Here is a 57,671-nt window from a genome sequence, read left to right as displayed (position 1 = left end):
TCAGATCTCGTCGCCGTCCCACGCAGGGCATATGGGATGACTATTCCCTGCCTCTGCGAGTTCTCCCCACCGAGATCGACATCTTCATGCACGTCAACAACGGCATGTACTTCTCAATCATGGACTTGGGTCGCCTTGACATGATGGTTCGCAGCGGAGTCTGGACCTCCATTCGGAACAAGGGGTGGAGCGGCGTCGTCAGCGCCGAGACCATCAGCTTCCGCAAGTCCCTCAAACTCGGCCAACGCTATAGCGTTGAAACGAGGATCAGCGGAATCGATGACCGCGCCGTGTATTTTGAGCACCGCATCGTCGTCGCTGGAGAGATCTACGCTCGTGCCTTCGTCGCTACGCTGGTGACCTCGAAGAACGGCACAGTCACCCGCGATGAACTCGTCGAGGTATTCGGGTCACCGCCTCCTGGCATGGATCTGCCCGACTGGCTCCACGAATGGCGCCTCCACAACTCGCTGCCAAGTCCCCGCCGACCGGCAGCGCACCGATGGGCGTAGCCGGAACCCGCGGACTGATCAGCCCATCAGAGACGAGCGATTGACAAACCGATCCTGCCGGAGTCGCTGCTTCAGGCGACCAAGGGCCCGCCGGTCTTCCAATACCCGAGGAAGGAGATGCGCTCCTTCGCGATTCCCAGGTCCTTCGTCAGATAGCGCCTGATTCGCGTGACAGCACCAGACTCTCCGGCGATCCAGATATACAGGTTCTCGCCCAGATCTTCAGGGGCGCGGCGGCCTCCCCATTCGCGGGTCAATGTTTCGAGCCCAGAACCGGGGCCCGCGATCGGCTCGCGCACCAGCGACCTGGCACCGGTGGGCAACAGGTTCCCGTCGAGAGGGTTCGCTGCTTCAGCGAGGATCTCGACCTTCGCACCCTCGCCGAGGCTGCGGTGGATGTTCGCGATCGCAGGGAAGGCCGTCTCATCGCCGATGAGCAGCAGCTCGTCCGCCGTTCCCGGATCCCAGTGGAGCCCGTACCCGGTGAAGCCATTGCGCACGTCGGGGCCGTTGATGACGACACGATCCCCCACCTCGACGTCTTGAGCCCACTGCGATGCCGGCCCCGCGGGGTGATGGATGAAGACGTCGACGTCGACTTCACGCGCTTCGGGTCGAACCCCCGACGGAGTGTAGGTCCGCAGCACATTGCGCTCGTGCGCCGGCAGCTGTCTCCAGCGCGCATACCAGTGCGATGGGTGCGGTGTCGGATCCGTGAGCAGTCCGAAATCAGCGATGCTTCCGTCCGGCAGGGGAAAGACCAACTTGATCCTCTGGTCGAGGCCCCACGGAGCGAAGCAGTCAAGAGTCTCGCCCGTGAACGTCACACGAATGAAGTTCGGTGCGATCTGAGCGATCGCGGACACCGTGACCGGAAACGCCGTGTAGGCCCACGGTCGGGGCGACTCCACATTCATGCCTGTTCGGCGAGGTAGCTCTCGATGTCATCGAGAACCTTATGAGCGCCCTTCGGCCCCACCCCGGAGACCCAATAGCTGGTGTCGACAGGCGTCACGGAGGGAAACGCGTCCGAGTTTCCGGCAATCACCTTGGGTACAGCGGAATCGTCGCTGACATCGTCTGCGGTGACGAAGACGGCATCGGCTCTGGCGTCGACGGCGGTCTCAGGTGAGATATCGGCCTGCAGTCCGTCGGCCCAGTCCTGATCGGGAATCGAATAGCCTACGCATTCGAGCAGGCTGCCGGCGAATGAGTCAGGACCATAGAGACTCAATGTCGTCTCATCGCGCGGCCGAATCATCTGGGCGGTCTCACCGTCGATGTCGTATTCGGCTTTGATGGATTCGCACCGCTCGTCGACCTCGGTGAGGAGTGCCTCAGTCTCGTCTTTGCGGTCAAGGGCATCCCCGATCAGTAGCGCATTGTCCTTCCACGAGTCGGCGTGGTTGGCGATGAAGACCGTCGGAGCAATCGCATCAAGCTCGTCGTAGAGCTTCGAATGCCGTGATTCGGTGCCGAGGATGAGATCCGGCTCCAGCGCCGCAATGGCCTCAAGGTCCGGTTCGGGCACCGTTCCGACGGATTCGACGCCGTCGACGCCGAGGTAGTCGGGAATGCCTGCGACATTACTCGCCACAGCTGCACCCAACGGTGTCACACCGAGCGCGACCGCGGTGTCGAGCTCGAGGGGTTCCAGTGTCACGACCTTGTCGGTCTTCGCAATGATTTCGGCAGTTCCACGCGCGTGCTCGACCGAGTGCGTACTTGCCCCTTCATTCGTCTCCTCCGCACGGCTGCCGCTGTCGCATGCGGTCAGGAGGGCGAGGAGACTGATTGCGACACCGATTGCAGCTGGTCGGAGTCGGACTGCGGTTGGGTTCATGGTCAACTTCCGTCACGATGAGCGGTCGCACAGTTAGCGCGACCCGGCCATAGGTAAGGCTACCCTGACCATGAACCAGGGGCCAGTCCTCATCACACCATCGTTCACTTCGAGTTCGTCGACCGATGCTGACCCGATCAGCCCTCGGTGATCCACTCCTTGAGCAGACCAAGGCCCTCATTGATCTCGTCGACTCCGATGCCGGAGTAGGCCAGACGGATGTAATGTCGGTCCTCCCCGCCCTGTCTCCTGCCGAAGTGCTCGCGGGTGCAGAACGAGACTCCGGTGCTGTGCAGCGCCTCGGTGGAGAAATCGGCGAGGGTGGCAATCCCCTTGGCTTCCATCGCTTCGGTGACATCGGGGAAGACGTAGAATGTCGACCCGGGAGTAGCCACGCTCATTCCCGGGATCGAGTTGATGATCGAGCATGTGGCATCACGGCGTTTGCGCAGCACCTCGAGCATCCGCCCGACGGAGTCCTGCGGCCCTTGGAGCGCGGCGATGCCCGCCCACTGGACGTATTGGGTGGTGCAGGATTCGTCGTTGGTGTTCATCGTGGAAATCGCCCCAGCGACCTCCGGTGGTGCGACGGCACAGCCTAGCCGGGATCCCGTCATCGCAAACTTCTTGCTGAATGTGTAGAGGATGACGGTGCGCTCGCGCATACCGTCGAGTGATGCGATGGACGTCGAACGGCCCTTGTAGCGCATCTCGAAATAGGCTTCGTCGGACAGAACCCAGAGGTCGAATTCCTGCGCGATCGCGGCGATCGCCTCACGTTCGGCATCGGTGGATTCGGCCGAGATCGGGTTCTGCAGGTCGTTGTAGATGATGGCCACTGTCTTGTCATCGATGGAGGCCCGCAGATGGTCGAGGTCGATGGCGAACCCGTCTTCAGTGGGCACATACCTGTAGGGAAGCGCGGTCCCACCGAGGTACTCGATCTGTGATTCATAGATCGGGAACCCCGGGTTGGGGTAGAGCACGCCCTCGCCCGGATCCATGACCGCCTGGAGGAACTTCGTGATCACCGGCTTGCCACCGGTGGTGACGATCACCTCGGCGGGGTCGATGCTCATGCCTCGCCGGGATCCGATGTCTGCTGCCAGTGCCGCACGCAGCTCCGGAATTCCGGGGCCTGGGCAGTACCCGGTCTTCCCGTCTTTGATGGCCTGGTCCATGGCCTCGACGATGTGCCCGGCCATGGGGAAATTGAGGTCGCCGAGGTGGAAGGGATAGACCTGGTTGCCCTGGGCCTTCCAATCGGCGGCGGCCTGGGCGACCCGGAACGCGGTCTCGGTGCCCAGGTTGTCCAGGCGTTGAGCAGTCTTCATTGTCGGCTCCTTTATGCAGATCACTGACGGACCGGTTGTCCCGGGCCCTGAGCCCGTCTCCCGTCGCTTCCCTCACGATAGAGCACACAGGTGCCGACTGTCAGCGATGATCAACGTCGGATCACGGCCAGTGGGCTGCGGCCTCCGTCGAGTCGAACGCGTGGGGGCGGCACCGAACTGGATTGTGACGCTAAACTGCTCGCCCGCATCTCAGGCTCACACTCAGACTTCGATTGGCCCGAAGCCCTCTCCTGGCGCGATGAACAGTTTTCGCAGTGGTGCGTCGTCGACGTACCAGTGGGTTCTCATCCCATCCGCGAGTCGAACCAATATGCCCGGTGAGAGTTCGATCGGCGGATGCTCTGGCTCATCGAACTCGATTCGGCCGGTGCCGCTGATGACGAGGAAGACTTCGTCGCCCTCGACGTCGCGCATGGCGCCGGCGCTCATCTCCCACAGTCCGTAGTCGGCTCCGGCAATCGTGCCGAGTTCGGCGAAGGCCGTGGTTGGGTCGGCGGTCGCCGTGCCCGGGCCGGTGAGCGAGGCGCCTGAGCCTGGCACGGCAGCCTCGCCGTCCGTCGCCGAGGCAGTCGCATCCACCCGCTGCCAGTCCTCGATGGGCTCGTGGTCAAGTGCAAAATCCTGCGTGCGAATCGGCTCCATTGCGCTCATGAAATCAGTGTATCCAGCACGACTGCCGTGCGCGCGACGGCACCCATAGAATCAGAACTGGTCGTCACGGATTCCATATGGCAATACGCCACCCCGCAACCATTTACTTAGCTCCAGCGGTGGGATAGAACTGATTCCATGTCCTACCTCAACGGCGAGGCCTCCCATTGGCTGACCCAGTCACCGCCCGAGACCACCTCCCCCTCCCCGCTGCCTACAGTCAAGCAGGACCTCGTCATCGTCGGCGGCGGCATGACCGGCCTCTGGTCCGCCTACTACGCGAGGCAGGCCCACCCCGATTGGCAGATCACCATCGTCGAGGCCAAGCACATCGGCTACGGGGCGTCCGGTCGCAACGGCGGCTGGCTCTCGACACTCCTGCCCGGCAACAGAGCCAAATACGCCGAGGCGGTCGACCGGGCCCGCACCACTGATCCCACCGGCCCGGTCGGCTCGGCAGGACTGACTGGAGTCGAATCCGTGAGGTCCTTCCAGTCCGCTCTCTTCGACTCGATCGACGAGGTGCTCGAAGTCCTGGAACGGGAGAACATCGACGCCCATCAGGTCCGCGGCGGTCACATCGATATCGCCCAAACCGAGGCCGGAATGTCCAGGCTGCGCGAACTCTTCGACGGCGACGAACAGTACGGGTACGGGCCGGAGGACATGCAGTTCCTCGATGCCGAGGCGACCAAGGCACGCATCAACGTCGACAACGCTCGCGGCAGTGTCTTCTTCCCGGGCACCGCGCGCATCGATCCGGCCCTGCTCACACGTGGACTGGCCGACGTCCTTCGGAAGCAGGGAGTCACGATCTGTGAGGACACCTCGGCAGGTCACGTTGGAAAGGGCGTTGTCGCCACCGATCGGGGGCCTGTCACCGGGGACACGATCTTCGTCTGCCTCGAAGGCTACTCGGACACCATCACCGGCGACCTGCCCGGGCTGGAAGGTCGGCAGGTCATCCCCGTGTTCTCGTCGATGATTGCGACCAACCCACTGTCGGCTGAAGCGTGGGAGAAGATCGGCTGGGACGGCCGCGAATGTCTCGGCGACACCGCGCACACCTTCATCTACGCTCAGCGTACTGACGATGACCGGATCGCTCTGGGCGGTCGCGGTGCACCCTACGAGTTCGGATCCGGACTGCCGGGTGACGGCCAAGTCCCCGCCGAAGTCGTCGATCTTCTGAGTGCGCGCCTGTCCTCGCTCTTCCCTGACCTTGAGTTCGAGGTTGCCCATGCGTGGCGCGGCGCCCTGGGCGTGACTCGGGACTGGTGCGCCGGCATCTTCTTCGATACCGACCAGCGCATCGGTGTAGCCCGCGGCTACGCCGGACATGGGGTCACGGCCACGCATCTGGCGGCGAAGACCCTGCTCGACCGGACCTCGGGATCCGCCACGCCGCTGACTACACTGCCCTGGAACGACCACTATTCCGGTCAGTGGGAGCCCGAGCCGATCCGCTGGCTGGGCATCCGCTCGATGTACAAGATCTTCAACATCTCCGACGACTGGGAGCGCATCACCGGCGCAAAGAAGACCAGCCTGCTCGCCCAGTTCGGTTCTCGCCTGGCCGGCTTGCACGAATAGAGACCGACCCGTCGACCACACACGAAAGTAGGCCCCTATGACCCGCACTTACCGGCGCATCTCACCGGTGGCCGAGAATTACCCGGCCTCGAGCATCCGCAAAATGTTCAACCTCGCGCTCGACTTCCCTGAGGCGGTGAAGCTGACCGTCGGGGAACCCGACTTCAACACCCCGGAGCACATCAAGGCCGCCGGCATTCGTGCCATCGAGAACAACAACACCCGCTATGTCGCCAATGCCGGCATCCCCGAATTACGCAACGCAATCGCCCGCAAGTATTCCGGCCGCTGGGATCGCGGCATCGGGCCGGAGAATGTCATGGTCTCCTTCGGTGCGATGGAGGCGCTGACCTTCGCTCTCGACATCACCGTCTCCCCTGGTGAGGAGGTGATCATCCCCGATCCCAGCTTCCCGAACTACGTGGGACAGATCCACCGCCTCGGCGGAGTTGCGGTGCCGGTGCCGGTGCAAGAGGACAACGACTTCAAACTCCGGGCCGCAGATGTCGAAGCTGCCATCAGCGACAAGACCGCGGCGGTGATCATCAACAGCCCCTCGAACCCACTGGGTTCGGTCATGGACCGTACCGAGCTCGAGCGCATCGCCGAGCTCGCCGACAACCATGGCTTCACCGTCATCTCCGACGAGGTCTACGACGAGATGGTCTTCGACGACGCCGAGTTCACCTCCATCTCCGAGGTGCGCCCTGACTTCGACCGGTACCTCGCCATCGGCAGCTTTTCGAAGACCTATGCGATGACCGGCTGGCGCTGCGGATTCGTCATCGGCGGCGAGGACCTCATCGCGCCGATGTCTCTGCTTCAGGAGGGGCTGACATCGAGCCTGCCGGGATTCGTCCAGGAGGCCGCAGTCGCTGCCATCGAAGGGCCGCAGACCGAGGTCGCCATGATGGTCAAGTCCTATGCCGAACGGCGCGAGATCCTCATTGACCGCATCAACGCCATCGACGGGCTGCACGTCATCCGACCCGAAGCCACCTTCTATGCCTTCGTCAATATCAAGGAGTGGGTCCTGAGCTGCTGGGAACTCGCGATCGCGCTCCTCGAGAACCACAACCTCGCCACGATCCCCGGCTCAGCCTTCGGACCTGCAGGCGAAGGCTACCTGCGCCTGACCTTCGCAGTCTCGTCGGACACGATCAACGACGCGTGCGACCGGCTGGAGGCGTTTGCGGCGACGCGATAGCTTCCCGCGGACGTCCTCGCCCGCCCCAGGGAATTTCTCCGCAGCGTGCGATTCAGCGGCGTGCAGGGACCTCCGCCGCCGAACGCGCGTCACTGCCGTGAGGCTTGGTCAGCAGGCTGACCGCAATGAGGACAGCGATAGCTGCAGGCAGCGCGGGAATGACGGAATTGATCTCCTCGGATCTGCCACTGACCTCCCAGAGGACGGTCACGACGCCACCGGCGACCATTGACGACAAGGCCCCGGCTGCCGTGACTCGCTTCCAGAACAGGGCAGCAAGCACCGTCGGAGTGATCGCCGCGCCGTACATCGTATAGGCGTACATCTGAAGAGCGAGCACAGATTCGAAGAACTGAACCATGATGAAGCCCAAGATCGCGATCGCAAGAACAGATGCCCTGCCAACCAGGACCCCCTTCTTGGAGTTACCTCGTTCCTTGTCTTTGATGAATACGAGATCGTAGACGACATTGCCGGAGCAAGTCAGGAGATAGGACGACCCGGTGGTGATGATGAGCGCAAGTGCGGCCACGAGGAGTACGGCACCGATGCCCGCGGGCGTGAACTCGCCCTCCGCGAGAGCGAGGACCGCCATGTCCGGATTGATCTCGGGCATGAGAATGGTTGAGCCCGAGGCAAGCAGAATGATCGGCGCGACGATCAGCGCAGCTCCGACGAAGAACAGGATCGTCGCATTGCGGGCAACTTTGGGAGAGCGGGCGGATGCGAGGCGTTGGTGCATGTTTTGATCTCCGAGAATGAGGAGAAACAGGGGCAGGAAATAGCCCAGGATCTGCCAGGGTGTGAGTACACCAGTGAAGGACTTGAACGCAGGGTCCAGCCGTTCGACGTAACTGCCGAAACCGCCGAGATCGTTGAGGAACACCCAGACGAGAGCTCCAAGCAGGGAGAGCACAATGAGAACGGCGGAGAGGAAGTCGGTCCAGGCTACAGACTTCAGTCCGCCTGACAGCGACAGGAACGTGATGAGCACCGTGGCGACGATCGTCGCTTGGGTAGTGCTCAGCGGCGTGATGAGAGTGAGGATATAGCCGGCTCCGGTGAACTGGTACGCGGTGATGCCGATAAACGCCACGAGGACGACAATGGTCCCCACAACGCGAACCGGTCGGCCGAACTTGGATTCGAACAGTTCCGGGACGGTGCGGAACCCGTTCCTCCGGACCCTGGGAGCGATGAAGTACAGGACGATGATCCCGCAGAAGGTGCCGCCGAAGAACAGCATCCCCGCCAGCGGACCATTGCTGAAGATGAAGTTCGCGCCGCCGATGATCGAACCGGAGCCGACGAAGGTCGCCAACAGGGTCCCGGCGAGCACCCAGGTGGGCAGGGATTTGCCCGCCAGGACGAAGTCCTCGCCGTCCTTCATGGCCGAAGCGCGACCGAACCACGCAGCGATGGTGATCATGATCGCCACGTAGGCGATGAGGACGATGACGAATGTGAGATTCATAGGTTTCCCTTGTGTCGTGGAGCACAGATGCGCTGACCACGATTCTCAACGATGAGCACAGGTGAATGCAACATGTTTTGCAAACGTCTCATTCTTCGGCAATCGCCGAGGTGGCTCCCCAGAGGTCGTCGATGCGTCCGAGCATGCTCTGGGTCCGCTCCTCGTCATGCCGGGCAAGACACCCCAGTAGGTACTGGACGGCACTGGTCGCACACACGAGCGATGAGATCAGCTCGGAGGACTCGGCGGGCACGAGGACGTACTCGTCGGCAATGTCGGTCAACGCAGTCTGACGATCGGCGATGACGAGGACCTTGGCTCCCTGCTCGCGCGCAGCCTCGGCCAACTGCACCACGGCGCGGGAGGACTTCCACAGCGTGATTGCGAGGAAGCAGTCACGCCAAGTGAGGAGATTGACCTCGTTGACCATCGACGTCACGGAGCCCGAATGAAGACGTACCCGAAATCCGAGCATCTGAGCCACATGCGACAGTTGCATTCCAGGGGCCGCGTAGGATCCCGTCGCGAACACACCCGTGGATTCGGAGGCGATGATGTGCTCGCTCATTCTGTTCAAAGAGTTCTCGTCGAGACCATCGCGCATGCGTTCGAGCAGTTCGATGTCCTTGTCGATCGTGGTCGCCAACAGCCCCTGACTTCGATTGTGCAGATACAAGCTGCGTGAGCTCAGCGACGCCAGATAGCGAGTGCGGATTTCGGCTGAGAAGGCCGGCCAGCCGGAGTATCCGAGAGACTGAGCGGCCCGAACGACAGTTGCGACGTTCACCTGCGCCATATCGGCAAGAGCTTGGGCAGAGCAGTATGCGGCCTCATCCGGGTCCGTCTTGATCACACCCAGTATCGTCTTCGTCGCACGTGTCAGCCGTGCAGCCGATCGAAGAGTGTCGACCCACTCGGAGAAGCTGCTCACAGTTCGGACCTCCATTGCAAAAAATGTTGCATTTCATCTACTCTGGGCCCATCATCCTAATCGGATCCAATGAAGGAGACACGGAATGCATCTCGGTCAGGGCATCAGCACGATCACCAACGCTCGGGTCCTCGACGTGGATACGGCCACGATATCCGAGCCGACGACAGTGACCATCAATGGCGAGCAGATTGTCGAGGTCGGCGGAAGCCGCCCATCTTCGGGGTCAGACTGCTTCGATGCCGAAGGCAGAATCGTCTCCCCCGGTCTGATCGACGCTCACGTCCATGTCTTGGCTACCACCGCGAACCTCGGCAACCTGGGCGATCAGTCGCCCTACTACCTCGGCGCTCAAGCCGCACGTCTGATGGGAGACATGCTCGGTCGCGGTTTCACCACCGTGCGTGATGCCGGAGGCGCAGACTTCGGCATCGCGGCGGCAGCGCGCGAGAATCTCTTCCCTGCGCCGCGGCTGTTCTTCGGCGGCAAGGCGCTGTCGCAGACCGGAGGACACGCAGATATGCGCGGACCCGGAACCCATGTCATGGACAAGCACCTGTGCTGTCCGAATATCGGCATTGTCTGCGATGGAGCTGACGCGGTGCGAAAAGCCGCCCGGGAGAATCTGCGCACCGGCGCGGATCACGTCAAGATTATGCTCTCAGGCGGAGTGGCCTCCCCCACCGACCGCGTCGATTCGACCCAGTTCTCAGACGATGAGATCCGAGCGGCAGTCGAGGAAGCAGAAGCGGCGAATCGGTATGTACTCGGACACGCCTACACTGCGAAGTCGGTCAATCGCGGCCTTGAACTCGGCGTTCGCTCCATCGAACACGGCAACCTCATCGATCGCCGGAGCGTCGAACTCCTTCTCGAGAAGAACGCTTTCCTCGTCCCCACCCTCGTGACATACGAGCGTCTGAAGCAGGATGGCGCTGCATTCGGCCTGCCGGAAGCTAGCCAGAATAAGGTCGACGACGTCCTCTACGCCGGCCTGGATGCCCTGAAGCTGGCAGCTGAACACAATGTGAAGATCGCCTACGGCTCTGATCTGCTGGGCGGAATGCACCCACATCAGGGCCAGGAATTTGCCATTCGCGCCAAAGTTCAGACCTCCCACCAAGTCCTGCGCTCGGCCACGACCACAGCCGCCGAACTGCTCAGACAGGAAGGTAACCTCGGCGTGGTAGCGGCAGGGGCCTCCGCTGACCTGCTGGTCCTCGACGCCAATCCGCTTGACGACGTTTCAGTGCTGGGCGACGCAGACAGCTCAATCCACTCCGTCATCAAGGGAGGACGCCTCCTCGAGTGAGGTTCTGTCCGCTGTGCGGTTCCCGTTGGACCGCACAGCGGTATGCCGCTGATTGACGTAGAGACTGGCGCCAGGAACCGCGCGATGCCGATAAAGGTTCAGAGCCCGCGCACCATACTTCTGCTGGCGCAAACTGGCTGACATCACACGGGTTCGCTTCGACGCGCGCTTTTCAGGAGGTGCGCTTTGGAGAACGTCACGTTTTCGCGCACAGACATATGAAGATACGAGACCTGCAACCCTACGGTCGAGCGCCGCGAACGTCTCTGAACGCCTATCCCGGCAGCAGCACCCGCAGGTCCTCCCCAGCCGCGATTCGCGCGAGTAACTCCGGTTCGCCCCGATCGGAGGCCAACGCCGCCTGCAGCACCTCACTTCCTGGCCCTGCAGGCGGAAGAACCAGCACGCCCTGACGATCGCCGAGCACCAGATCGCCCGGACTGACCGTGACGCCGTCGATGTCGACCTCACAATCGAGGGCATCATCGCCGAGGCTGCCGATGCGTTTCGTCGTCCGTGCGATCAGGCCCGTGGCGAAGACCGGAAGCTTGTCCTGCACAAGCCGCAGCGCCTCGGAGTCGGTGACGGGGCCGTCGACGACGATGCCTGCGGCACCCTTCGCGATCGCTGCAGCCGCAGTGACCGCCCCGACCGGGGCGTGGATACCACTTGCGACCCGGATGACGAGGACGTCACCTGGGTTCAGTCCGTGCAGTGCCCGATTGACGGCGAGCGCATCAGGTTCGCGCAGATCCAGGGTTCGAGCCCTGCCGACCATCTGCGGTCCCGCGTTGATCGGGACCATACGCGGAGTGCAGAAACCGTCCTCGAGGAAGTGGCCGAGCGTCGGCAGCTCGACCTCCCGGAGTGCCTCGATCAATTCAGGTGGGATCGCAGCGCTCATGCAGCCCCACTCTTGGCTTCGGACGAGTCTCCCAGGACCGCGACGCATTCGACTTCGAGGGAGATGTCCCAGATCGACACGCACACGGTGGTCCGCGCCGGCTTCGCCTCACTGAAGAATTCGGCGTAGACGCGGTTGAATGGCTCCCGCTGTTCAGGTGCGGTCAGGTAGGCGTTGACCTTGACGACCCGGTCAATCCCGCTGCCCGCCTCGTCGAGAACCGATCGTAGGTTACTCAGACACGTTCTCACCTGGTCTTCGAACGCTTCTGGTGTGACACCGTCGGCGCCGAAGGGCACCTGTCCGGTGGTGAAGACGAAGCCATTGGCGACCACGGCCTGTGAGTAGGGACCGATGCTCGGGGCCAGCCCCGGCGCGGTCTCGATGTGACGGATCATCGGTTCTCCACTCCAGCCTCGGCGGACGTGCCGCTGTCGACTCTCGCCTCGGCGGTATCCGCCTGGTCGATGCTCTGCAGACGGTTTTCGGTGAGCAGGAACAGTGCGATGAGGGACAGGACCGCGGAGCCGGCGATGTACCAGGCCATCGAGTCGGACTTGCCGGTGACGTCGAGCAGCCACACGGTGATCGCGGGGGTGATGGCCGAGCCCAGCAGGCCCGAGAGCATGTAGGACACGGACAGCCCGGAGTAGCGGATCTTCGCGCCGAAGAGCTCGGCGAGGAAGGTCGCGATCGGGCCGTAGTTCGCGCAGAATGCGATCATCATCAGCCCGTAGGCGAGGAAGACTGCGGCGGCGTTCCCGGTGTTGATGAGCCAGAAGAACGGGAAGGCGAGGATCACTTCGCCGGCGATTCCTGCGGCGATGATCGGGCGCCGCCCGAGTTTGTCGGACAGACGGCCGAAGACCGGGATGAAGATGAGTCCGACGATGCAGGCGAGGAGGACGACCCAGAGCATGAAGTTGCTCGACAGCCCCTTCTCCTGAGTGCCGTAGTTGACGCCGGAGGCGACCATGAGCGTGAAGGTCGACCCGGTCGACAGGGTGGCGACGCCGCCCAAGATGACGGGCTTCCAATAGTGGCGCATGAGGTGGGCGAAGGGCAGTTTGGCCTTCGCTCCCTGTTCGCGGACCTGCTGGAAGCTCGGGGTCTCTTCGATGTTGAGCCGGATGTAGATGCCGACGGCGACAAGCAGCACGGAGGCGATGAACGGAACCCTCCAGCCCCAGGAGATGAGCGCTTCCTCGGACACGAGACCGGTGACGATGAGGAAGGCGAGGTTGGCCAGCAGCGTACCCACGGGGACTCCCACCTGGACCATCGACCCGTACCAGCCTCGACGATCCTCGGGTGCGTGTTCGACGGTCATGAGAACCGCTCCACCCCATTCGCCACCGAGCGCGAGCCCTTGGATGATGCGCAGGGTGAGCAGGATGAACGGTGCAGCGATGCCGATCGTGTTGAAGTCGGGGACCAAGCCGATGGCCAGGGTCGCACCACCCATGACGAGGAGGGAGACGAGCAGCATCGACTTGCGTCCGAGGCGATCGCCGAAGTGTCCGAACAGGACCGCTCCCACCGTGCGCGCCAGGTAGGCGGCGGCGAAGGTGAGGAACGCGAGGATCGTACCCAAAGCCGGTGAGAGCTCGGGGAAGAACACCTGGTTGAACACCAGCGCCGAGGCGGTGCCGAAGAGGAACAGGTCGTACCATTCCACGGTGGTGCCGATGACGCTGGCGGTCGCGATCTTGCGCATCTTCGCGCGATCGAGGCGAGCGCTGGCAGCCGTGCCGGTGCCTGAGTCGTCGACGGATCCGTCGTCGGTGCGAGTTGGCGAACTCATGGTGGTGCCTCCCGGAGTGCAGATGAACAGAGTTGAAAGTGACTGTCATCACTCTTCCCTGTGCGCACTTCGGCGACAATGAAATTTCACACCGAGGTGGGACTCAGAATTGTGTATTTGCACATTTCTGCGTCATCGAGCCATCCCGCAGTGGCCCGAGAAGTTCGCCCTGAGACCCTCACCCCGCCGAGGCGAGCGCTGCGTTCCAGCTTCCGTAGAACTTCCGCACCGCCGCGGCCGAGGGCACTTCACCCTTGTGCTCGGCAGCGTATTCGCCGTAGGCCTTGTAGGTGGCACCGAGATCACGGTCGTCACAGTCAGCGACGAACGTCGCAATTGCCTGATCGTAGGCAGCCTCATCAAAGCGCAGCTGACCCTTTGCGCGACCGACCGAGCTCCTCGCCAGCCCTGCAGCCTTCAGCGCCTCGTTCCAGGAGCCGAAGCGCTGGACGGCGGTCTGACTCGTCGGCGGCCACACGCTCGCGCCCTTGCTCGAGACCACGCCAAGTTGGCCGAGGACGGCAGTGCGCTGCCTCTCGTATTTCGCTGCGGTCAGCGGCACCGGGCTGGCAGAGCTGCGCACGCTGGCAATGGATCCGGCCACCTCGGCGAGGGCATCGTCCACGCCTCGCCCGCTCAACGTCTGATTGCGCAGGGCAACTTCCACCTCGGTGAGGATCTCGCTATCCTCGGGACTCAGCGCAGATGACGTGGCCGAGCCGAGGCCCGCGTCGATCGCGGCGAGGTGAAGCAGCGCCCCGATGAGTGCGGGGGCGGCGGTGTGGGACCTGTCGGCGGCGGAATCATTCATCGACTTCATCTTACGTGGGATGCACCGATTCCACGGTCGATGGCGAAACTCAGCGCGAACAGCAGTCCGCAGACTGCGACGGCCATGAGCAGTGAGGCGAGCGCGGAGTCGACGATGAGGAAGTAACCGCCGCCCAGAAGCACCATCGAGGCACCGGACGAGACCAAACGTCCGGTCAGCGTGCCGCCGATGTCGCTGCCATCGAGGATGACGTCGATGAGCCGGGAGATGACGAACCAGGCGAGGAAGACGCCGAGTGTGGCCAGCAGCGACTCGGAGAAGGCCAGGCGCATGGGCACTTCGAGTGCCCAGCCGAGAAGCGTGGCAGAGAACGGCATGACGAACGGGAGTCCGGTGGCCACGAGGATCAGGGCCGAATAGGTGAGGGCCTTCCTGTGTCGGTATGCGGTGGTCATGACTCTTCCTTTCTTGTTCAACTGGTGATGAGGCCGAGTGCTCCGATGGCGATGAGCGTGGTCAGCGTCGTCCAGGCGACGATGGCGATTCCTTGCCAGAGCAGGATCCAGGAGGTCTTGACGCCTGCGCTGACCAAGATCGTCGAGGTGATCTGGGTGGGGATGGCCAGGGGGCCGAGCAGGCTTGCGCCCGGGACTCCGAAGCGGTTGAGGAAGCGTTTGAACTTGATGCGGCCCTTCGATTCTGGCTTCCTTTCGGCAGGTGGCTGGTCGAGGAACCTCGCTTCGCCCTCCGTCGTTGTGCTCGAATCGGCAGTTGCGCTTTCGTCGGCAATGGTTGTTCCGGGCCCTCCGACCCCAACGGGAATGCTCTCCCGAGTTCGGCTCCGGCGAGTGACCACGGCCCTGCGTGCCCGGGCACCGAGCAACACGATGACGGTGACGCAGACGAAGTTGCCGATGGCCCCGGCGAGGCCTGCGACGATCGGGTTGAGTCCGGCCCACACGCCGATGACGGCCGAGACCTCCCCCTCGACGAAGGGCACTGCGCCGGCGAGCGCGATGATGAGCGGTTGCAGGAGGTCAGGGACGTGGGAGGCGAGGTCTTGGAAGAAGGTGATGACGGTGTTCATGATGTCCTCTGGAAGTAGTCCGATTGATTACTACCAGTGGAAACTGTGTTCTCAGAACAGGGTCAAGTCCAGAGGACTGAACTCAGGAAATCCTCAGCCGGATTCCTCGGCTATGCGGGCTTTGATGAAGGCTGCAAAACGCTCACGGTGCTCTTCCGCCACGTCCAAGGTCGGGTACACCTGGATGAAGGCTCGTTGCATGACGTCGATCTGGGCTTCGTTGTAGAGCTCAGTGATCGATCCGATGATGGCCGATTGCCCCATGGCGACGTCTCCGCGCATCCCGTGGTGCGGGGCGAGCAGCCAGGGGTTGGTCTCCAGATGCTCCTTCAAACTTGGCGCAATCGCTTCGGCCAGCCTCGCGCGAGTGGCTTCATCGGCATCCTCGGCGAGGTCATTGAGTTCTCGGTCATAGGGAGTCGTCGCGGTCATGATCGTCTTCATCTCAGCCATCGTCGCCTCATCGTAGAGACGCGAGTAGAGGGACATCAGGCTGCGATCGGGGCTGGACATCGTGGCCGCAATGTCGATGAATTCGGAGGCGGTGTCGATGGGGGCGCCGTGTTGCAGCAGCTTCGCGATCTGTTCACGGGCCTTCTCCAACTCGGCAATGTTCTCCCCGAGTTCGACATCGAGCCGTTTGAGCGCGAGCTGCTGCGCTTCGTGGTCGTCTTCAACGGAGCTGATGTCGGCCAGAGGGATTCCGAGTTCGCGCAGTCGTCGGATCTGCAGGAGCCTGAGCACATGTGAGGGCCCGTACTGTTTGTACCCGTTGCTCATCCGCTCGGGGTCCGCAAGCAGATCGAGCTTGTGATAGTGCCGAATCGTGTTGACCGTAGTCCCGGTCAGCTCCGCCAACTCACTGGTGCTCCACCCCACTAGCCGTTCCCCTCGCCGCCGCGTCGTCGGTGCCTCATCATTGCCTGACTGTGTCCAGTGTATTGGCCTGTTCCTCGAGTCGGCATGTTTAGACTGAACCATGACTGAGTTCAATATCGGCGATACTGTCCAGGTCACCTCCGGAGCAATGGCACACAGTGTCGGCACCGTCGTCTATCTCTATGAGAAGACCGGGAAGTACCTCGTGCGAACGGGCGCCGGAGCCCAGGACTACTATTCCCCGGACGAGATCGAACTGTTCAACCCCTGACGCATTTACCGCTCCACGGACCTCACCGCAGACGGTCCAAGGATTCCTCGGCGCGCGCAATTCGCTGCCCCACGTCCATCTGCCACCAATAGTCGCCCCGTTCTCCGAGTCCGTGCTTGGCGATGGAGACCCGATTTCGGGCAGCACTCACTTCCTCGTCCGTACCCGTCTTCTGTGCGGTGCGGACAGCGTTCCGTGCTGTGCCGAGATGGCTTTTCAGTTCTGCCACCATCTCCTCAGGCAGTTCCGGATCGGTTCTTCGCCATTTCCGGCCCTTGATGACCATCCACTTCTGCGCATCGCTGTACTCGCGCTCCCCATCCTGGCCCATGATCAACAGTCTGTTCCTCTCGAACGACTGTGTCCACATCGAGTTTCCACGTGATGTGTCCGTGGGCAATGAGAAGATGGCACGGTGCCTGACAATCGCACCGCGTCCTTCAACGCCACCCCCGCCGGCTGGCGTGACATCTTCGCCTCCCTCGCCGAGGCGGCCCCGCAGGAGTACACGCCGGTGGCCCTGGGATTCGAGCTCGTCGAGGTGGTGGCCCGGACGTGGTTCGAACCGAAGCATTCTGTGGTTCTGGAGAAGCAAGCGGTCTCCCCTGGCACCGATCCCAGCCTGGCGATCCGCCCGCTGATCCTCAGCGAATCAGGCAACTGGGTGAAGAAATCCCTCACGTGGCGGACCATCGACCGGATGGCCAGGCAATTCAATGTCGATCCCCGTCACCAGGAATGGTTCACCCAGCTCGCGGGCTTGCGCACCCGGGACAAGACTGACTTCACGCCCGATGGGGCACCGTACAACCTCGGCGATTTTCACACCCCCCTGCTGTGGGACATGTTCGCTCGGGCCACCGAGATCGGGATCGAACTCGTCGGCGTCAATCAGGGCATGCGCGTGCACATCGGACGCGAAGCGAATGCCATCATCGACGTCAACCGGGTGAAGAACCTGCTGCGGGTACAGCCGCGAGTGACGATCGATGAACGCGAATTCTCAGCAGGGCTGACCAAGCCCATCTGGACGCACGGGTTCTTCGGCGTCGACCTGCGCTCGGGCTTCTCCGTGACCATGGCGCCCGCGTCGAAGCCGACGGCACAATCGGCACTGTCCGTGTTCGGTGCGGTCGGGCCGATCACGATTCCTGCTGACGAGTCCGAGGAGTTCTTCGAGGAGTACTACCCGCTCCTGCGCACCTCCGCCGAGGTTGTCAGCACCGACGAGACGGTGAAGTTCCCCCAGTTCAGCCAGCCGCGGCTGGTCCTTTTCATGGCGTTCGGGGCGAAGGACCACCTGAGTCTGCAGTGGTACTGGGAGTACTCGGGACCCAGACGGACCCTGCCCGTGGTGCCACTGTCGAAGCTCGGCACCTCCGCCATCCGCAGCAAGGCAGACGGTCGAAGCACTGCAACGACCCCCACGCTGAGCCCCCGCGACAACCGTGACCTCGAGCATGAGGTCTCCGTCCTCAGTCAGGTGGAATCGGTCCTCGCCGAGACTCAGCCGCCCGGCCACCCCCGCGACATGGAACTCACGGACGCCGACACTGCGGACTTCGTCGTCAATGTCCTGCCTGGGCTTGAAGAGATCGACCACGTCAAGGTCATCACGCGCGGGAAGAAACAGCCCTATCGCGAGCTCGGCGGGGAGCCCAACATCACGATCACCTCGGTCGAATCGGAGAAGAACGACTGGTTCGACCTGGGATTCCAGATCACCATCGACGGCAAACCCATCCCCTTCGTCAAGCTCTACAAGGCCCTGGCTGCGGGGACGAAGAAGATCAAGCTCGTCGACAACACTTTTCTGTCGCTGAACAAACCCGCCTTCGACAAGCTCAAAGCGCTCCTGGCTGAAGCAGACCTCATCCCCGAGTGGGAGCCGGACTCCCCGAAGATCACTCGCCTGCACGTGGGGCTGTGGTCGGAGTTCGAGGAACTCGCCGATGAGACGCTTCCGGCCCAGTCTTGGCAGGAGTCCGCACAGGCACTGCTCGACCTCGACCACCTGCCTGCCACCCAGGTGCCACATCTGGGTGGGGTCACCATGCGCCCATATCAGGTACAGGGTTTCCGGTGGTTGGCACTGCTGTACAGGTGCCACCTCGGCGGGATTCTGGCCGACGATATGGGACTGGGCAAGACCCTGCAGACCCTGGCACTCATCACTCATGCGCGGGCAGAGCTTCCGTTCCTCGTCGTCGCCCCCACCTCGGTCGTCGACAATTGGGCGAAGGAAGCCGCGAAGTTCACCCCTGGTCTCGACGTTCGCGTCGTCTCCGAGTCGACTCAGAAGAGGAAGACCGCCCTCGCCGAGGTGGTCGCCGGTGCCGATGTCATCATCATGTCCTATGCGATGCTGCGCCTGGACGAAGACCCCATCTCTCGCCTCAAATGGGCTGGGTTCGTCCTCGATGAGGCGCAGTTCGTGAAGAACAGCTCCTCTCAGGTCCATCAGGCGGCGAAGTCGGTCAACGCCCCGTTCCGCCTGGCGCTGACGGGAACGCCGATGGAGAATTCTCTGCGCGATGTGTGGTCGCTGTTCGCCATCACAGCACCTGGACTGTTCCCCAGCGCCCACCGTTTCGAGAAGGAGTATGTGCGACCCATCGAAGTGGGTGAGGACCCGGGTCGATTGAAGCGTCTGCAGAAGCGCATCAGACCGTTCATGCTGCGCCGGAACAAGGATCTCGTTGCTGCGGATCTGCCGGAGAAGCAGGAGCAGGTCATCAATGTCGAGCTCAATGCCGCTCATCGCAAGCTCTACGATCGGGTGCTGCAGAAGGAGCGGAAGAAGATCCTCGGCTTCATCGACAGCGAGTACGACAAGCAGCGCTTCATCGTCTTCCGCTCACTGACTCTTCTGCGCATGCTGGCCCTGGATCCGCGCATCGTCGACGGTGAACACGAAGGCGTACCGTCGAGCAAGCTTGCGGCCCTGATGGAACGACTCGAGGATGTCGTTGCCGAAGGCCACCGCTCGATCGTGTTCAGCCAGTTCACGTCGTTCCTGACCAAGATCGCCGAAGACCTCGATCACCGAGGCATTCCCTACGTCGTCCTCGACGGATCCACGAGGAATCGGGGCAAGATCGTCGAAGAGTTTCGGACCGGTGCGGCACCGGTGTTCCTCATCAGTCTCAAGGCCGGCGGGTTCGGCCTCAATCTCACCGAGGCCGACTATGTCTTCCTCATGGACCCGTGGTGGAATCCCGCGACGGAGAATCAGGCGATCGACCGTGCCCACCGGATCGGGCAGACAAAGAACGTCATGGTCTACCGCTACGTTGCCGAGGGCACGATCGAGGAGAAGGTCCTCGCCCTGCAGAAGAAGAAGGCAGAACTCTTCGACTCCCTCATGACCGACGGTCAGAACGTCGACGGTCAGGCCTTCAGTCAGACGGTGACGGCCCAAGACATTCGGGGGCTGTTCGAGGGATAGGACTTCTCGGAACAAACGCACGTCGATTTCGAAGTGCTACTCAACGTGCCGGCGTACAGTCTCACGAATTGCGTCTGCGTGCTCATAGATGGTTTCAAGACCTGCGATCGGATGACGCGTCTCGGCCTTGTTCTCATCAAACAGTCCTAGATATTTCTGCTTCTTTCCGTTGAAACGGAGTCGAGCAATGGGCTTTCTGTTGTTATCGTCCAACAGCACCGCGAAGTACGACTTCGAGTCACGCTGGACGACCCTTTCAGGCTTCACTTCGCTGCAGCTGATCGCCTTGACGATCTGGTAGCCTTCGAGCTCCTCCAACGTCGTTTCGATCTCAGTGTCCCGATCCAGGTCAGCTTCAGCGATCGTCTCACTGGTGACAGCATCGGCTTGGGCGGAGGTTTCCAATGGAGCAGAATATGAGGCGCCCAGCGCCGTCTTCAACCGGTCGTTCACCTGCTCATTCAGGTACTGTTTTGCTGCTTTGGAGACGAGTTGGGTGAACTGCGTCTTTACATCTTGAGTAAACCGACCACCGTAGACACTGCTGGTGAAGAGCCGAACGAACGCCTCGTCGGGCTCCTTGAACTGCGAAGCAATCTCTCGTTTGATGGCTCCTACATACTTGAGTTCCTCAGCCGCACTGATGACCGATTCGAGGTCAAAGTTCTCCTTGGAGAGCTTTCGAAGTTCAGGCAACAGGGTTTCGTCAATGTCATTGAGATCCAATACCAAGAACGGCCGATCATCCATCTTGTTCGGCGCATCCAGATCGGTGTAGAAATTGTAGATTTCACCATTGGTCAGGACTGCAATTCGCGCATTGGTGACGGAGAAGTACCGGAAGAGTTGCGATGCGTGTTCAATTCGAAGTGCCTCCGCCGACTTTTTGCATTCGATGAGCATCTGGACTTCACCCTCGCGCATGATTGCGTAATCCACCTTCTCACCACGCTTCACCCCTACGTCGGCGGTGAACTCCGGAACCACCTCGAGTGGATTGAAGATGTCGTAGCCGAGGATCGTAGAGATAAAAGGCATGACAAAGGCGTTTTTCGTTGCTTCTTCGGTCTGGATTGCATCCCGCTGATTCTGAACCTTCGCCGCCAAGGCGGACAACCGCTCTTCAAATTCCACAATCTCTCCTCATTGAGACATCACCAGTAGTTGACTTGAATCAAACTGTAGCCTGGTTCAATCGTTTCGGAGCGTGCGGTCACCGGATTTCTGATTCACTCCCGGATTCGCCGCCTCGCACCAAACGCACTGGCGATAACCCATCGATCTACCTCATCCAGGAATGACGATTCGACCTTGGACACCATTGGCAGGATCGCAGCGTCATCCCACCGTGAAGTTTATTTACTTTAGATACACTAAAGTAAATATTGAAGCGAAGTGTTCACACTTACGGCCCATCCCGAGAGGAGGTCGCCCCATGCCCTACACCGCCGAACTCCACTGGACACCTCCGAACCCAGCCGGGCTGAGCAAGAAGGACAGAGCCTCAGGTACGCACCGCGCATATCTGCCTGATGAGCTTGCCATCACGCTCCCAGAACTCGGTGCCAAAGCACAGCATGCAGCCGAGGAAGCGGCGGTCGTCCTCGCTCGATTCGACGAACGAATCAGCTCGTCGGGCAGCACCTACCTCAACCATCTGCTTATCCGGTCCGAAAGCATCTCCTCCTCGTGGATCGAAGGCAGTCGACTCAGTCCGAAGAAACTGGCTATCGCTGAGCGTTTGAAGTACGGCGATCGTGTGGCTCTCGATGTCATCGCCAACGTACGGGCGACTGAAAACGCCATCGACGAGATCGCCAATCCACTTCGGCCGATCAGCGTCAAGGACATCGAAGACCTCCAGCACTCGATCAAGCCGCGGCTTGCCTTTGGACTGCGAGAAGCCCAGAACTGGGTGGGCGGCCCGGGCAACAGCCCGCTGCGCGCAGATTTCGTACCTCCACCACCAACTGAGGTTCCACGGCTCGTCGCGAATTTGGCTGCGTTCATCACGGCCACGGAGGGCAATCCGGTCATCCGCGCCGCAATCGCCCATGCCCAATTCGAAACGATCCACCCCTTCGCCGACGGGAACGGCCGAACTGGGCGAGCGCTCGTCCACACGGTCCTCAAACGTTCCGATGCACTCCGTACTGTGCTCGTGCCGATCAGCACGGTCTTCGCCTCGAACACGAACGCCTATATCGGCGGCCTGAACGCGTATCGCAAAGACCCATCCGACCTTGATCAGTGGGTCATCTCCTTCGCCGAGGCGGTCGAAGCGGCCGCCGCAAGAGCTGTCCTCCTGGCCGAGGACATCGAAGCACTGGATCAGACAGTTCGCCTCGATCTCGCCGAGCACCGTCGCGAAATCGGCAAGTCACCGATCCACCCGAGGGCCGGTTCGGTCATCCTCAAAATCCTCGACTGCTTAGCGCGAGAGCCGGTGATCACCATCGATTCGGTGGCGGTCGAGCACGGAGTCTCTCGCGCTGCTGCCCATCGGGCTCTCGTCGAGCTCGCCGAGGCAGGGATCCTCAGGAAAACCAAGAATCACAAAGGCAAGGTCGTCTGCTATTCGGCAGACCAGCACTTAGCGTATGTTGAGTTGACGGAGGCGAACCACCGGGGCCGAAAGGGCTGAGCTCCAGATCGAGGATCTACGCCGATCGAGTGGACCCCGCGTTTGCCTGAGCCCGTTTGCGTGCGTATGAGCGCGCGGCACGCACTCGGTCTCCGCACCGAGTTGAGCACCACTGCCGACGCCCATGGGTCTTGAGCAGGAACCGTAAACACGGCTCGGCCTCGCACTGTTCGAGCAGGCGGGCCTCGTCACTGGCCAGCAGCGTTGCCGCATCCTCGGCGATCACCGACATGGCGTGTTCGACCAGCTGCGTCGCTGGGTGCTCGAGCGAGCGGAAGAACCCCTCTCTGGGAGTGAAGTGCAGCAGTGATGCGTTGGGTGCGGAAGTGAGTGCGGCATTGATCCCGTCTAGGGCCCGCTGGTCGACAGCCGTCCCTGCGGCGCAAGCAGCAAAAGCCGACCGGAGGTCACCACGGAGACCTACTAGCCGATTCTGACAGTAGGACTGCAGCTGCACCCCCGCATCGACAAGGCCACGCTCGATGAGCCACTCGGTCGTTGCCTCTGGGGTGCTCAACGCATCGGCGCTCTTGCCGCCGGGGAGGTCGATTGTGCTGTTCGCGAGGTCGACGCTGCTGTGCTCATGCGCGCCGGGGCTCGGTGGAAGAGGCATAACAGTCATAAACATCATGGTATCAGTATTGATTTACCGTGACATCATGCTACGCTGAATCTAACGTGAAACAGCATTATTTACCGTGAGAATTGAGTTTGTGAATTGACGTTCCCTCCGAAATTCGGGTCTGCCCCCTTCGCCCTATCCGTACACACCGGCGGAGGCCCCGGCGTCGGCCACACCGCCGAAGAGGGACTGGCCGATACCGTTCGCACTGCTGAGGCAGCGGACCGCCTCGGCTACCACCGATTCTGGATGTCCGAGCACCACGCGATGCCCGCACTGTCCGTCGCGTCACCGCCACTGATGATCGCCCGCCTCACTGCTGACACTGAACGGATCCGGCTTGGCGCGGGCGGGGTGATGCTGCCGAACCACTCCCCATTGGTGATCGCAGAGCAGTTCGGAATGCTCGACGCCCTTGCCCCGGGACGCATCGACCTCGGGCTGGGACGGGCACCAGGTACCGACGGTGCTACGGCTGCCGCACTTCGCCGCGGTGCCGGAGCCAACGAAGAGTTCCCGCAACAGCTCGCCGAGCTGATGGGATTCCTCTCCGACGACTTCCCGGCCGGACACCCTTACACCGAAGTGCACGCCGTACCCGGCCCCTGGCAGAACGAACAGAACCGAGTTCCCGCTCCCATGACGCATCCGCAGCTGTGGATCCTCGGCTCATCCCCATATTCCGCACAACTGGCAGCTCGCCTCGGTCGTCCGTACGCATTCGCCCTGCAGTTCGGTGATGCCGATATCACCACAGCCATGCGCATCTACCGCGAGAATTTCACACCTTCGTCCGTGCTCGATCGCCCCTACTCGATGGTGAGCGTGAGCACGGTGGTGGCCGAGGACGCGGCCGAGGCCGAACGGGAGGCCTCGAGCTCGGCGATGGCGATGCTGCGCATGTTCAAAAGGGAACCATTCATCCTTCTCCCTCCCGAAGAAGTCGCAGCGTATTCTGCAACGACCGCGACAGCGAACGAGAACGCGATCCTCGATATGTATACACAGCGGGCCTATACCGGAACTGCGGAGACCGTCGCCCAGAGACTCGAAGCCCTCCAGGAGCAGACCGCCGTCGATGAAGTAATGACTGTGGTCGGCGCCCATACCCGCGGTGTCGATGAACGCACCGTCACACTACTCGCCGAACATTACGGAGCGGCGAGTCACCCCTGAAACCTCCCGGCAGCCGCCGGAGAGAATCGCACCATGCCACCCGACCCGAAGGAGAACTCATGTCCGCACCACGTCGCGCACTGATCGTCGTCGATGCCCAGCAGGAATACTTCGAAGGACTGCTGCAGATCCAGCATCCCCCGCGCGAAGACTCACTGATTCGCATCACCGAAGCGATGGATGCCGCCGAACAGGCGGGAATACCGATTGTCGTCGTGCAACATCAGGCACCCGAGGGGTTCCCTGTCTTCGCTCCGGACTCGCCGACCTTCGCACTGAACCCCGAGGTCGCTGGGCGCGCAGATGCGGCATCACACCGCATTACGAAGGAATTCGCCAGCATCTTCGCTGGCACCGACCTCGAGTCGTGGCTGCGCGATCGCGAGATCGACACACTCACCATCGTCGGGTACATGACTAACAACTGCATCATCGGCTCCGTCGCCGCGTCCGAACCGCTCGGATTCACCGTCGAGGTGCTGTCGGACGCCACCGGCGCCATCGATATTGAGAACTCTGCCGGTTCCGCTCCAGCAAAGCAGGTCCACGAAACCATTATGGCTGTCCTGAACTCGAACTGGGCTGCCGTCACGACGACGAGTCAGTGGATGGAAGCGGTCCAGTCCGAGCATGCCCTGGCCGGGGACAACCTCATAGAGTCCGCCGCTCGAGGTCGGAGGGGCTGAGAGCACGCCGAAGAGTCAATCAATCTCATCCAGGTCGGACATGTCGAGGACGAACCGGTACCTCACGTCGTTTGCTGCGAGTCGTTCAAGTGCAGTGTCGACCTGTGAAGACGGCAGCACCTCGACGTCGGGGACGACCCCGTTGTCGGCACAGAACTGCAGCATTTCAGCGGTCGAAGGTCGACCTCCGCTGCCTGCGGAGCTGAGCTTCTTTCGACCGATGAGCAGGTCGGTGACCTCCACGGTGAGCGCGCCCAGATAGCCGAGGATACTGAGTGTCCCGTCCAGCCCGACCAGCTTGAGATAGGGCGCGATGTCGTGTGGTACCGAAACGGTGTCGATGACGACGTCGAAGCTCTCCCGCGCCGCGGTCATCTGCGCAGCATCGGTGGAGACGATGAACCCATGCGCGCCGAGCCCGCGGGCGTCGTCGGCCTTGTCCGAGGTGCGGCTGATCACGGTCGCGGTGGCGCCGAGTGCGACTGCGAACTTGACTGCGAGATGGCCGAGGCCTCCGAGCCCGACCACGGCAACACGTACACCCGGCCCGACATCCAACGCGCGCAGCGGCTCCCAGACGGTGATGCCCGCGCACATCAGCGGTGCCGCCGCGGCTGGATCCAGCCCCTCGGGAAGTCGGTAGGCGAAATCTTCGCGGACAACGTACTCACGCGAGAACCCGCCCAGGGTCGTCGATCCGTCGACACGATCCTTCCCTCCATAGGTCAGGGTGGGAAACTCGTGGCAGAAGTTCTCCTGTCCAGCCCGGCACATGGGGCACTGACCGCAGGAATCGACGATGTTGCCCACCGCGACACTGTCGCCGACGGCGAAGGCTGCCACCTCGAGCCCTACCTCGCTGACGACGCCGGTGAACTCGTGCCCTGGAACGAGGAGCGAGTGACCACCATGGTCACGCAGTGCCTGCAGGTCGCTGTGGCAGAGCCCGCAGTAGTCAACCCTCACAGCGATGTCATCTGGGCGCAGTTCGCGCCGCTCCAGCAGGCCTGCACTCAATTCCGAGGAGCCAGTCGCCTGCCATCCAGTGGTCGTTCGCATCACAGATCTCCCTAAACAGACTATTCGGTCTATTTAGCGTACTGCCGCACTCCGGGCGAAGCAAACCAACTGGTCTGTTTGATACTGTGATTGCATGCCCGAACAGCCCCAGACCCGCCGCGGCGCAGCGACCTACCAGCGCATCCTCGACGCCGCCACCGAGGAGTTCGCCCAGCACGGCATCGCCGGGGCCCGCGTCGACCGGATCGTTTCGGCCGCACGGACGAACAAGGCTCAGCTCTACTCCTACTTCGGCGACAAGGGCCAGCTCTTCGACGCCATCTTCCTCAGCTCTCTCGACAGCATCACCAACACGGCGCCCATCGATGCTGAGGACCTCGCCGATTGGGCCGTGCGTCTCTACGACGAATACCTCCGCCGTCCCGACCTCATCCGACTGGCCACCTGGACGCGATTGGAGCGACGGCCCACGGGCCACCTCACCGAAGCCCACGATGACTACGATGACCACAAGCTGTCGGCCATCGCCGCTGCTCAGAAGGCGGGGCAGGTCCGGGATGGCGACCCGTTCGACATCATGGCGATGGTCATCGCGATGTCGATGGCGTGGTCACCGGTGAGCAATGTCTACGCCGCCGACACCAGTGAACCCGCCGAGGCGCACTCCTCCCGCCGGAGGCTGCTGCGCGAGTGCGTCTCCCAAGCCATGCGAGCCCATTGACGCATGGTCACACGTGGGCGGCAGTCCCCTTCGGAGCCTGCAGAGAAGGCACGGTGCCGTCGTGATCGGCAGCTTCATCAGCTCGGCTGCTCGGCACTGCAGGCCAGAACGGCACCGGCGGGGTCAGCAATGACGATATTCCGGTGGCTCTCTGTGTCGAAAGGCTCGAGCACGACCGTGCCGCCCAGCGACTCAACGAGCGCCGCGGTGGTGTCTGCGTCGCTGATGGCAACGTTGACGGCCCAGTGAGCTGGGGCGTCACCGGCGTCGGAAAGCAGACCGATGGTGTGCCCGTCGAGACTCCACCGTGAGAAGGGTGCACCCGACACCTCGTGCAGTTCCCAGCCGAAAAGCGCACCGTAGAAATCCTGCGACTCTCGAGCGTCGGGACTATGGAGCGAGGACATTGACCAGGTGTTGGTCTCGCCGACAATCTCGGCCCCCTCGACGCCCTGGCCATCATTGACGCAGAAGGGGATGCCGCTTGGATCTGCGAGGATCGCGACTCGTCCACCCGTATTCTGTTCCAGATACGGCAGGAGACAGCTTCCACCCGCGGCTTCAGCCGCAGCGATCGAGGCATCAACGTCGTCGACGAGGACGTGGATCAACCACCCGGCTGGAACTGACCCCGGCGCCTGAGCGATACCGGCGAGGCTCTGCCCATCCAACCGAGCCACGAGCACACGGTCCTTCTCACCGGGGTCCTCGACGGCCCACCCGAAGAGCTGAGTGTAGAACTCGGCTGCCTCCGACACGTTCGGCTGGAGAGTCTCGATCCAGAACGGCGTGCCGAACGGGTAGCTGCTGTCGTTGGCCATCATTGCCTTTCAACCATCGCGGACTGCCGCAGGCTCTCAGCTCTGCTCATGATTCGACAATAGTTGTTCTTCCCCGGCCAGTCAGTCCCCAGGACCGTCAGAAGACTGGGCGGTATCGACGATCCACGGCACTCCGTAACGGTCGAGGCACATACCGAATCCTTCGGACCAGAACGTCGGACCAAGCGGCATTTGGATCTCGCCGCCGTCGGCCAGCGCAGCGAAGACCGTGTCAGCAGTCGCCAGATCGGCGGCCGTGTAGGACAGTGCGATACCCAACCTGGGGCCACCATCGCCCGTAGTGTCATCGGATCCCATGAGCAGCGTGTCATCGAAGGTCAAGGCGGCATGCATGACCGTGTCATCGGTCGAACCGGGCATCCGCTGGTCTTCGGGCACGTCCTTCATCGGCATGATCGTCAATTCGCCGCCGAAGATTTCCTGGTATCGCTTGAAGGCTTCAGCGCATTTTCCGTCGCTGTAGAAGATATAGGCATCGATAGACATCTTGCGTCACCTCTCGAATCATTCATTGATATGGAGAATCAGTGGTTCCAAGTGCAGCGTGCTCCTGCCAGGTTACGCGCGCTGTGTCACCACATGTGCAGTCAGGCGGGGCGCCGAGGTGCCTCTACTGGGAGCTGAAGTAGAAATCCGCGTGTGCCGCACAGCGCGGATTGAATGGTGCCGCGCAATCCGGGCACGCGCTCACTCCCAGGTAGGCCTCGATCGTCAGCTCCGTCCAACAGTGTCCACAGAGAATGGCCTTCTGATTCCACTGCTCGCGGGGCCACTGCTGGGCCGAGTGTTCAGCACATTCGAAATGACACAGATGGCACGGAAAGTACCGGTCGCAGCAGGCAAAGCGAATGGCGATGATGTCGAGTTCGGTCGAATAGTGCACACACCGCGTGTGCTCATCGACGGTCTTGCCGAAAACTCGGGGTGACGTCGTCACGGCTCACCTGCCTCCTGCTGGCCCTGCTCCCTGTATTCCCAGCCTAGCCGCCTGCGCTGTTCGGCGAAGTAAAATAGGGACCCCGAGCAGATGAGGATCAATGCCAACACCTGAAGTTTTCGTCCGTCCCTTCGCCGAGGTGGCCCTGGCCAACATCACCCGCGACTATCCGTTCGCCTCCCACCACGTCGCACGCGGATTGATCGACATCGTGCCGGCAAGCGAGAAGAACCCGGCCTTCGCGAACTCGTTCGACTGGCACTCCAGCGTGCACATGCACTATCTGTTGGCGTCACTTCTGGGCACCGAGTCTGCCCGTAGTGCGGATTGGCGAGACGAAGCCATCGAGACACTCTCCACCCACCTCAGCGAGGATAATATGCGCGCCGAGGCGGATTTCCTCCGAGACAACCCGAGCTGGGAACGACCCTACGGTTGGGCATGGGCCATCGACCTCAACCGAGCTCTCAACGCCAGTGAGAACTCTGAACTGCGAACGCTGGGAAAGCATACGCAGATCCTCGCCGTTACCGTCTTCGAGCTGGTCCTCGAGTGGCTGCCGAAGGTCCCCGAGCCGGTACGCCACGGAGTCCACTCGAACACGGCGTTCGCTCTGCGCCGCATCCTCATCGGTGCCCGCACACAGGACCGAAGTGATGTCGTCGACGCCATCGCCGAGGCTGCCCGTCGCTTCTATGCCGAGGACCAGGCCTGGAACTTCCGACAAGAGCGCAGCGGCCACGACTTCCTCTCCCCCGGGCTCTGCGAGGCCGAGCTCATGACCGAGGTGCTGACCGAGGACGAGCTCGCCGTCTGGTTGCCGGACTTCTTGTCGGAACTGACGCCGGAATCACCCGCGCTCACACCAGTCGAGGTCATCGATCCCACGGACGGGCAGCAGAGTCACCTCTACGGACTCGGGCTGTCGGTCGCCGCGTCGCTGATGCGCCTGGCACCCAAGTTGCTCTCATCCGCCGAACACTCGGGGAATCATGAAGTTGGCGACCACGCGAGGGGCCTCCTCACAATGGTCGACCACCTCATGGCCCCGGGACTCGAAGCGGCAGTCTCCGACGAGTACATGGCCTCTCACTGGGTCGCGACCTTTGCGTGGGAGTCACTCGTGCTGCGGAATCACTGAGCTGTCGACTGCCTTGCGCGACCTCTTGTGACTGGCGAAACGACCTCACTGCGCAGACTGCACCACTGGGATCTCGGAAGTCATCTCATCCCGGGGAACCGCCTCGGTGCTGTCGGCCGAGTTCTCCACACCGTGATCGGCAGGCAAACCGGTCAGACGCTCAGGCTTGAGGATCTCCTCGAGTTGGGTTCGGTCGAGGAGCCCCTGCTTCACGACGAGGTCGGAGATCGGTTCATTCGTCGCCAGCGCCTGCTTGGCCAGCTGTGCGGCAGGGGCGTAGCCGATGACCGGGGCGAGAGCGGTGATGACGGTGACGGAACGGGCCACGGTGTCCTCAAGGGCCGCCTCGTTGGCGGTGATGCCGTTGACACAGTTGACGCGGAAGGTCTGGCAGGCACGTTCGAGCCAGGTGATCGACTGGAACAGGGAATGGGCGATGACCGGCTCAAACGCGTTGAGCTGGAGCTGGCCGGCCTCGACGGCCATGGACACGGTGACGTCAGCACCGGCGACCGAGTAGGCGACCTGGGAGACCGCCTCGGGAATGACGGGGTTGACCTTGCCGGGCATGATCGATGAGCCCGCTTGGCGGGCCGGCAGGTTGATCTCACCGAAGCCGGCTTGTGGTCCCGAGGACAGCAGACGCAGGTCGTTGGCGATCTTCGACATCTTCAGAGCACTGCGCTTGAGCGCCCCGGAGAAGGTGATGAAGACCCCGGTGTCCGAGGTGGATTCGACGAGGTCGCCGGCGGTGACGAGTTCGAGTCCGGTGATGGTGCGCAGGTGCTTGATCACCGCTTCCTTGTACCCGACGGGTGCGTTGATCGCCGTTCCGATCGCAGTGGCGCCCATGTTGACCTCGCCGAGGAGTGCGACCGCATCTTCGAGCCGCTGCACGTCCTCGCGCAAGGTAGTGGCGAAGGCGTTGAATTCCTGGCCCAGGGTCATCGGCACCGCGTCCTGGAGCTGGGTGCGACCGACCTTGATGACGTGGGAGAACTCGCGACCCTTCGCGGCAAAGGCATCGGCTAAAAGCGTGAGTTCGCCGAGGAGGTTCTGCAGTGAGAAGGCCAGTGCAATCTTGATCGCCGTCGGGTAGGTGTCATTCGTCGACTGGCTGTGGTTCGTGTGGTCGTTGGGGTTGATGAACGAGTAGTCGCCCTTCGCGTGCCCACCGATCTCGAGCGCACGGTTGGTGATCACCTCATTGGCGTTCATGTTCGTCGAGGTACCTGCCCCTCCCTGGATCACGCCGACGGTGAACTCGTCGTGGAGCCGCCCGCCCTTGATCTCCTCGCAGGCGGCGTCGATGAGGTCGGCTCGCTGCTCATCAAGGGCACCGATTTCAAGGTTCGCCCGTGCCGCGGCCTGCTTGACGCAGGCGAAGGCGCGGATGAAGTCAGGGTAGACAGAAACCGGGCGGCGGGTGATCGGAAAGTTCTCCATCGCCCTAGCAGTGTGCACACCCCAATAGGCGGTGTCGGGGATCTCGAGGCTGCCGATCGAATCGGTCTCAGTACGGGTGGGTGCAGAAGCGCTTTCGGTCATATTCATTACGATACTGCGCGGTCGAGGAGGGCGTTATGATCCGGCTCATAGTCGCGGTACTTCCGCTGGATCTCGATCTGATCGGCGAGGTATTTCGCGTCGTGCCACACCCCCCAGATGAAGCTCGAACCGCGACGCGACAGCCACGGCAGACCGAGGAAGTACATGCCGGGAACAGGTGTGACTCCGCGCTGCTGGACCGGGTAGCCTCGCTCGTCGAGGACACCGTCGACCTGCAGCCAGGAGTAGTCGACACCGAATCCGGTCGCCCAGATCACGGTGGTCACGCCCGCGTCAGCAAGGTCGAGTTCGAGGATCGGGTTCGTCACACTGTCGGGATCAGGGCCGAGCACATGTGCTTCAGGCTCGGGTGGCAGGTCGAGGCCGTTGCGTTCGATGTAGTCGTCGGCCTCACGCAGCAATGAGAGATAGTTGTCATCGCCGCGGGCGATGTTCCTGCCCAGGTCGGAGCCGATCTGCAGTGTGCCGTGGAGATAAGAGTTCGCGCGTCCCAGCAGGGTGATGCCCGAGGCCGCGAGGTCACGGAAGTCGACAGTGTGGCCACCTTCTGCACCGGAGACGGCGATGGTGACGTGGTCAGCCCCGACAGGTGGTGCTGCCAGGTCCCATTTGCCCAGGGCCCCGAGCCACCAGCAGAAGTCGCGGTTGCGATAGGCCCGCGGTGGGCGATCGTGTGGGCCCACGGCCAGATAGACCTTCTTGCCGGACTTCTGAATCTCCGCGGCGATCTGGACCCCCGATGATCCAGCGCCGACGACGAGCACGGCCCCCTCGTCCAGCTGTGCGGGGTTCTTGTACGAGTTCGAATGGATCTGGGTGATCCCGGAACTCTCAGGGATGATCGCCGGGATGGTCGGAGTCTGGAAAGGGCCTGTCGCGGCGACGACGAAGTCGGCCTCGATGGTGCCCTGATCGGTATCGACGAGGTAGCCGCGGGCCTTCTCGCGTTCGGTCACTGTGGTCACGGTGATTCCGGTGCGCACAGGGAGGTTCTTGCGTTCCACCAGTGTGCGGAAGTATTCGGCGACCTGGTCTTTGGTCGCGAATCCATCGGGATCCACGTCGGCAAACTCCTGGGTGGGGAACCGGTCGTGCCAGGCAGGGCCATTCGCGACGAGGGAGTCCCAGCGCCTCGACTGCCAGGCCTCGGCGATCCGGTTCTTCTCCAGGACGATGTGGGCAACTCCCCTGGACTGCAGATGCTCGCTCATCGCGATTCCGGCTTGGCCCGCGCCGATGATGACAACTTCGGTGGTCTCGGTCTCTTTGCCCGACATGGGACACTCCTGTTCTCGAAAACCGCACCTGACCTGCAGATACGGCACTTGCGTCTTTGCTCGTGAGCCGACGTTTCTCGTCGCTCTCTCGGGATCCAGCAAACCGCAGGTGAGAGTGTCAATGCCAATAGTTGTTGACGGTCAATTGCATCTACTGAATAGATGCAGCCGACTTTGGTCAATCATTTCCGGGTATCTCAAAGCACAGCAGAAAGCACCGAACTCAGCCGAATCGATTAGATCAGACGGAACCCTCGTCTGAGGCCGCCTCGGCGAAGATCTCGCGCATCATCGCCGTCACGGCCCTCGCCTTCGCTGTTCCTGCCGCCTGCGACAATGCCGAGACGACGAGGCGAAGGCTCGGCGCAGGGTCGGCGATTTCGAGGATCGCAGTCTTCGCACCGGTGTAGGTCTGTTCGATGTCGGGGCGCTGGTTGAGAATCGAGAACCCCAGCCCCATCGCGACCATCGAGCGCACGGTCTCGTAGTTCGAGGACTTGTATTTGACCTTGGGAGTGATGCCGGCCGAACGCAGCATGGTGAGGAAGTACTCGCGGCTGTCGGGCAGGTCGAGGAGGACGAGGGGGTCCTCGGCGAGCGTGGACAGCTTGACTCTCTTCTTCCCGGCCAGCCGGTGGTTCGTGTCGACGATGACGTGCGGTCGCACCTCGCCGACCCGCTGGGCCTGGATGCCTTCGGCGTCGGTGAGGTCGTAGTTGATCGCGATCTCCGCCCGCCCACTGCGCAGCGCGGCCATGCACTCCTCGTGGTCACCCTCGACAACCTCGATCGACAGCTCGGGGTGGCGTTCGTTGAGCCGCCCGATGAGCTGGGGCAGGATGAACGGGGCCAGGGTCTTGAAGCAAGCGAGGACGATCGTGCCGCGGACCTCGTTCTGCCCGGCTTGGATCGATTCGACCGCATCGGTGATGAGCCCGAAGATCTGGCGGGTCTCGTGCAGCAGCCCTTCACCGGCGGGAGTGAGGACGAGGCCCTTGGAGTGCTGGCGCACGAAGAGCGGGGCACCGAGTGCCTTCTCCAGTTGATTGATCGCCGTGGACACCGCCGATTGGGCGATGTGGAGCTCCTGGCTGGCCGTCGTCATGTTCAGTGTCTTCGCGCATTCTGCGAAGTACGAGAGTTGGGTGAGCGTGATCGAGAACCTGTGGACCATGGCGACCTCTTCGTCAGTGAAGTTATTCTTCAGATTTGGAATCTGTTTTTCAGATGGAGTCTCTAGATAATAACTATTTCACAGATACTCCGATGTTTCCGAGAATGGAACCACACACCGAACGGCTCCACAACCCGTTCGACATGTTCCGATCAGCTCGAAGAGGAGACCGCAGTGGCCGAACCCACGCACACACGTCTGAGAATGTTCAACACCAAAGAGACCTACCCCGAACAGAATCTCGACAACGATCTGTGCCAGGCCGTCGTCGCCGGTGGTGTCGTCTATCTCCGCGGGCAGATCGGCCAGGACCTGGAGACTCGCGAGTCCGTGGGCATCGGTGACGTCACCGCGCAGGCAGAGAAGGCAATGTCCAACATCGCCATGCTCCTCGAAGAGGCGGGCAGTCGGCTCGAGGACATCGTCAAGGTCACCATCTACATCATCGATCCCCGCTACCGCGAGGATGTCTACCGCACCGTGGGCAAATGGCTCAAGGGCGTCTACCCCGTCTCGACGGGCATCGTCGTCCAGGCCCTGGCCCGACCCGAATGGCTCGTCGAAATCGACGCCACCGCCGTCATCAGCGAACCCAGCACCGCGACCACCGCCCCCGCCGAGGTGGCCAAGTGACCTTCTCCCTCCTCCTCCACGATCCCGACACCGGTGAGTTCGGTGCCGCGATCGCCTCGTCCTCCCCTGCCGTGTCCGCCCGGTGTCTCAACCTGGCCGACGGAATCGGCGGAGTGAACTCGCAGAACGTTACGGACCCTCGCCTCGGCGGGCGGATCCTCGACGAGATGGCAACCGGGAAGCCGGCGCAGCTTGCCCTGGATTCCATCGTCGACCAAGTCGAGTCCGAGATCATCGCCTACCGCCAGATCCTCGTCATCGACGGCGGCGGCAACACCGCTGCCCATTCCGGCGCCGAGGCGCTCGGGATCTTCGGTGTCCGCACCGAGCAGAATGCCGTGGCCGGTGGAAACATGCTCAAGTCGCTCGACGTCCTCGATGCCTTCATCGAGACCGCCCTGGAATCGAAGGGGCGAATCGAACGTCGCCTCTTCGCAGCCTTCCAGGCCGCCTTCGACGCGGGCGGAGAAGCCGGTCCCGTGCATTCGGCCGGGCTCGCCGTCGTCAGCGACGCCGGGTGGAGGGTGACTGATCTGCGCGTGGACTGGGCCGAGGAGGATCCCATCGGAGAGCTTGGTGAACTTCTCGACATCTGGATGCCCCAACGCGAGGACTACATCACCCGCGGTCTCAATCCCGTGGCTTCACCGTCCTACGGTGTCCCCGGAGACGAGCGATGAGCCAGCCCACCGACGTCGAACAGTCCACGACGCAGGGCGCCGCTTCAGTGACGACTGCAGATCAGTCCGTGAAGGATCAGATCGCGGCCCGTCTCGCCGAGGTGGGCCCGGTACTCATCGGTCTGTCCGATTCGCTCCACGACGACCCCGAACTCGGTTGGCAGGAATTTCGGTCCTCCGCCTCGGTGGCCGGCGTCTTGGCCGCTCACGGATTCACCGTCGAACATCCCTACCTCGGACTCGAGACCGCCTTTCGTGCAACATTCGGCACCAGCGACTTCACCATCGGATTCCTCGCCGAATACGACGCTCTGCCAGGACTCGGTCATGCCTGCGGGCACAATCTCATCTCCGCTATGAGCGTGGGAGGGGCCATCGGCCTTGCCACAGTCGCCGATGAACTCGGCATCACGGTCGAGGTCATCGGCACACCGGCCGAAGAAGGCGGCGGTGGGAAGATCGAACTCCTCGAACGCGGCGCGTTCACTGAGCTCGACTTCGCCCTCATGGCTCACCCCGCACCCGTCGATGTCGCCGAAGCCGAGCCCTTCGCCGTGACGCACTGGCATGTCGAATACACCGGCCGAGCTGCTCACGCCGCCGCCTACCCGGAACGCGGCATCAACGCCAATGACGCATTCCTCGTCGCCCAGGTGGCCCTCGGTCTGCTGCGCCAACAGCTGCCGAAGACGGTCAGGGTTCACGGTGTGATGACCAACGGCGGTGAGGCACCGAACGCGATCCCGGCGAAGACGGAGGGTCGATGGTACGTCCGGGCCGAATCGACCGACGAACTGCTCGAAGTCGAGAAGCAGGTCATCAACTGCTTCGAAGCAGGAGCGCTGGCCACCGGAGCAAGCCTATCGATCACTCCGGAAAGCAAGCGATATGCCGAGATGCGCACCGATGAGGAAGCGCTGGAGTCCTACCGGAGCAATGCCATCGCCCTTGGACGCAGCTTCGACGTCGACCCGGTTGCGGCCACGATGAATCGCGCCTCGACGGATATGGGCAATGTGTCCCAGATCGTCAACGCCATTCACCCCTATATCGGGGTCGGCGGTGAGGCCAGCAACCACCAGGCCGCCTTCGCCGAATCCTGTGTCGGGGAAGAGGCCGAACGCACGCTCCTCGACGGCGCGACGGCTCTGGCGTGGACCGCAGCAGACGTCAGCGCCCGGCGTTCCTGAACCACCCACACCATCGGTCTCAGCCAGAGGCCACACGCACAGCAAGCAACACCACACCACAAGGTCCCCGGCGGACCTGAGGTTCCAAAGGAGGAACTCGATATGAGCGGTGCACACCCTACCGATGCGAATGATCTGGCCTATAAGAAGGGCCTGCAGAAAAGCGTCGCCGCCGGATCCATCGGCGTACTCGTCCACTGGTTCGACTGGGCCGTCTACGCCTATATGGCGACGACGATCGCAGTGATCTTCTTCCCTGAAGGCGACGAAACCGCAGGACTGCTCGCGACCTTCGCCGTATTCGCGGTCTCCTTTCTCGTTCGTCCGATCGGTGCGATCATCTTCGGTCGCCTCGGCGATAAGCTCGGACGCAAGGTCACCCTCTCGGTCGTCATCCTTGCCATGGCGGCTTCGACTCTCGTCCTCGGCATTCTGCCGACCTACGAGACGATTGGGATGCTCGCGCCGATCCTCCTCATCGTCACACGCATCGTGCAGGGCCTGGCTGCCGGCGGCGAGTTCGGCAGTGCGGCGGCGTTCCTCGGCGAGTTCTCGCCCAGGAAGCGCCGAGGCTTCGGCTGCAGCTGGCTGGAATTCGGTTCCCTGCTCGGATTCCTCCTCGCTTCTCTCGTCGTCTTTCTGCTCACCCAGGTGCTCAGCCCCGAACAGGTGCTGGCGGGCGGCTGGAGGATTCCCTTCCTCATCACCGTTCCACTGGGTCTCGTCGGCCTCTACATTCGCCGCAAGATCGAGGACACTCCAGAGTTCGAGGCGCTGCAGAAGATGGAGACCGTCTCCGAGTCACCGCTGCGCGAGGTCTTCAAGCGCAACCCGAAACAGTTCCTCCAGACGTGTGGCATGGAGATCTTCATGAACGTCACGTTCTATGTCGTCCTCGTCTACCTGCTCACCTACCAGGAGACCGAGCTGGGCTTCGATCCCGGCCGAGCGGCCCTGCTCTCGACCCTGGCCTCGGCACTCGGACTCATCATCGTTCCGCTGTCGGGCATCGCCTCCGACAAGTTCGGTCGCAAACCCGTGCTCATGACGGCCGCAGTCTCCCTGACAGTTCTCGCGATCCCGCTGTTCATGCTCATGCAGGTCCAGTCCGACCTGGCCGCGTTCGTCTCGACTTTCGGGCTGGCGTTCATCCTCGCCATCATCCTCGGCACTCACGCCGTGACCGTCGTCGAGCTCTTCCCGACGCGGACCAGGCAGACCGGGCTCTCGATCGCCTATGCACTCACGGCCGCTCTGTTCGCCGGCACCGCGCCCTACGCCCTGACCTGGCTCATCGAGAACACCGGCAGCATGCTCAGCCCAGGCTTCTTCTTGGCCGTCGTCGGCGTCGTCGGCATCATCACCGTGGTCTCGATTCCAGAGACCAAAGGCATCGACCTCCTCAAGGACGATGATCTCGATACCCCGGCAACCGCCTCGGCGAGCGCCTAGCCATCCATCCCACCACACACGACTGGAGACTCTCCCATGACTGACACCGTCTCAGCGCCCACCGGCATCGCCACAACCTGGCATGACAAGGCAGCGAAGCTGACCATCGACGGACGCCCCGTGATCAACGGCAAACGCGTCGACGCGCGCTCGAGCCACACCCAGGCGAAGACGAACCCTGCCAACGGTGAAACGATCTCGCAGCTCCACCTCGGCGGACAGGCCGATGTCGATGCTGCGGTGAGTGCGGCACGTGCGGCCTACGAATCCGGGGAGTGGTCACGAACCTCGGCGACGCATCGTCGCGAGGTGCTGCTGCGCCTGGCTGATCTCATCGAGGCTCGGGCCGACGAATTCGCTCTGCTCGACACTCTCGACATGGGCAAGCCGATCGGGGAATCTTCGACGATCGATGCCCCTGGTTCCGCCGCGCTCTACCGTTTCTACGGGGAGGCAATCGAGAAGACCACGGACGAAATCCCGGTCACGCCGGTAGGATCGACCGCTCTGGTGACCCGTGAGCCGCTCGGGGTCATCGGCATCATCGTGCCGTGGAACTACCCGCTGGAAATCGCGACGTGGAAGATCGCTCCAGCCCTGGCGGCAGGCAATGCGCTCGTCGTCAAACCCCCGGTCGAAGCCTCGCACTCAATCCTGCTGTTGGCCGAACTCGCTGCCGAGGCGGGAGTTCCGGCAGGCATCCTCAACGTCGTCCCCGGTCGCGGATCGGTCGTGGGCAGGGCGCTGGGCATGCACATGGACGTCGACATGCTCGGCTTCACCGGTTCCACCGAGGTGGCCATGCAGCTCCAGCAGTATGCCGGGACATCGAACATGAAACGTCTGGCCCTGGAGGCCGGTGGGAAGAGTTCGAACATCGTCTTCGCCGACTGCGACGACCTCGAAGCCGCAGCCCAGAAGTCGGCATTCGGTGCCTTCTACAACCAAGGCGAGGTGTGCTCGGCGAACTCCCGCATCTTCGTCGAACGACCCGTGTACGAGGAGTTCCTCGAACTTTTCAAAGCTGCGGCTGATGGCTTCCAGCCCGGCGATCCGCTGGGCCCTGAGACGGCGATCGGTTCACTGGTCTCTGAGAAGCATGCTGACCAGGTGTGGGAGTGTGTCGAGGAGGCTCGGATGGACGGCACCATCATCAAGGGCGGCAATCGCCCGGAGATCAACGGGTCCAAGGCGTTCATCGACCCTACGATCGTCACCGACCTGCCCGCCGACCACCGCCTCCACCAGCACGAGATCTTCGGTCCTGTCGCTCTCGTCACGCCTTTCGACACCGAGGACGAAGCGATCGAGAAGGCGAACGGAACGCCCTATGGGCTCGCGGCCTCACTGTGGACCGGCAGCATGGCCCGGGCCCATCGGGTCTCGTCCCGCCTCGTCGCGGGCACGGTCTCTGTGAACACCGTCGATGCCCTCGGTTTCACGACTCCCTTCGGCGGGTTCAAGCAGTCCGGATTTGGTCGGGATCTGTCGGTACATGCACTGGAGAACTACTCGGACTTCAAGACCACCTGGCTGCAGTGGGGGTGATTGCCCTTCACGCGAGTCTTATGTCTCGGGCTTGTGTGGTCTCAAATCAATCAGGCCGCGCCGGAATCTTCCGGCGCGGCCTGGATCTCCGTCTGAGGGTCTGCTCGAGCGAGAGCGTCAAGGAGTACGCAGATGCCGCCAACTCTGCACCTGTCCACAGCCTTCGGAATGGTCAGCGCGTATGANCAACCATCAGCACGCGTTTGACGACCGGCCGCTTGGCGGCCTCCGCCTTTTCCTTGTTCGTGTCAGCCCGCCTGCCGTGCGGGGATAGGCGATTCACCTTTTTCACGCCTTGGTCATGAGTCATTGGTCGCTTTCTGTCCCGGATGGGTTGAGTGCTCTAGATGCTGATGTTGGTGTTTGCAATGTCTGTAATGCGGGAGAAAGCAGCGCGTACACGGCTACTACCGCCCAGATGCCGGCCACGACGAGCCCTACGAGAACAAGATCATCCATCTCGATGAGCACAACTGCCACAGTAATACCTACAGGTGGTGCTGTGGCGTGGTTTGCGTTTTGAGTTCCAAAAACTCTCCTCGCGCCTCATTTGGCACCCGTTCAATCATAAGTACGCCGACGAGACCGCTGAACATACCCGCAGTGGCTCCTAGAGTGATATCACCTATGAACATGACTCCCCTCAGGGGTATGGCTCCGATGAGACCCCCTAACGCTGACCGAAAATGCCCGCCGCGCAACCACCACTGCCGGTTCCCAGGGTTTCCAATCACAGCATAAACTCCACCGCGCATGAGGGTGCGTTCAGCCAATGCTGCCAGCATGGATCCTGTTGTCTTTGTCTGCTTGTTGGCATTGAGATGTACGGGAACAGTGGGTACTTGTGGCGCTGGGAGCACGGCCCTGATGACTGTTGCCACGAGGGCGAGGCTCACGATTCCAAGAAACTCGTGGATACGCTCTTGCATCACGTCGCTAAGTTCTTCTAGAGCCTCGGAGACAGTGGCAGCGAGTTTTGTAACCCCCACGACCTCCTGCTTAGAGACCTTGGTCGTCACTGCTAACACCGAGAGGGAGGGGGAAATACCGGTAGCCTGCAGGACGCGTTCTCGAGGAACGCCAACTAATCTTGAACATCGCTGGAATCCAGATGAAACGAGCTAGTGTGCTCGGCCTCAACTTTGCAGTATTCGCCGTAAGACTCGAGTTCGGAATGGTCACTGCTTTGGCCTCGGAGCAGACGGTGATAAGCAGTGAGGATCTGATACATGATGATGCGCCATTACAGCCTATTTGTGTAGAAACGGTGCACTGCGAACACCACCGTTAACTTGGGCTCCACTGAGTCTGATGCAACGTGCTCGGTACCGATCGCGGCAAAGAGAGATCCAATTCTGGGATGTCGGTCAACTCTACACCGATCAACTCGCGACTGTCGATTGGTTCAGATGTTTCGAAGGCTCGGTGTAAAGAAATCTCTTTGAGATCGTTCGTGCGTCCGCGGTAGTCGTCGTCTGTTTCCTATACCCAGGTGTGGTGGGTGCCATGCCGACGTAGTTGTCGGTGAACAATTGTTCGAGAAGTCCTGGATCGTCGAACGTGTTGATCTCGAGACTCAGCACGGCGAAACTCGTGCGATGGCGCCCCTCTGTGCACGGTGGTTCGAGTGCTTCGAAGAAATGTTGCCGTTGAATGCAAATAGGGGTCGCGGGATATGTGGAAGCGGCGCCAATCGCTATGCGAGATTCATCACTTATTCGCAAAATGCTGGTGTGTCCGCGTTCAGGTGCCCAACCTGGCAATAGACCGCTGAGCATAAACCTATACCCATGTTCGCTCGCTAGTCGTAATCTCCTTTTCAGCGTACTTGCCAACCTCTGGAAAGGCCTCCGACCAGGTCGAAAACACTATGAACACGAGGGGACTGGGAAACACAAAGGGGACGATCCATCAATTACGATTCAACAATCTGGGTTACCAAATGGTGGCACTCCCATGCAGGTGTCGCCCCCGATCGTATAACTCCGCGCACAGCTGTACGGCTATTGATGCACGAAGAGGCTCTCCGAAGCTCCTTCGCGCAGTTCAGAGCGACACTGCTTCGGTATAATCGGATATCACATAAAGAGATGCGCAAGTCCTTCTCGACGTTGGCGTCCTGATCGACGAGTTCAGCGACGCTGGGAGGATAAGTGGATACTTCGCACAAGGGCGGATTGGATCGACATCGTGGCTATACGAGCGCCGAGGCAGGAGTTTCGGAGACGATCGCGTTTCTTGCTTCCATGGGCTGGCACCTGACATCGGACCCCGCTCTGCTCAGGTTCAAAGGTGACGCCGTGCTCAACGATGACTTCGTCGTCGCGCGCTACAGTCACGGGCCAGCAACCTTCAAATACACTCCCCCCAAGGATCTGCCCACAGGTAATCGGATAGTGCTTCACGCCTGCCTGGCGGGGATGCTGACACTGCAGGCAACGACTACCTCAGCCGACCTGAACCCGCTCGATGTCGCAATCGTCCAGCCAGAAGAAATCACCGGCGCCGAGTGCAGGTCAACAACGACATGCATGTTCGTTATATTCAGGTCCGCCGAAGCCCGCAAACACCAAGAAATGTTGACCGGGCAATCAAGCGAGGTCTATTTGCGCATCCTCAAAGCTGCGACTTTCGCCCTACTCCAAGACCCTCCTAAAGGCCTTCAACCCGGGTTCATACAAATCCAGCGTGGCCTAGAAGAACTCGCGAAGGCGACAGCAGTCAGAGCAGACTTACGCGCCGACACTGACTCGTTGAACGCAGTCTACCGGCGTGGGCTGGCTCTCATTGGGTCAATGGCTACAGATAACAACACCAGCGTTGAGTCCATCGCTCACGATCTCCACGTGTCACGCTCGTACCTTCTACGAGCGTTCAAAGCCAAAGGGACTACACCTTCCGCAACGTTGAGGAACGAGCGTTTAGGAAATGCAAGGCGCCTCCTCGAAGAAGGATCATCGACCAAAGAAGCCGCTGCACTTTCGGGGTTCGGGTCAGCCAGAAACCTCACAGGAGCGCTCCGGGCCGATACGTAGACACGCCTGCTTCGCACTGCGTCCAGTACCCCCCCCCAGGCGAACGTCCTGCGCAGTGGTGGGCGGCGAATGGCGTCAAGTCCCTAGTGCTCTCACCCCACCGCTATTCAAAGCAAGCTGGATGGCTACTGGGGACATGTCAAATGTTCGCTGAACACTTTTGGTCATTTAGATCACAGAAATGTAATGTATATTAATGCAGCAGTGCGCGAGACTATACGCACAATGGTCCATGTCTCGGGGATCAGCACAGCTCCGTGCATGAATAGAATTACAGTTGTATTTATGCTCACTATTCCTCTACTAAAATGATGACTACATTGATACTGTCGAGCTTGGAGTTTCTCGTGAATCTCCTGTACGAAATTTTCATGGCAGTTGGTCCTCCAGGTCGATTCGACAGGAGACTCACGAGGCTTCGTACTCGAAATCCCTACATGTAGAGGTAGAGAAATATGAAACCAAAGAAGGTTAAGGGGTTGCGCCGCATACTTGGCGCGGCAGGAGTCGGTGCCCTCGGCATCGCCCTGCTCGGTCCCGTAGCGCCCGCAGCCGCGGCCGACGTCGAAGATGGTTCGTTCTCTGGTGGAGTGCGCAACTACGGCGCATTCGCCGGCGTCGGACTCGTAAACAACCTGGCCAACGTTCGCGCCAACATCGCTGAGTCAGTCGTTGTCGCAGACTCGGGTGGACTCGCAGACTACACAGGAACAGGTACCGGCGAATACGCAGTCCCAGGCACTATCGCTGGCGATGAGACCGCTCGTGCATACTCCCGCGCTGCTCCAGTAGGAGCCGGAGCTGTCGGGCTCAACATTAACCTCGTCAATGCAGAGGCAAGCTCAACGACGGAGAGCCCGTCTGACGAAGACAGCAATGACTTCGGAAACCTCGACATCCCAATTCTCGGCACCCTTGAGGGATTGACGGGGGCAACAGCCACCGACTGGTCGGAAGGCACACTGGCCGGCGGCGGAAGCGTCGCTAGTGCCGAATCCACCACGGGCGACCTTGATCTGATCACTGGCTTCGGCGACGTGCTTCCGGTCCCGGTTCCTGGTATTGATGACCTCTTCCCAGTCGGTGAAGCAAACCTGGGATTGAGCACAAGCGACGTCAGCCTCACTAGTGAAGGTGCAGCATGCGACACCGGCCTCGGCGTTGAGAGCACCGCCACGTGGAGATTTGCTGACGTCAACCTCTTCGGCGGAGAAATCGGAGTCTCCTGGGGCGGCGAAACGGGCAGCGCACCTCAGGGTGAGATGATCGCACGCGCCAATGGTGTCACTGACGGAGCAGAAGTCGAGGTATCCACGCTACCCAGCATGGCGATCACGGTCGGCGACGCTGACTTTGTCATCGAACCCGGCGGGGCAATCGAACTCGACCAGATCTTCGAAGACGGCGGCCTGGGAGACCTGGCTGGACTCGTCTCGGGTGAACTCACTTACGGTGGGCCTACCAATATCGAAGAATCGGCTGACGGCACCCACGCTTCAGGCACCATGGGAGGCCTTCAGGCTGACCTGCAGCTGCTTTCGGTGCCCGTTGTAGCACCAGATGGACTCGGTAGCATGGAGCTCGGCTTCGAACGTGCCGATGTCTTCGCTGACATTTCTGCGGGTGGAATCAACTGCACCGACGATGATGACGATGCCGCAGCTGATGACACAGCAACCGCTGACGACTCAGCAACAGCTGACGACAACGGAACCGACACAGCAACCGCTGACGACTCAGCAACAGCTGACGACAACGGAACCGACACAGCAACCGCTGACGACTCAGCAACAGCTGACGACAACGGAACCGACACAGCAACCGCTGACGACTCAGCAACAGCTGACGACAACGGAACCGACACAGCAACCGCTGACGACTCAGCAACAGCTGACGACAACGGAACCGACACAGCAACCGCTGACGACTCAGCAACAGCTGACGACAACGGAACCGACACAGCAACCGCTGACGACTCAGCAACAGCTGACGACAACGGAACCGACACAGCAACCGCTGACGACTCAGCAACAGCTGACGACAACGGAACCGACACAGCAACCGCTGACGACTCAGCAACAGCTGACGACAACGGAACCGACACAGCAACCGCTGACGACTCAGCAACAGCTGACGACAACGGAACCGACACAGCAACCGCTGACGACTCAGCAACAGCTGACGACAACGGAACCGACACAGCAACCGCTGACGACTCAGCAACAGCTGACGACAACGGAACCGACACAGCAACCGCTGACGACTCAGCAACAGCTGACGACAACGGAACCGACACAGCAACCGCTGACGACTCAGCAACAGCTGACGACAACGGAACCGACACAGCAACCGCTGACGACTCAGCAACAGCTGACGACAACGGAACCGACACAGCAACCGCTGACGACTCAGCAACAGCTGACGACAACGGCAATGTGAATGCAGCAGCTTCGGCTTCTGCATCAGCCAATGCTGACGACGACGGCAACCCTGCCGCCGCAGCCGCAGCAGAAGCCGCAGCTGATAACGATGCCAACAACACCGCATCGGCAGCAGCTGACGAGAATGCCGAAGCAGCAGCCGAATCCGCAGGCACCGAGGACGCATCCTCGGAGACATCGGCAGATGCCACCTCGGATCCGAACGCCTCGGCACAGCAGGCAGCAAACGCTGCAGCCAATGCCGATAACTCGGATTCGACTAACGCTGATGCCTCGTCTGCAGCTGACGAGAATGCCGAAGCAGCAGCTTCTGCAGCAGCAACCGCAGATTCCTCAGCGGGGGCATCGTCAGAGGCTGGCTCTTCAGCATCGAGTAACGCTGATAACAACGGCGCCGACAACGAATCGGCAGAGGCCGACCACGATGGATCCGGCAGCCTCGGCGCCAACGCCGCTTCTGGAAGCGCAGCAAACGCTTCCGGTAGCAGTGACGGAGGCAACGCTGGCGGAGATCTGCCTCGTACCGGTTCAGATGCGACAGCACCGTTGCTCGGTGCTGGTGCAATCTTGCTGGCCGCTGGTGGAGCCGCAGTTTACTTCGCTCGCCGACGTGCTGCGCTGTAAACAGCATTAAAGCCCTGCTTCTCGCTGACGCTATGGTGTTTCTCCACACGCTGTAGTGCCGCGAACTAGTAGGAACCGTGGTGGGAGCCAGACTTGGAAGCTGGCTCCCACCACAAGCCTATTCACTCGTGGATCTTTTCAGAACCCGATTGAGTAGGCTTTCCTAGTCCCGTCCCTTCTCTCGTCAGCGAGGAACCATTCCAATGAAGCCTCCACACCCGATTCGGCTTGTCGCAGTCGTAGGTGTAACCTCAGCGCTGCTCCTCTCCGGATGCCAGAGCCACAAAGACCAAATCGCGGAAGAACCTCCTGCTTCAACCAGCCCTACTGAAAAAGTTCTCCAAAGTCCTACACCATCTGCTACCGCTACACCGACAGCTGGGTCTTATACAGACCCTTCGAAAGCTGACACTTACTGTGGAGCAATCGGCGGCTTGGTTGCTCTCAACGATGAAGCAAATGCTCAAGACGAGAAGACCATCATTGATGAGATGGGAACACGCCTTGACCTCTTAGTAACAGGGACTGCCCACATCAGTAAGCTAGCACCAGAAGGCGCAGCACAAGACTGGGAAGCGGTCAGTAACGACTATGGCAAAGCCGCTGACTTGTTTAAGAGTAGCGGCGGCCAGGTCTCGAACACTAATTTCCTTCTCCTACTGTCAGCCGCTACGAAAACTGCCGATAAGACTTACAAAGATCAGGCCGAACCGGTCGACGATGAGTGCGGGATAGATATCACCGAGCTTATCGCGGAGGAAAAATGAAGAAACTAGCAGCTCCAGCCGCTATCGTGGTCACTCTTACCCTGACTATGTCTGCCTGTTCAGGATCAGATAGCGCCGCCGATGCTCATGTAGACCAACTTGATGCCAATGCTGAAGCGGCGGCTATGGATAGGTTCTCAACCTTCAAAGACGATCTTTCCTCGATTACGAGCTACCATGCACAAGGTACATTGGAGGCCGAGGACGGAAATCAGTACACGGACTTTGTTTTCGACCGGAGTGCCGGTGCATTCGAGGGCACGGCTTCGATCGAGTCCGGATCAGTGGATATGACAATTGATCTGATCAGAGCCTCAAATCTTCTATGGATCAAGGGACCAGCAGAGTACTGGGAATCGTTCGGATATGACGCTACCCCTGCAATTGGCAAATATGTGGTATTCCAAGCTGCTCAAGGCGACCAGGTTGCCAAGACCTATGACTACGACAGGTTGGTCTCCACGGTTGAGACCATCAGTAATGGGCAGGTGACTGTCGAAGGTGAAGTCGATGAAGATGGTACCGATTTCATTCGCTACGCACTCGGTGAGAAAGAAAAATCTACTCTCCTCGATATCCCTGCCACCGGTGAAATGGGGACTGCGAAACTAGTCAGCACCACTGATGAAGTTGACGCGACTATCGTTATCGATGAGTTTGGTACCAACACGGATATATCTGCCCCCGCCCCTGTCGAAGTGACACAGCCGCAAGGCCAGTGACGGCGGTTCGGTGCGCAATTGACGAAATACCGGTGCCTTCTCACCGGTAAACACGTCCACTTCGTTTGTTTTAGTTGCCGCTTAGGGAACGAGCTCTTCAGCAAGCTGGAGGTACTGATACGCGATCGAACCTCCGACTACTCGAACGAGGCGCTTGCTCCTGCGCTACGCGAGTATGAAATCACCGCGACTGCTGCCCACCTGCTATGGGTGATCGATCCGAATGAACCGGCCCCGTCCATGCGTACGGCCGCCTGTCGCACGCACTGCACGCCCCAGAACGTCACATTTATGTGTCAACAGCTCGAGGCGCGGGGGCTAGTCGAACGCAGGACTTCGCCAATCGATCAACAACAACGAGTGATCGAGATCACTCCCCGCGGCCGTACCGCACGCGACATGATCGTTGCTCTCGTCTCTAACGATTCACCTCTGGCGCGGAGACAGGGTTCCGCGCTCGAAAGTATCGCCGAGATTCTGCGAGGACATCCCCACATGCCGAATTAGGACGCACTCGCAAATGACCCCACAACGGGGCTGCCTTACCGATCGCGCTGCCGAACAGCGCTTCTCACCTCGATGTCGGCTCTCGCGTTCCGATAGATCGTGATGGTCGCTAGCTGCAGTGGCGCCAACGGAAGACCGGGCACCTGGATTGTCCTGTACGAGATCGTCGAGGACGACTTAGGAAGACGCCCAAACATCTCAACGACACGGCTCTTGCTATGGGCCTGAGCGTCGCTAACCGGTATAAGCGGGCCCTGGTGCTCTGATGGGGATAGCGGCAACGGCCTGATTGCTGAGAGCGGGAACTTGCATGCGTTGCCCAGAACGCGTCCAGAGCCGAGGATTCATGACTGCGAAGCGGGCGGCTCGACACGATCGAACTCACCTGCGGTACCTGAATGCTGCTCAAATACGTCCGTTTCCGGCCAATGACTACAAGCGGCCGATCTATCCGAATTCAGGCGAGCTATCGAGGGCGACTTGGCGTGGAGGTCGGTGTCTTCGTCGCGGTCCATCATCTTCGACGGGCAGGTGTTCTGTCCGCAGCTGAAGAAGCCCAGTGCTTCAACACGCATCTGCCGAGTTCGTCGTTCTGTCACGATGGCAACTCTATCGGTGCGGTGACCTGGTATAAGACGCCTGTCTCGCTGGAGTTGCCTGAGAGGGTCGAAACGATGATGAGTAGCTTGTCCGCGCATGTGTCGAGCACGATGCCGTCTCCGCGGAGGATCTGTGGGAGCATATCTATAAAGATGACCTCCAAGTCGAGATCATTCCGCGGGAACGCAGGGAGCCAACGATGATGCCAGAAGGTCTTATCCTTGGGCCGACGAGTGCTGGATCGAGGCGACAATAAATTCGGACAGTTGTCAGGCAATGTCTAGGACTTCGGCCGCCACACAACGAACATGTACGTGAACCTCTTGGACCTGACGCTTCTGCTCACCCGACATAGCTGAAGGGCGCAAACGACACGACGTCTCACAACCTTAGGGATATGAGACGTCCCACCGGCACCACACAGTGCATTTTGCGCATCGATCCGGACCATATTTACTCCGAGCCTCTCAACACTGAGTTTTCAGCGCCGATGCACCGAGAAGTGTTTCGCTATTAAGCTCCCAGTCCTGAATGGTTGCAAAACCGCGTTCTTCGATCCGAAATGCACATAGATCGACCGCCTGTTGGCGCGACCCGTGTCAGCGATCCGGTCCACTCACGCGCCAGCCAACCCGTACTGGGCAAAGCTCTCTGGCGTCTCGTCACCAATGCCTGCCTGTTAGTGCTTTCGTCCTAACACTTAATCTCGAAATTCGGCAAGCGACTGCATTGCCTGATGATCCTGTGGACAACGGCGTTGACCGTCCGAATTTCACTTCTCCGTTGTACGCACCAAAAACACGAGAAACCATAGGGTGACGAGATCATTCAGTGTCGGGAGGCTACGGTCGAATACGAAACGTTAATTTGTGCATTAACCTCATTTACTGGCTGCCTAGCCTTTTGCCGTTAATGGTACGCAGGAAGTTGTTGGCCAGCAGGGTGCTCCAGTCGACGACGAGTGTGTCAAGTCGACCTTTCAGGAGCCCGATCGGCCCGCCGTTCTGCAAAATAGGACACCTCAAGAGCAATACAAGTAATGTGCTTCTGCCGCTAGTGGAAGGACGTCGAAGATCTATAGCTGATCCCAGCGACGTTCGATCACCGGTGAGAAGGGCCTATCGATCTGGTACTTTGCCTTGAACCCTTGCGTGCTTCTCACGCAACAGGATCACTGTTGTAACTATGATAGTTGTGAGACATACCCTAGACAGGAGGATTTTCCACCAACCGCAGTTATTACCTTCTGGGACTTAGCACTCTCAGAGGCAGTTGCGATATTTGTCGGAGTTTGACATGAGCCAGCAGCCCAACCCTAAACCAATACTGTGCACAGCGATCCGTCCCCCATGTACCTTCCGGGAACTGCCACAGCATTGCGCGCAGGACGATCACGCCAGGCACGGAAATATTCAAGCTGTTCTCGGTCTAGTGGGGACTGTAAGCCGAGCAATTGACGACTATCGAATTTGGTCCGAATCCCATACCGGGGGTGCCCTGGCCGAACGAGTAACCGACGAAGAAGCCATGGACTGGGTGTCCACATCCCTGGAAGACATCGCCGCTACCCTAGTGGGGCTCTCCCTTAACCGTGGGTGAACCGCGTAACCCGGTACCAATAATCCACGCACGAGCGGTAACTCCCCACCGGCAGCCCAATGTGGAGATTGCGACAAATATTCTCGCTCAGGTGCGCCACACAACCTAAGTGGCTCGGCGCCGCTAGATTAAACGATCTTAGGCGCGAGGATAAAAATGCAAGCCTGCCGCGAAGTGGTGCCAGAAAACAGTCCACACGGTGAAGCAAGCAACCACCGCTGCGAGGTCTAAAGAAGAGGGTCAACTTATCAGCGTACGTTAGTCGTTGGTTGACATTCGTCCAAGATCTTTTGGTTTAGCTCCGTACATCGCGAGTCTTGTATGCAAGTTCTGTGAAACAGAACAGTCACTAGACTCGTCGTTTTCGTTGAGAGGCCGAACGAGTTGGATGCGGGCACTGCCGCTTCCGTCTTGCAACTACGACTACAACAAGACCCTTCCTGCGGTCGGCAGTGTCCACGACCTTGCAGCGTCGGGCTCGGCACAATTTTGGGCCGACAACCAGGCACACTTCTGAGCAACTACCCAGCTGGCGCAGCCGTCCCGATCGCCGTTGCTGCATTGGGTTCAGCTCGTCGGATGAATGCCTGAGCGAGAACTGAGGGTCCGGTGACCTGGCCATCGGTATCAGATCGGTTGAGCGCAGCGGCGATAGCAACCCAGCACCAGGAGCCGGCTTTGGGACTGCAAAGCCGGTGGTCGCGAGATATTCAGCAAATACATCACCGACGAACGGACGGACTATCGCTTGCAGGATAGCCAGGGTGGAGCCTCCCCGTACAAGACCATGACATTACGAACTGAGGCCCCTTGTTCACCAAGCCGGTGCTTCCGAAACGCGGGTCCAACGGGGTGATTTGGTTAATCGTGGAGCCACATGCCGCGTGCATTTCGCCAAGGTGCTTGGAATAGCCAACGACACAGTGTCATTTCTTGGCTACTAAAGGCCCTGTGAGTATACGTTCTCTTGGAGACCACCAGTCGTGTGTTCTCAGGCCAGAGCGGTGATCTTTAAGTGTTGAGGCGTTGCACGACCAGTTTGAGCCTAAGGTGTCCTGGTTCAAAATCCCATTAGCCTGCTTCGTTTCGGACAGCTCGGCACGCAACTGGCAGTGATGGGCTTCAAGGTAAACCGACCCTGCCAGTTAACAGTCGGGGGCAGGGGTAAGCCGTCGCGTAGCCTCCGGCATAGTTAGCGCGTATGGCAAGATTTCAGATAGCTCAAGAAGGATGCTTGCAGCCCGGTCACATGTGTTTCTCGCAGGATTGCCCGTGACACGTCCTGGGACCAACCCTTGCTATGCAACCGCTCCAAGAGGTCGAGTACGCTACGCGCCAGTCCTCGGTAGATCGCAATGTCACCTAGAATTTCGTCTTCGTTCAAAGTGATGTGCAGCTTCTTGCCTGATGAGTCCTTGGTCCGTTGCTGAAGGTCCGAGACGAGGTCGAACACGCGGCTCTCCGGCGATATCACGCCGGGGCTGCCTGCGCCGAAAGTCGCGAATGTGGTGGAACCGCGTAGCCATGCATAAAGGGCAAAGAGGCCTCCATATGAGGAGCCGAAGAGTCCGTGCCCTGCCTGACTCACATTCAACCGCGACTGCAGGACAGGGTGAAGCTCATCAGTAATGAAGTCGAGGAAGACGTCCGCGTGTGTATCTGAGAGCAGTGAGAGATATGCGTCGACTTGTTCTTGTGTCATTGCGCCGGAGTCTCGGGCCGACGACAGGGTGGATACCATCTCGTCGCTGACGGGCTCGCCCGGAGGCACCAGATCACGATTGCGCAGTGTTGCCCAATCTGCTGCCTCATCGCCGGCATAGCCGATGCTGACCTGTATGTACGGTGCGATCGATAGGTAAGGATCCGCCTGCGCGACGTTGAGTGGCGCGGTGAGGCCTACCGACCAGTTGCCGTCGACCACATATATCAGCGGCAAGCGTTCCGTGGAATCTCCGTAGTTCAGCGGGGTGGTCACCCAGATTCCGTAGCTGTTGCCAGTCTTTGACGTGATCTCAAAATACTCCGTGTCGGGCAAGCTGCCGTGCAGTACTCCGCTCATCAGTTCTCCTTCTTCACTATTCGACCGGTTTTGATGACAATTGCGGCCATATCTGGATCGGCGAAATTGTTAGCATTCTGCAACGGGTCTTGTTGCCACACGACCAAGTCGGCCAACATCCCTTCACCGATCATTCCCACTGTTTCCTTGAGACCAAGAATCTCGGCGTTGATACTTGTCGCAGACACGAGTGCTTGCATGGGCGTCTGCAGTTCGGCGCGCAATCGCAGCTCCTCGCCTCGGCGCCCCTGGTTCGGGCCGATAAGGTCTGAGCCCAAGCCGACGCGAAGGCCCGCCTCGGTAGCGAGGGTGAGCGCCGATGCCATTCGTTCACGAACCCCAAAAATGCGTTCGCGAGCATCAGCTTCGAGTCCCATACCTTCTGTATCAGCGAGTTGCTCGATGACTGCGAATGTAGGAATCAATGCCACATCATGTTCGCGCATGAGCTCGGCCGTCGGCGCGTCGATGTCAGTCCCGTGTTCGACACAGCGCACGCCGGCAAGCACGGCATTGCGAATGCCTGCGTTATTGTGAGCGTGCACTGTGACATAAGTTCCTCGAGCTTGAGCTTCTTCCACCGCTACAGAGATCTCGTCAACAGAGAATTGAGTGTCATTGAGGTGATCGTTTCCGCCGACGACGCCTCCAGTGACACAGAGCTTGATAAAAGTCGCACCACGCCGAAATGACTCTCGAACATTGCGACGCAGTTCACCGGCGTCACCCGACATCAACGACAGCGCGCACAGGCCGGGCACGTGGTGCGCTGTCCACAGCTCCGTCGGTTCCCACGCGCTGCCGTAGTACCCGTGTCCGCCCGTCTGGCACTGGACCGGGCCACAGCTTAGTACGCGTGGTCCTCTAACCTTGCCCTTGTCGATGACGTCAACGACTCCGCCATCGATACCGCCAGTGTCGCGTACTGTGGTGAAACCTGCATCGAGAGCGTCGCCGGCCGACGAGAATATGTCCGCCGCAATCTCCGCCGCCGACATCTGGAATCCAAACTGAGCCTTGATCGGACTCGAAAGACCGAGGTGGACGTGCGCGTCGATAAGGCCCGGGGTGAGGAGCCTCCCGTTCAGATCCAGAGTCTTCGCTCCAGATGGAGCATGTCCCAGTTCGGAGATTTTTCCATTGGTGACACGCACGTCGACCGCGGAGGGAACTGTTCCCACACCATCGGCAACAATGCCGCCAATCAACCAGTAGTCGTTCATGATGTCCTCCTTGACTATCGAACGTTACTAAACAGTGGTGAATTCAATATGAGGTAACCTACTCAACGGTGGTGAGTCTGTCAAGGGAGGCATTGTGCGATCACCAGTGGGGCAAGGGCGAGAGCGATTGATGCAGGCACTTTTCGATGAGTTCGGTGGCAATGGTCCGGCATCGAATCTCTCCATGCGTCAGATCGCCGAGCGCATGGATGTGCATCACACTCTCCTGACCTATCACTTCGGATCACGGCCGGGCCTTTTGGCCGCTGTCTTGTCTGAGGCTCGTCGACGGGACAATCTCGTTTTCGCTACAACGAAGAATGACTTCGGCTTCACACGCTTATGTCGTAATCTGTGGAACTTCTACTCGGATGAGGCAGTGGAAGGGCGCAGCCGTGGCTTCTTTCACTTGGCTGGCCTAGCCGTATACGATCGCGAGGCATTTGACGAGTTCATCTCAGACATCGATGAACTGGCCAACCTACTGAACTCTGCAGCCCTTCGGGACGGTCGCTCGAAGACGGACGCTCAGCAGCAGAGCATCATCGCAATCGCCGGACTTCGAGGATTGCTCCTGCAAAAACTGTTGACCCCATCAGCTGACATCGACGTAGCAGCGGAGCGCTTCATCACCTCGCTGGATAGTCTCTGAGACGACGATCGGGACCAGCGGGCTAGCTACTCATTCCATCCACAGTGCGGGGACGCCGCGCACCGCTGCGAGGTTGCGCTGGGGCCTTCACCTAAGCTTCGGTAATGAGCCGGAACTTTGATGGGTAGGCTGGATCGACGATCGCGGGACGGGTCAGGCTGAACGCGTCTATGTCGTGTTCAATCTGCCGACCTGTCGTCAGATCGGCCAGAATCTGGCCGACTAAACTGGCGAATTTGCCAGCATGTCCTGCGCCATTGAACACAGCGATATGCGGATGACCAGGAACTGTGTCGAGGACGAAGTCGCGATCAGGGGGCATGTCGTAGACACAGGTCTTATTCATCAAGGGGGGTCCTGCTGCTTCAGGCAGATGTTCGCGTAAGAATGCGCTGAGAACTCGAGTTTCGTTCTCGCTGCCTTCGTATACCCGTTCCTCGGCGGTAATGAAGTTGCCTCGCATGTCTCGAGCGATTTTGATTGCAGCTTCCCCATAAACTGGGAAGCCGTAGTGGACCTCGTCGCCGTGGTAGATCCACACCGGGAACTTATCGGGGGTGTAGTCACTCAGATTCCGGGCAGTGAAGTAGCCGACCTCCTCTTGGGAGAGAGCCAAGTGGAAGTTGAGCCCGAGATCGGGCATGAGTTCACCTAGCCACGAGGCAGCCGCCACGACTAGATGGTCAGCATCGAATGCGCCGCGGTCAGTTCTCACAGTGACTCCACGGTCACGAATGTCTATCTGCGTTGCTTTGGTGCGAGCGAGGAAATCAACTCCGTTGCTCATCGCCAACGAGGTATGGGCGGATACTGATTTGCGGATATCGAGTATTCCCCCGGCCTCTTGGTACAAGCCGATTGTGTCCTCGGATAGATTCCACTGCGGGTAGCGTCCTCTGATCTGATCAATGTCGAGTTCCTCATAACTGATTCCCGCGGAATCCATTGCACGCTTGTAACCGTTGATCTCGGTGAAGCCTGGGCCGCTGCTGGCAGATAGATCGAGTCCACCTGTCTTCGTGTACAGGGTCAGTCCCGACCTCTCCTCTACCTGCTTCCACGCTTTGAACATTGCGGGAGTCAGTTTTGTGTAGTTCTCATGATGATATGCATGACGGATAATCCGGGAGTGGTCCCCAGACGAGCCGAAGGTATTGACCAGGTTGAACTGTTCGATGACTAGGATGCGTTCAGCTCCCTGTTCTGAGAGCCAATAGGCGGCAGCAGAGCCGATCGCTCCGGCCCCGATGACGATATGTGAGTACCCCTTGTGCACCATTGCCTCCTTGTATGAGTTCTAGTTCTGACATGCTTTCAGCCCTTCACTGAGCAGCCGATAGTATGATGTCGAAGTTTGAAGAGCTTCTTCCTACAGATGTTGCAGCCATGATGAGGTGGGGGCGTTGTTGATGTTCGAACCGATCCAGGAACTGATTGAGCAGACTGCGGCGAAGCTCCATCGGTCCATTGCTGTCGACGATCCGGAATTGGCGCTTCTTGGTTCGAGTACGCATTTTGAGGAAGTCGACGAGGCGAGGCTATCGTCCTTAGTCGGGCGGAAGATCACCGGGCCGCTGCGGGACTACATCATGGACCAAGGCGCAAAGAACTGGCGCCAGGTCACTTTCGTTTCGGCTCGCCCAGACATCGGAATTGAGCGCGACCGGCTCTGCTTTCCGCTTCGTTCACGTTATGAGCTCCTCGGATTCATGTGGATCATCGGCAAGGATCTTGACGAGGAATCACTTGCGATTGCCGCTGAGGCAGCCGAACGTATCGGCCAAGCGCTTGCCCGGCGCGCGCAGTCTCAAGCGGACTCCGAACGGGAGTCCGAATCGTTGATCTCCGACCTGCTCTCTGCACACGCACTCGAACGATTGCAAGCCGCACGGTTCATGCGAGAGCGCAAGATCATGGTCGGCTTCGAAGAATATGTCGTCCTTGCGGTCGCCATGAAGGTAGACCTGAGGTCCTCTCTAGGAGAACCACCCGAGGACATCGTGCGCAGAGCAGTGGCCGCTGCGAAGACAGGACGGTGGCAAGACGCATGTGCTTTCAGCCCTGGCGCATCGCAGTCGACGATTGTCCTGGGCTCACGTACCTCGACGAGTTATGAGGCTGTTCAATCGTTCGCACACAGAATCCACGAAGAAGTGCGGCGGCTCGACAAGAAGCTTGCAGCAGAGACCACTATCGGCATCGGCTCGGCCCAGCCTCATTTGGAGACGATTGCAGAGTCTCACGCTCAAGCGCTAGTCGCCGTAAAAGTTGGGAGGGCCTACCGTCGGAAGGTCACCTCGTGGTCCGACAACCCCACTGACGTAATGATCGGCGCCATGGTGGGCCACGGTTATGACGACTGGCTCATCCCTCGAGTGCTCCGCCGGCTACAGGTCTCTCAGTCGGAATCAACGTTGCAGTTGATCGAGACGTTCCTCGACCAGGCAGGCAATGCTATCCGCACCGCAGAGGAACTCAACATTCACCGCACCACCGTGTACTACCGGATAAACAGATTCCAAGAGACAACTGGACTCGACCTCGAGAATGGTTCAACGCGACTTGTCCTTCATCTCTGGTTGCGCAGCCGCCGGTTCATCGATTCTTGATCACAGAACCTCGAATCACCATCTGTGGTGATCACCGCGGCTTTCAGCAGCCGATTAGACGGCAGTGCTGATCGTTTGGCCAACCTTCGGCTCTCGATACCAGAACACCACAACGCCCAGTGCGATGACAGCGGTCACCGCGACGCATATAGGAAACGCGAGATGAGAGTTGGCGGTTTGAGTCAGCCAGGCCGCCATGTAGGGAGTGAACCCGCCCACGATTACAGTGAGATTGTAGGCCGCAGCACCAGCGGTGACGCGCACCTCTGTCGGAAAGAGTTCTGCCACGTTGATGATTGCCGGTGTGATGAAAACCGACAAAGGCACAACGAAGATCAGTGCGCCAAGCAGACCTAGTCCGAACGTGCCCGTTGCTCCCAGAAGGAAAGCTGGGATGACGACCACAGCCATGGTGGCGGCGTAGACGATCAGGATTCGTCTTCTGCCGAAACGGTCTGCCAATCCGCCGGTGATCAGAATACCCGCGATGATGACTAGGCCGGCGATCGTGTTGATGGCCAATGCTGTGCCTGTGTCCATGCCATTGATCAGTAGGAAAGCGAAGTACGCTGAGAAGCTTACATATACAGCGATTGAGTAGAAGCCACCGAACCCCAGGTAGAGCAGGATCGACTTGCGATTGTCTCGAAAAACGCGCCACAGGCTCTCCGCTTGCGGCACATGTGTGTTTGTCGCCTTCTGGTCCTGGAGCTTCTGAAAGTCTGGGGTCTCCGCCAGGTGTCGGCGAATATAGATCCCGATGAATCCGAGTGGAAGTGCCGTAGCAAAGACTATCCGCCACCCCCATGACTGCATTGCGCCGTCGGACAAAGCGAAGGTCAAAAGCGTCGCCAAAGCTGATCCGGAAANTCGGACAAAGCGAAGGTCAAAAGCGTCGCCAAAGCTGATCCGGAAACGGTCGCACAAAAGGAACTCACCCCAAGATAGCTGATCGTTCTTGCACGGCGATTGACTGGCGCATGCTCGTAGAGAAATGCAGCGGCTCCAGAGAATTCCCCGCCCGCCGCGATTCCTTGGGCAACGCGTACACAAATGAGAATAACCGGTGCCGCGAGCCCGATTGTCGAATAGGAAGGTATCAAGGCCATTGAGAAGGTCGCGATGGACATCAATGTAATCGTCACGAACAGAATTTGACGTCGTCCAAGGCGGTCGCCTAACCGTGCGAGAAGCACGCCACCGATTGGTCGGACGAGGAAGGCGACACCGAATGCCGCCCAAGTGTTCAGCATGGCTGCCGAAGGGTCGTCTGTAGGAAACATTGCCTGCGAGATGTATGCAGCTAGCACTCCATAGACGGCGAATTCATACCATTCCACAAAGTTTCCGACTGACGCTCCGAGAATGGTACGTCGAAGACTGGGTTGAGGCTGACGGACAGTTTCGGCGGTTCCGTTGTTAGGCAAGGTCATCGCTGGTCTCCTTTGACAGATCGAGTGATGCCATCATTCCGG

At 60.4% G+C, this 57,671-nt stretch carries 52 protein-coding genes (1 of these 52 running past the window's edge); 23 read left to right on the top strand and 29 right to left on the bottom strand.

Features of this window, described 5'->3' with window-relative positions:
- Positions 1-512: the 3' portion of an acyl-CoA thioesterase gene (locus FO013_RS12935; protein ID WP_143922991.1), read on the top strand. 31 nt of this gene lie to the left of the window's left edge; 512 of the gene's 543 nt are visible here — the last part of the coding sequence; its start codon lies beyond the left edge, outside the window; its stop codon occupies positions 510-512.
- Between the two features lie 71 nt (positions 513-583).
- On the opposite strand, the gene FO013_RS12930 is transcribed toward FO013_RS12935, so the two are convergent.
- The 4 genes from FO013_RS12930 to FO013_RS12915 form a co-directional block, all read right to left on the bottom strand.
- Positions 584-1,429, bottom strand: coding sequence for a siderophore-interacting protein (locus FO013_RS12930; protein ID WP_143922990.1), 846 nt, complete (start codon positions 1,427-1,429; stop codon positions 584-586).
- Entirely contained in the window at positions 1,426-2,355 is a 930-nt protein-coding gene (locus FO013_RS12925) for an ABC transporter substrate-binding protein (RefSeq protein ID WP_143922989.1), read from the bottom strand. Before FO013_RS12925 ends, FO013_RS12930 begins: the two co-directional genes overlap by 4 nt.
- A gap of 137 nt (positions 2,356-2,492) precedes the next feature.
- Positions 2,493-3,689 carry a pyridoxal phosphate-dependent aminotransferase gene (locus FO013_RS12920; RefSeq protein WP_143922988.1) on the bottom strand — a complete coding sequence of 399 codons (1,197 nt, stop codon included), beginning with the start codon at positions 3,687-3,689 and terminating at the stop codon, positions 2,493-2,495.
- A 222-nt stretch (positions 3,690-3,911) separates the two neighbouring features.
- On the bottom strand, positions 3,912-4,361 hold the full coding sequence (locus FO013_RS12915; RefSeq protein WP_260848136.1) for a cupin domain-containing protein: 450 nt from the start codon (positions 4,359-4,361) through the stop codon (positions 3,912-3,914).
- A 138-nt stretch (positions 4,362-4,499) separates the two neighbouring features.
- Here FO013_RS12915 and FO013_RS12910 point away from each other — a divergent pair, with 138 nt between their 5' ends.
- The gene (locus FO013_RS12910; RefSeq protein ID WP_143922987.1) at positions 4,500-5,954 is read left to right on the top strand and encodes an NAD(P)/FAD-dependent oxidoreductase; all 1,455 of its coding nucleotides are present in this window, start codon (positions 4,500-4,502) and stop codon (positions 5,952-5,954) included.
- A 37-nt stretch (positions 5,955-5,991) separates the two neighbouring features.
- Positions 5,992-7,161, top strand: coding sequence for a pyridoxal phosphate-dependent aminotransferase (locus FO013_RS12905; RefSeq protein ID WP_143922986.1), 1,170 nt, complete (start codon positions 5,992-5,994; stop codon positions 7,159-7,161).
- 52 nt (positions 7,162-7,213) lie between these two features.
- On the opposite strand, the gene FO013_RS12900 is transcribed toward FO013_RS12905, so the two are convergent.
- Both FO013_RS12900 and FO013_RS12895 read right to left on the bottom strand, forming a co-directional pair.
- Positions 7,214-8,635, bottom strand: a complete 1,422-nt coding sequence (locus tag FO013_RS12900; RefSeq protein ID WP_143922985.1) for a sodium:solute symporter family protein — start codon at positions 8,633-8,635, stop codon at positions 7,214-7,216.
- Between the two features lie 88 nt (positions 8,636-8,723).
- A complete protein-coding gene (locus FO013_RS12895) occupies positions 8,724-9,566 on the bottom strand; it encodes a MurR/RpiR family transcriptional regulator (protein WP_186293098.1) in 843 nt (280 codons plus the stop codon).
- Positions 9,567-9,651: 85 nt separating this feature from the next.
- Between FO013_RS12895 and FO013_RS12890 the strand changes: the two genes are divergently transcribed.
- Positions 9,652-10,878, top strand: a complete 1,227-nt coding sequence (locus FO013_RS12890) for a metal-dependent hydrolase family protein (protein WP_143922983.1) — start codon at positions 9,652-9,654, stop codon at positions 10,876-10,878.
- A 274-nt stretch (positions 10,879-11,152) separates the two neighbouring features.
- Here the strand turns inward: FO013_RS12890 and FO013_RS12885 are convergent, their stop codons facing one another.
- From FO013_RS12885 to FO013_RS12855, 7 genes are all read right to left on the bottom strand, one after another.
- A complete protein-coding gene (locus FO013_RS12885) occupies positions 11,153-11,782 on the bottom strand; it encodes an RraA family protein (protein WP_143922982.1) in 630 nt (209 codons plus the stop codon).
- Positions 11,779-12,180, bottom strand: a complete 402-nt coding sequence (locus FO013_RS12880) for a RidA family protein (RefSeq protein WP_143922981.1) — start codon at positions 12,178-12,180, stop codon at positions 11,779-11,781. The genes FO013_RS12885 and FO013_RS12880 overlap by 4 nt, the downstream gene beginning before the upstream one ends.
- Entirely contained in the window at positions 12,177-13,586 is a 1,410-nt protein-coding gene (locus tag FO013_RS12875; RefSeq protein WP_260848135.1) for an MFS transporter, read from the bottom strand. The genes FO013_RS12880 and FO013_RS12875 overlap by 4 nt, the downstream gene beginning before the upstream one ends.
- A gap of 178 nt (positions 13,587-13,764) precedes the next feature.
- Positions 13,765-14,397, bottom strand: coding sequence for a homing endonuclease associated repeat-containing protein (locus tag FO013_RS12870; RefSeq protein WP_260848134.1), 633 nt, complete (start codon positions 14,395-14,397; stop codon positions 13,765-13,767).
- 5 nt (positions 14,398-14,402) lie between these two features.
- Positions 14,403-14,813 carry a hypothetical protein gene (locus FO013_RS12865; RefSeq protein WP_143922979.1) on the bottom strand — a complete coding sequence of 137 codons (411 nt, stop codon included), beginning with the start codon at positions 14,811-14,813 and terminating at the stop codon, positions 14,403-14,405.
- Between the two features lie 17 nt (positions 14,814-14,830).
- A complete protein-coding gene (locus FO013_RS12860; protein ID WP_143922978.1) occupies positions 14,831-15,445 on the bottom strand; it encodes a small multidrug efflux protein in 615 nt (204 codons plus the stop codon).
- 93 nt (positions 15,446-15,538) lie between these two features.
- Positions 15,539-16,303, bottom strand: a complete 765-nt coding sequence (locus FO013_RS12855) for a MerR family transcriptional regulator (RefSeq protein ID WP_186293097.1) — start codon at positions 16,301-16,303, stop codon at positions 15,539-15,541.
- A gap of 121 nt (positions 16,304-16,424) precedes the next feature.
- On the opposite strand from FO013_RS12855, the gene FO013_RS22390 reads away from it, so the two are divergent.
- Positions 16,425-16,595 (top strand): KOW domain-containing RNA-binding protein, encoded by a 171-nt coding sequence (locus FO013_RS22390; protein ID WP_186293096.1) that lies wholly within the window; start codon positions 16,425-16,427, stop codon positions 16,593-16,595.
- Positions 16,596-16,617: 22 nt separating this feature from the next.
- On the opposite strand, the gene FO013_RS12850 is transcribed toward FO013_RS22390, so the two are convergent.
- Positions 16,618-16,926 (bottom strand): biopolymer transporter Tol, encoded by a 309-nt coding sequence (locus FO013_RS12850; protein ID WP_143922976.1) that lies wholly within the window; start codon positions 16,924-16,926, stop codon positions 16,618-16,620.
- An 84-nt stretch (positions 16,927-17,010) separates the two neighbouring features.
- On the opposite strand from FO013_RS12850, the gene FO013_RS12845 reads away from it, so the two are divergent.
- Positions 17,011-20,043, top strand: coding sequence for a DEAD/DEAH box helicase (locus FO013_RS12845; protein ID WP_143922975.1), 3,033 nt, complete (start codon positions 17,011-17,013; stop codon positions 20,041-20,043).
- 36 nt (positions 20,044-20,079) lie between these two features.
- Here FO013_RS12845 and FO013_RS12840 read toward each other — a convergent pair whose 3' ends face one another.
- On the bottom strand, positions 20,080-21,177 hold the full coding sequence (locus FO013_RS12840) for a type I restriction endonuclease (RefSeq protein WP_143922974.1): 1,098 nt from the start codon (positions 21,175-21,177) through the stop codon (positions 20,080-20,082).
- Between the two features lie 301 nt (positions 21,178-21,478).
- Between FO013_RS12840 and FO013_RS12835 the strand changes: the two genes are divergently transcribed.
- The gene (locus FO013_RS12835) at positions 21,479-22,687 is read left to right on the top strand and encodes a Fic family protein (protein ID WP_143922973.1); all 1,209 of its coding nucleotides are present in this window, start codon (positions 21,479-21,481) and stop codon (positions 22,685-22,687) included.
- Positions 22,688-22,703: 16 nt separating this feature from the next.
- Here FO013_RS12835 and FO013_RS12830 read toward each other — a convergent pair whose 3' ends face one another.
- A complete protein-coding gene (locus FO013_RS12830) occupies positions 22,704-23,309 on the bottom strand; it encodes a CGNR zinc finger domain-containing protein (RefSeq protein ID WP_143922972.1) in 606 nt (201 codons plus the stop codon).
- 96 nt (positions 23,310-23,405) lie between these two features.
- Between FO013_RS12830 and FO013_RS12825 the strand changes: the two genes are divergently transcribed.
- Together FO013_RS12825 and FO013_RS12820 are read left to right on the top strand one after the other, a co-directional pair.
- Positions 23,406-24,485, top strand: coding sequence for an LLM class flavin-dependent oxidoreductase (locus FO013_RS12825; RefSeq protein ID WP_143922971.1), 1,080 nt, complete (start codon positions 23,406-23,408; stop codon positions 24,483-24,485).
- A 59-nt stretch (positions 24,486-24,544) separates the two neighbouring features.
- On the top strand, positions 24,545-25,171 hold the full coding sequence (locus FO013_RS12820; protein WP_143922970.1) for a cysteine hydrolase family protein: 627 nt from the start codon (positions 24,545-24,547) through the stop codon (positions 25,169-25,171).
- Between the two features lie 15 nt (positions 25,172-25,186).
- On the opposite strand, the gene FO013_RS12815 is transcribed toward FO013_RS12820, so the two are convergent.
- Entirely contained in the window at positions 25,187-26,230 is a 1,044-nt protein-coding gene (locus tag FO013_RS12815; protein WP_143922969.1) for an NAD(P)-dependent alcohol dehydrogenase, read from the bottom strand.
- Between the two features lie 94 nt (positions 26,231-26,324).
- On the opposite strand from FO013_RS12815, the gene FO013_RS12810 reads away from it, so the two are divergent.
- On the top strand, positions 26,325-26,912 hold the full coding sequence (locus FO013_RS12810) for a TetR/AcrR family transcriptional regulator (protein ID WP_143922968.1): 588 nt from the start codon (positions 26,325-26,327) through the stop codon (positions 26,910-26,912).
- Positions 26,913-26,989: 77 nt separating this feature from the next.
- Here the strand turns inward: FO013_RS12810 and FO013_RS12805 are convergent, their stop codons facing one another.
- The 3 genes from FO013_RS12805 to FO013_RS12795 all read right to left on the bottom strand — a co-directional run bounded on the left by FO013_RS12805 (position 26,990) and on the right by FO013_RS12795 (position 28,604).
- Positions 26,990-27,736 carry a VOC family protein gene (locus FO013_RS12805; RefSeq protein WP_222103620.1) on the bottom strand — a complete coding sequence of 249 codons (747 nt, stop codon included), beginning with the start codon at positions 27,734-27,736 and terminating at the stop codon, positions 26,990-26,992.
- Positions 27,737-27,814: 78 nt separating this feature from the next.
- The gene (locus tag FO013_RS12800; RefSeq protein ID WP_143922967.1) at positions 27,815-28,240 is read right to left on the bottom strand and encodes a VOC family protein; all 426 of its coding nucleotides are present in this window, start codon (positions 28,238-28,240) and stop codon (positions 27,815-27,817) included.
- 124 nt (positions 28,241-28,364) lie between these two features.
- Complete coding sequence (locus tag FO013_RS12795; RefSeq protein ID WP_313900588.1) at positions 28,365-28,604, bottom strand: CHY zinc finger protein; 240 nt, start codon at positions 28,602-28,604, stop codon at positions 28,365-28,367.
- A gap of 187 nt (positions 28,605-28,791) precedes the next feature.
- Between FO013_RS12795 and FO013_RS12790 the strand changes: the two genes are divergently transcribed.
- Positions 28,792-29,832, top strand: a complete 1,041-nt coding sequence (locus FO013_RS12790) for a DUF2891 family protein (RefSeq protein WP_143922965.1) — start codon at positions 28,792-28,794, stop codon at positions 29,830-29,832.
- A 45-nt stretch (positions 29,833-29,877) separates the two neighbouring features.
- On the opposite strand, the gene FO013_RS12785 is transcribed toward FO013_RS12790, so the two are convergent.
- The 3 genes from FO013_RS12785 to FO013_RS12775 form a co-directional block, all read right to left on the bottom strand.
- Positions 29,878-31,380, bottom strand: coding sequence for an aspartate ammonia-lyase (locus FO013_RS12785; RefSeq protein WP_143922964.1), 1,503 nt, complete (start codon positions 31,378-31,380; stop codon positions 29,878-29,880).
- Positions 31,381-31,385: 5 nt separating this feature from the next.
- Entirely contained in the window at positions 31,386-32,678 is a 1,293-nt protein-coding gene (locus FO013_RS12780; protein ID WP_143922963.1) for a flavin-containing monooxygenase, read from the bottom strand.
- A gap of 241 nt (positions 32,679-32,919) precedes the next feature.
- Positions 32,920-33,852 carry a LysR substrate-binding domain-containing protein gene (locus FO013_RS12775; RefSeq protein ID WP_143922962.1) on the bottom strand — a complete coding sequence of 311 codons (933 nt, stop codon included), beginning with the start codon at positions 33,850-33,852 and terminating at the stop codon, positions 32,920-32,922.
- A 174-nt stretch (positions 33,853-34,026) separates the two neighbouring features.
- Here FO013_RS12775 and FO013_RS12770 point away from each other — a divergent pair, with 174 nt between their 5' ends.
- The 5 genes from FO013_RS12770 (at position 34,027) to FO013_RS12750 (ending at position 39,355) form a co-directional block, all read left to right on the top strand.
- Entirely contained in the window at positions 34,027-34,485 is a 459-nt protein-coding gene (locus tag FO013_RS12770; protein WP_244223240.1) for a RidA family protein, read from the top strand.
- Positions 34,482-35,165: a DUF1028 domain-containing protein gene (locus FO013_RS12765; RefSeq protein ID WP_186293095.1), complete on the top strand. Its 684-nt coding sequence runs from the start codon at positions 34,482-34,484 to the stop codon at positions 35,163-35,165. The genes FO013_RS12770 and FO013_RS12765 overlap by 4 nt, the downstream gene beginning before the upstream one ends.
- Positions 35,162-36,355, top strand: coding sequence for a M20 family metallopeptidase (locus tag FO013_RS12760; RefSeq protein WP_143922959.1), 1,194 nt, complete (start codon positions 35,162-35,164; stop codon positions 36,353-36,355). Before FO013_RS12765 ends, FO013_RS12760 begins: the two co-directional genes overlap by 4 nt.
- 102 nt (positions 36,356-36,457) lie before the next feature.
- Entirely contained in the window at positions 36,458-37,807 is a 1,350-nt protein-coding gene (locus tag FO013_RS12755; RefSeq protein ID WP_143922957.1) for an MFS transporter, read from the top strand.
- Positions 37,808-37,843: 36 nt separating this feature from the next.
- Positions 37,844-39,355 (top strand): aldehyde dehydrogenase family protein, encoded by a 1,512-nt coding sequence (locus FO013_RS12750; RefSeq protein ID WP_143922955.1) that lies wholly within the window; start codon positions 37,844-37,846, stop codon positions 39,353-39,355.
- Positions 39,356-39,843: 488 nt separating this feature from the next.
- Here the strand turns inward: FO013_RS12750 and FO013_RS12745 are convergent, their stop codons facing one another.
- Positions 39,844-40,374, bottom strand: a complete 531-nt coding sequence (locus tag FO013_RS12745; protein WP_143922953.1) for a hypothetical protein — start codon at positions 40,372-40,374, stop codon at positions 39,844-39,846.
- Positions 40,375-41,508: 1,134 nt separating this feature from the next.
- Here FO013_RS12745 and FO013_RS12740 point away from each other — a divergent pair.
- From FO013_RS12740 to FO013_RS23260, 5 genes are all read left to right on the top strand, one after another.
- Positions 41,509-42,390: a helix-turn-helix transcriptional regulator gene (locus tag FO013_RS12740; protein WP_143922951.1), complete on the top strand. Its 882-nt coding sequence runs from the start codon at positions 41,509-41,511 to the stop codon at positions 42,388-42,390.
- A gap of 455 nt (positions 42,391-42,845) precedes the next feature.
- A complete protein-coding gene (locus tag FO013_RS12735; RefSeq protein ID WP_143922950.1) occupies positions 42,846-45,455 on the top strand; it encodes an LPXTG cell wall anchor domain-containing protein in 2,610 nt (869 codons plus the stop codon).
- 203 nt (positions 45,456-45,658) lie between these two features.
- A complete protein-coding gene (locus FO013_RS12730; RefSeq protein ID WP_143922948.1) occupies positions 45,659-46,222 on the top strand; it encodes a hypothetical protein in 564 nt (187 codons plus the stop codon).
- Positions 46,219-46,944, top strand: a complete 726-nt coding sequence (locus tag FO013_RS12725; RefSeq protein ID WP_143922946.1) for a hypothetical protein — start codon at positions 46,219-46,221, stop codon at positions 46,942-46,944. The genes FO013_RS12730 and FO013_RS12725 overlap by 4 nt, the downstream gene beginning before the upstream one ends.
- Before the next feature lie 18 nt (positions 46,945-46,962).
- On the top strand, positions 46,963-47,451 hold the full coding sequence (locus tag FO013_RS23260; RefSeq protein WP_143922944.1) for a MarR family winged helix-turn-helix transcriptional regulator: 489 nt from the start codon (positions 46,963-46,965) through the stop codon (positions 47,449-47,451).
- Between the two features lie 3,391 nt (positions 47,452-50,842).
- Here FO013_RS23260 and FO013_RS12710 read toward each other — a convergent pair.
- Both FO013_RS12710 and FO013_RS12705 read right to left on the bottom strand, forming a co-directional pair.
- Positions 50,843-51,712: an alpha/beta hydrolase gene (locus FO013_RS12710; protein WP_143922943.1), complete on the bottom strand. Its 870-nt coding sequence runs from the start codon at positions 51,710-51,712 to the stop codon at positions 50,843-50,845.
- Positions 51,712-52,935 carry a metal-dependent hydrolase family protein gene (locus FO013_RS12705; RefSeq protein WP_143922941.1) on the bottom strand — a complete coding sequence of 408 codons (1,224 nt, stop codon included), beginning with the start codon at positions 52,933-52,935 and terminating at the stop codon, positions 51,712-51,714. Before FO013_RS12705 ends, FO013_RS12710 begins: the two co-directional genes overlap by 1 nt.
- A gap of 130 nt (positions 52,936-53,065) precedes the next feature.
- Here FO013_RS12705 and FO013_RS12700 point away from each other — a divergent pair, with 130 nt between their 5' ends.
- On the top strand, positions 53,066-53,587 hold the full coding sequence (locus FO013_RS12700) for a TetR/AcrR family transcriptional regulator (RefSeq protein WP_222103619.1): 522 nt from the start codon (positions 53,066-53,068) through the stop codon (positions 53,585-53,587).
- A gap of 91 nt (positions 53,588-53,678) precedes the next feature.
- Here the strand turns inward: FO013_RS12700 and solA are convergent, their stop codons facing one another.
- Positions 53,679-54,866: an N-methyl-L-tryptophan oxidase gene (gene solA, locus FO013_RS12695; protein WP_143922938.1), complete on the bottom strand. Its 1,188-nt coding sequence runs from the start codon at positions 54,864-54,866 to the stop codon at positions 53,679-53,681.
- Positions 54,867-54,996: 130 nt separating this feature from the next.
- On the opposite strand from solA, the gene FO013_RS12690 reads away from it, so the two are divergent.
- The gene (locus tag FO013_RS12690) at positions 54,997-56,196 is read left to right on the top strand and encodes a PucR family transcriptional regulator (protein WP_143922937.1); all 1,200 of its coding nucleotides are present in this window, start codon (positions 54,997-54,999) and stop codon (positions 56,194-56,196) included.
- A 54-nt stretch (positions 56,197-56,250) separates the two neighbouring features.
- On the opposite strand, the gene FO013_RS12685 is transcribed toward FO013_RS12690, so the two are convergent.
- Both FO013_RS12685 and FO013_RS12680 read right to left on the bottom strand, forming a co-directional pair.
- Complete coding sequence (locus FO013_RS12685; RefSeq protein WP_260848152.1) at positions 56,251-57,012, bottom strand: MFS transporter; 762 nt, start codon at positions 57,010-57,012, stop codon at positions 56,251-56,253.
- Positions 57,013-57,035: 23 nt separating this feature from the next.
- Positions 57,036-57,629, bottom strand: a complete 594-nt coding sequence (locus FO013_RS12680) for an MFS transporter (protein WP_143922933.1) — start codon at positions 57,627-57,629, stop codon at positions 57,036-57,038.
- Between the last annotated feature and the right edge of the window lie 42 nt (positions 57,630-57,671).

The sequence above is a fragment of the Brevibacterium aurantiacum genome (assembly GCF_007558825.1).
In the GTDB taxonomy this organism is placed as follows: Bacteria; Actinomycetota; Actinomycetes; order Actinomycetales; family Brevibacteriaceae; genus Brevibacterium; species Brevibacterium aurantiacum_A.
The sequence above is the reverse complement of the archived record's forward strand: the minus strand, read 5'-3'. Positions and strand labels throughout refer to the sequence as shown.

Coding starts and splice junctions, on each gene's coding strand:
- FO013_RS12930 (WP_143922990.1), bottom strand. CDS start 1,429: ATGAATGTGGAGTCGCCCCGACCGTGGGCCTACACGGCGTTTCCGGTC.
- FO013_RS12925 (WP_143922989.1), bottom strand. CDS start 2,355: ATGAACCCAACCGCAGTCCGACTCCGACCAGCTGCAATCGGTGTCGCA.
- FO013_RS12920 (WP_143922988.1), bottom strand. CDS start 3,689: ATGAAGACTGCTCAACGCCTGGACAACCTGGGCACCGAGACCGCGTTC.
- FO013_RS12915 (WP_260848136.1), bottom strand. CDS start 4,361: ATGAGCGCAATGGAGCCGATTCGCACGCAGGATTTTGCACTTGACCAC.
- FO013_RS12910 (WP_143922987.1), top strand. CDS start 4,500: ATGTCCTACCTCAACGGCGAGGCCTCCCATTGGCTGACCCAGTCACCG.
- FO013_RS12905 (WP_143922986.1), top strand. CDS start 5,992: ATGACCCGCACTTACCGGCGCATCTCACCGGTGGCCGAGAATTACCCG.
- FO013_RS12900 (WP_143922985.1), bottom strand. CDS start 8,635: ATGAATCTCACATTCGTCATCGTCCTCATCGCCTACGTGGCGATCATG.
- FO013_RS12890 (WP_143922983.1), top strand. CDS start 9,652: ATGCATCTCGGTCAGGGCATCAGCACGATCACCAACGCTCGGGTCCTC.
- FO013_RS12885 (WP_143922982.1), bottom strand. CDS start 11,782: ATGAGCGCTGCGATCCCACCTGAATTGATCGAGGCACTCCGGGAGGTC.
- FO013_RS12880 (WP_143922981.1), bottom strand. CDS start 12,180: ATGATCCGTCACATCGAGACCGCGCCGGGGCTGGCCCCGAGCATCGGT.
- FO013_RS12875 (WP_260848135.1), bottom strand. CDS start 13,586: ATGAGTTCGCCAACTCGCACCGACGACGGATCCGTCGACGACTCAGGC.
- FO013_RS12870 (WP_260848134.1), bottom strand. CDS start 14,397: ATGAATGATTCCGCCGCCGACAGGTCCCACACCGCCGCCCCCGCACTC.
- FO013_RS12865 (WP_143922979.1), bottom strand. CDS start 14,813: ATGACCACCGCATACCGACACAGGAAGGCCCTCACCTATTCGGCCCTG.
- FO013_RS12860 (WP_143922978.1), bottom strand. CDS start 15,445: ATGAACACCGTCATCACCTTCTTCCAAGACCTCGCCTCCCACGTCCCT.
- FO013_RS22390 (WP_186293096.1), top strand. CDS start 16,425: ATGACTGAGTTCAATATCGGCGATACTGTCCAGGTCACCTCCGGAGCA.
- FO013_RS12850 (WP_143922976.1), bottom strand. CDS start 16,926: ATGGGCCAGGATGGGGAGCGCGAGTACAGCGATGCGCAGAAGTGGATG.
- FO013_RS12835 (WP_143922973.1), top strand. CDS start 21,479: ATGCCCTACACCGCCGAACTCCACTGGACACCTCCGAACCCAGCCGGG.
- FO013_RS12830 (WP_143922972.1), bottom strand. CDS start 23,309: ATGACTGTTATGCCTCTTCCACCGAGCCCCGGCGCGCATGAGCACAGC.
- FO013_RS12820 (WP_143922970.1), top strand. CDS start 24,545: ATGTCCGCACCACGTCGCGCACTGATCGTCGTCGATGCCCAGCAGGAA.
- FO013_RS12815 (WP_143922969.1), bottom strand. CDS start 26,230: ATGCGAACGACCACTGGATGGCAGGCGACTGGCTCCTCGGAATTGAGT.
- FO013_RS12810 (WP_143922968.1), top strand. CDS start 26,325: ATGCCCGAACAGCCCCAGACCCGCCGCGGCGCAGCGACCTACCAGCGC.
- FO013_RS12805 (WP_222103620.1), bottom strand. CDS start 27,736: ATGATGGCCAACGACAGCAGCTACCCGTTCGGCACGCCGTTCTGGATC.
- FO013_RS12800 (WP_143922967.1), bottom strand. CDS start 28,240: ATGTCTATCGATGCCTATATCTTCTACAGCGACGGAAAATGCGCTGAA.
- FO013_RS12790 (WP_143922965.1), top strand. CDS start 28,792: ATGCCAACACCTGAAGTTTTCGTCCGTCCCTTCGCCGAGGTGGCCCTG.
- FO013_RS12785 (WP_143922964.1), bottom strand. CDS start 31,380: ATGACCGAAAGCGCTTCTGCACCCACCCGTACTGAGACCGATTCGATC.
- FO013_RS12780 (WP_143922963.1), bottom strand. CDS start 32,678: ATGTCGGGCAAAGAGACCGAGACCACCGAAGTTGTCATCATCGGCGCG.
- FO013_RS12775 (WP_143922962.1), bottom strand. CDS start 33,852: ATGGTCCACAGGTTCTCGATCACGCTCACCCAACTCTCGTACTTCGCA.
- FO013_RS12760 (WP_143922959.1), top strand. CDS start 35,162: ATGAGCCAGCCCACCGACGTCGAACAGTCCACGACGCAGGGCGCCGCT.
- FO013_RS12755 (WP_143922957.1), top strand. CDS start 36,458: ATGAGCGGTGCACACCCTACCGATGCGAATGATCTGGCCTATAAGAAG.
- FO013_RS12750 (WP_143922955.1), top strand. CDS start 37,844: ATGACTGACACCGTCTCAGCGCCCACCGGCATCGCCACAACCTGGCAT.
- FO013_RS12735 (WP_143922950.1), top strand. CDS start 42,846: ATGAAACCAAAGAAGGTTAAGGGGTTGCGCCGCATACTTGGCGCGGCA.
- FO013_RS12730 (WP_143922948.1), top strand. CDS start 45,659: ATGAAGCCTCCACACCCGATTCGGCTTGTCGCAGTCGTAGGTGTAACC.
- FO013_RS12725 (WP_143922946.1), top strand. CDS start 46,219: ATGAAGAAACTAGCAGCTCCAGCCGCTATCGTGGTCACTCTTACCCTG.
- FO013_RS12710 (WP_143922943.1), bottom strand. CDS start 51,712: ATGAGCGGAGTACTGCACGGCAGCTTGCCCGACACGGAGTATTTTGAG.
- FO013_RS12705 (WP_143922941.1), bottom strand. CDS start 52,935: ATGAACGACTACTGGTTGATTGGCGGCATTGTTGCCGATGGTGTGGGA.
- FO013_RS12700 (WP_222103619.1), top strand. CDS start 53,066: ATGCAGGCACTTTTCGATGAGTTCGGTGGCAATGGTCCGGCATCGAAT.
- solA (WP_143922938.1), bottom strand. CDS start 54,866: ATGGTGCACAAGGGGTACTCACATATCGTCATCGGGGCCGGAGCGATC.
- FO013_RS12690 (WP_143922937.1), top strand. CDS start 54,997: ATGTTCGAACCGATCCAGGAACTGATTGAGCAGACTGCGGCGAAGCTC.
- FO013_RS12685 (WP_260848152.1), bottom strand. CDS start 57,012: ATGCAGTCATGGGGGTGGCGGATAGTCTTTGCTACGGCACTTCCACTC.